Here is a 56,487-nt window from a genome sequence, read left to right as displayed (position 1 = left end):
CCGCGACCTGCTGCGAACGGAACGTGAAGCCGGTCTCGATCCGCGTGGAGACCGCGCCGGCCTTCGCCGGGCGCTCCACGGAGGTCACCAGCCGGTACGCGGCGTCGGCGGCGTCGACCGTGAACGGCTCGTAACCGCTCAGCGGGTCGGTGTTCTCGGCGACCTTCACCCCGTCGCGGTACAGCGTCGAGGTGGCCGAGGAGTAGGGGACGGTCCCGACGTGCCCCGCGCCGTCGGAGGACAGCGGCACGGCCCCGACGATCTGCTGCACGCCCGTCACCGGGTCCGGAGCGGTGCGGAAGACACCCGTGCCCTCACCCAGGAGCGGGCCCTGGACGCCCGTGTTGAAGGTCTCGCGGTACGTCCGGCCGGCCTCGTAGCGCTTCGGCCGGACCATCTCCCAAGCACCCTCGAAGGCCGGGTAGCCCCACTCGTCCTTGTCGCCCAGCTGGTTGTACCGGGTGAGCCACGTGGCGCCGTCGCCGGTGGAGACGTAGAAGGTGCGCGTGCCCGGCGCCGGCTGCGGTGCGGAGAAGCCGTTGCCCTCCGGCGCGCCCGGCAGATGGGCGTACGGGGAGGCCAGTGCGGTCTTCCCCGGGGCGGAGGCGCCGAGACCGACCTTGAGGGTGGCCAGCTCGGTCGCCTTCACGTGCCGGCTGTAGCCGGTCGCGACCGTGCTCACCTTCCCGCCGAAGGCCACCGAGTACTGGCTGCCGGCGTCCTTCAGGAAGTGCGCGTCCCAGGTCTGCAGGAGCGAACCGTCCGTGACGGCCGGACCCAGATGGGCGGTGCGGAAACCGGTCAAGCCCCGCAGGACCCAGCCGTTTCCGACCCGGCCGATGTCCGTCGCGACCTCGTAGTACGTCCCCGCGTAGTCGGCCTTGTCGATGCCGGGCACGGTCAGGGTCACCGGCTTGGTGGTGCGCGCGTCCGAGACGACCGTGGTGTCGGCCGTGACGTCCAGCTTCGGACGGGCGATCCAGTCGGTGCCCGCGCTGTAGTCCGACGGGTCCTGGTAGACGGCCGTGTTGAGGGTGTACGAACCCTTCGGCACACGGATCGTGTGCGCGCCCGGCTCGTTGTCCACGCGGGCCTGGAAGTTCGCGGCGGGCCCGCCGACCCCGGTCAGCGTGGTGGAGAAGTTCTGCGCGTCGGCGCCGTCGCGGCCGAGTGCCCGGACCGTGAGGTCGTACGACTCCGCCTCCCGGACGGCCACCGCGGCCGTGCGGACGGACTGGCCCGCGCCGGTGGCGGTGACGTAGCCCGAGTAGGTGCCGTCGGCGTCCCCGATCCTGGTGTCGGCGACGAGGTCCACCTCGGCCGTGCCGCCGGCGGGCACCGTCACCTTCGGGGCGCCGAGCGTGAAGAACCCGGCCGGGGCCGGCTTGCCCGAGGGGTCCAGGGACGCCACCGACAGGTCGAGCGTGATGTCGGCGGCCCCGAGGTTGCGATAGGCGACCTTCTTGCCGACGGGCTTGTCGTCGGTGTGCGGCCACAGCGCGGTGCCGTAGTTCAGCGACACCGGCTCGGCGACGACGCTCTGGGCGAGCGCCTTGTCGACCTGGATCCGGCCCGAGCCCTGCTGGAAGGCGGTGTGGGCGCCGCCCTTGGCGGAGCCGGTCAGCGCGCCCTTGAGCTCGGCGGACTTCCAGTCGGGGTGCCGCTGCTTGAGGATCGCGGCGGCGCCCGCGACGTGCGGGGTCGCCATGGAGGTGCCGTCGATCGTGAGGTAGCCCGGCGCGGGGTGCGGTGTGCCGGGGCGGGTGTCGATGAGGCTGCCGGGGGCGGCGGCCGCGGTGATGGCGACGCCGGGCGCGGTCAGGTCCGGCTTGACGGCCCCGTCGCCCACGCGCGGACCGGTGCTGGAGAACGAGGCGAGCCTGTCGTCCTGATCCACGGCGCCGACGGTCAGCGCGGAGTCCGCGCTGCCCGGGGAGCCCACGGACGACGGGCCGGACTCGCCCTCGTTGCCCGCCGCGACGGCGAACAGGATGCCCTTCTCGGCGGACAGCCGGTCGACCGTCGCCTCCAGCGGGTCGACGCCGGGGCTGTCCGGGCCGCCGAGGCTGAGGTTGACGACGTCCGCGCCCTCGGCGGCGGCCCACTCCATGCCCGCGATGACGGCGGAGTCGTCCCCGTACCCCTCGTCGTCGAGGACCTTCCCGCTGATCACCTTGGCGCCGGGGGCGACGCCCTTGAACCGGCCGCCGGACCTGGCGCCGGTACCGACGGCGATCGACGCGACGTGCGTGCCGTGCCCGACGCGGTCCACGGCGTCGGCCGAGGCGGAGAAGTTCTTCTCGCCGACGACCTGCGTCTTCAGGTCGTCGTGGGTCTTGTCGACGCCGGTGTCGAGGACGGCGATCTTCACGCCCGTACCGTCGAACCCGGACTCCCACGCCCGATCGGCGCCGATCTGCCGGACGCTGCGGTCCAGGCTCGCGCCCCGCACCCCGTCCAGCCACACCGTGGCGATGCCGGAGGCGGTGGCGCGCAGGCCGCTGTTCTGCCGGTCGGTCAGCGCCTCCCACAGCCGGGCCACGTCGTCCGGGGACGTACGGATGGCGTCGGCGTCGATCGTCGGGAAGGTGCGCCGCAGCTGGGTGTCCCCGGCGGCACGCACCTCGGCCCGGGCGGCGCCGGCACCCCCTTCGTACCGCACGATGAGCTTGAGCCCCGCGCGGTGGCTCTTGCGGAGCCGCGGGTCCGTGAGCACGTCGAGGTCGAAGAGCCGCTGGTCGAGGCGGCCCGTGGCGATCAGACGCCGCGCGTCGCCGGGCACCACGAGGGTGTGGTCCCCGGTGCGCTCTATCTGTACGGGTATGTGTTCGCGGCCCTTGGCGGACTCGAAGCCCACCATCCGGCCCTTGGCGTCCACCACGACGCGGTCGCCCGTGACGAGCGGGATCCGCTGGGTGCCGCCGACGTGCGGGGTGGTGTCCGGTGCGGCCGTCTCGGTCGCGGTGATCGCCGTCGCCGGGCCGGTCATGCCCGCGACGAGGGCCACCGATGTGGCCGCTGCGATGGTGAAGGCGCGTGCTCTCTGCACAGGTGCGCGCAAGTCTCCCCCAGGAGCTCGGGATGAGGTCGAATGGTCGATTCCGGCCCGGAGCGCGAGGCGTCCGTCGCCGGTCAGCGCAGTATGTGAGGAGCGGAGGACGTGATCAACGCGGCTGGGGGAGTGGGGCGTTGATGTGCTTGGATTCAAGCCATCGTGCGGTCGTCGTGTGTGATCGGGCGACGATGGCGATGTGACGGCACGATGACGGCGGCGCGATCCTTGCGCGACAGCGGCGCATGCCGGAACCGTCCCGGGGCAGGCCCCACGGGCGTTTCGGGGATCCGCGCCCGTGCGCGGGGAGCGCGCCCCTCCGCTTGGCCGTATCCGCACCCGGACGGAACCGCTCTCCATCCGGGCGCGTCCGGCCGGCAGGGACGCACTCCCGCCGGTCGCGCTACGGCCGGCCGTCGAGCCAGCTCAGCTTGTGCCCGTACAGCACCCGCTGGCAGTAGTCCGTGCCCACCGGATCGGCGGCGTCACGGTTCGCCGTGCAGTCGGACGCGGACCCCGGGCGGTGCTCGGAGAGGGACCACAGGCGGCCCGTGCCCCGCTCGACGTAGAGGTCCTCGGCGCCCCGGGCGGTCTTGACGGCCGATCCGTTCGTGACGAGCTGGCCGTTGCTCCAGCCGTAGCGCCAGAGGTTGCCCGGCTCGTCCGTGCCCTTCGACTCGTTCACGTACAGCGTGCCGTTGTACGCGGCCGCGCCCTGGGCGCCGCCGTTGGTCAGCGGCAGGTAGTTGGCCCAGCCTTCCGCGGTCACGTCGGCGGAGCGTCCCTCCAGGTCGGCGACGGGGAAGGAGGCGATGCGGCCGGTGGACGGGTAACCGCTCTCCGGACGGCAGTACTCACCCATGAGCAGACGGTCCGGGGTGGTGCTGCGGTCCAGGGAGATGTAGGAGGCCTTCGGGGCGCCGGTGGAGACGCAGGCGTAGGAGCCCGCGGGGTTGCTCTGCGTCGCCTTGAACTTCCAGGCGGCGACCTGCGGCATCACATAGCGGTAGCCGAAGCTGTACCAGACGTTGTCGTGCCGGCCGACCTTCGTCTTGTCCTCGGTGTTGGCCGTGGTCTGCACACCGTCGGTGTCGCTGCCCATCGCGTCGTGCGTGCCGGGGTCGCCGTCCGGGTCCAGGTCCATGATGTAACGCATGTCGAAGACGCGCAGGCCGTTGCGGGTGTCGGCGACGTACAGGTAGTTGCCGTACCAGACGATCCCGCCGGCGTGGACGCCCTTCTGGATCGGGTACTCGGAGGCGTGCAGACCGTCGAAGGAGACGTGGTCGGCCGAGTTGATGTAGGTCCAGCCCAGCAGGACGTGCCGGTACTTGACCTCGGGGCTGCCGGTCGCCGGGTTGGTGCGGCTCTGGACGAAGGTGATGCGGACGCCCTTCTGGTTGCAGGCGTCGTCGGCCTCCAGCTCGGCCGTGGTGCAGTCGCCGGTGGCCGGGTCCGGGTCGGTCTCGCGGCCCGGGTCCCAGCCGTCGTACGAGGCGAACAGCTGGATGTTCCCGGCCGTGCCCCACAGCTCGTCGTCCTGGGCGTCCGAGACGCCCGAGAATCCCTGCGGGACCCACTCCTGCGAGGTGGAGTCGTCGCTCTGCAGGCAGTACTTGATGTCGGGATCCGCGGCGGTGCCGAACGGGTCGCGGGAGCACCACGGCGTCACGGTGCGGTTCGCCCCGGCGAGGAGGTTCTGCACCCCCGACTTGGGGAGGACCGCGTCGAGGCGGGTGACCCGCGAGGTGGTCTCGGCGTTCAGCGCGCCGGGCGACATGGTGAAGTCACCGGGCGAGGCCGCGCCGCCGGGCGAGGTCCAGGCGGTGGCCGCGAAGGGCGAGGCGGCGGCCTCGGCCGCGAGCGGCTCCTGGACCGTGGGGTCCGAGACGTCCCGCGGGACGACCTCGGCCTCGGCCGGAGCCACGAGGCCGGTGAACACGAGCGAGGCCGCGGCGGCTGCGGTGAGCCAGGCGCGGCGTATTCGCCTTGAGGGCATGGGTGGGTGCCTCCGTTGATGAAGCGTCAGACAAGTGGCACGGAGGGTTCCAGAACGCCCGAGCGAAACGCAAGCCTGCCGGAATTGGCGGCAACAACCCTTTTATGGTGGGCGATTGAAGCCGACGTGCCCGGATCGCACCGCCGGATCGGGGGCGGGTCCTGATGACGGAGCGGCCGGGATCCGTGGCTTCGGCGGCGGTTCGGTGCAAGACCTGTCGCCGATCCGCACAAGATCCACACGGTGGGCCTTCGGGCCCTCCTATCCTGGGCCGATGTGTGCCCAGCGAATCGACCGCCCGACAGATCTCGACGTGGTCCGTGACTCCTACGACCGGGTGGCCGACAACTACGTCGACATGGTGCTGACGACGGGAATCGGCGACATCCGTCAGCACCCGTGGCTCAAGGCGTCGATCGACGCCTTCGCCGACAGCGTCGGCGAGTCGGGGCCCGTCCTCGACGTCGGCTGCGGACCCGGAACGGTGACCGCGTACCTCGCCGAGCGCGGGCTCGACGTGTCCGGGGTCGACCTCTCCCCCCGCATGATCGAGAACGCGCGCCGGCTGCATCCGGAGTGCCGCTTCGGCGTCGCCTCCGCCACCGAACTCGACCTCGCCGAGGAGTCCCTGGGCGGAGTGCTCGGCTGGTGGTCGCTCTTCAACCTCCCCCGGGAGGTCCTCCCGCAGGTCCTCGGCATGTTCGCGCGGGCCCTGAAGCCGGGCGGGCACTTCATCACCGCGACGCACGTCGGCGACGAGGACATCCTGCGCACCGAGGCCTACGGGAGCGCCGGTGTCCGCTGGACCACCCACCAATGGCGGCCGGAGCAACTCGTGGACCTGATCGAACGGGCAGGCCTGCACCCGGTCGCCGAACTCCGCCTCCCCGCGGACGAGCACACCGGCCCGGGCGTCGTCGTCATGGCGAGGCGACCCGGCTGACGGACCGGAGCATCTGTACCGGTGAGCCCGGTCCAGACGCTCCGTTCCACGTGGTCGCGGGACCCCGGCCCTCGGCGAGGGCGGCCGGTCACGGGCCCGGCGCGAGCGGCCGGGTGTTGAATCGCGGCATGCGCATTCTGATCATCACCGCCGGTTCCCGCGGAGACGTCGCGCCCTTCACCGGCCTGGGACGCCGCCTGCTCGACGCGGGCCACGAGGTCGCCGTGGCCTCCCACCCGTCCTTCGCCGCGCTCGTCGGCGGATGCGGCCTCGAACACCGGCCCATGCCCGGAGACCCGGAGGCGCTCCTGCGGGGCTGGTCACGGGCGTCCTCGCGGGAGGAGGCCCAGGCGCTGACGAGGGCGTACGCGGACGGGCTCGCCGACGGGGTGGCGGACGCCGTGGCGGGCGGAGCCGACCTGCTGCTCACGGCCCACGGCCCGGCCCCGCTGAGCCGGACGGCCGGTGAGGCGTTCGGCATCCCGGTCGTCGGCACCTACCTCGTGTCGTCCTTCGCCACCCGGACGTTCGCGCTGCCCCACGCGCGGAGCGACGGAGGCACGGGTCCCGAGGGAAACCTCGCCGCGGGCCGGGACGTGCTCAGGCGCGCCGAAGGGGCGTTCGCCGGCGCCGTGACCCGGCTGCGCGACCGCCTCGGACTCCCCGCCGACACGCCCTCGGCGGCGGCCGGCATCCGGCCGGCCTTCCACGGCTACAGCCCGCTGGTGCTGCCGCGCCCCGAGGACTGGCCGCCCGGCGTCGACGTGACGGGCTACTGGTGGCCCGCGCGGCCGGACCAGTGGCAACCCCCGGCCGAACTGGCCGACTTCCTCCAGGTCGGTCCGCCCCCGGTCTTCCTCGGCTTCGGCAGCATGGCGCCGGGGGAGGGCGAACGGCTCGGCGAACTGGTGACCGCGGCGGTGAAGCGGGCGGGCGTCCGCGCGGTGGTGCAGGCGGGATGGGCCGAGCTGGTCGGCCAGGGCTCCGACGTCCTGGCCGTCGGCGACGTCCCGCACGACTGGCTGTTCCCGCGTACCGCCGCCGTCGTCCACCACGCGGGGGCGGGCACCACCGGGGCCGGACTGCGTGCCGGGGTCCCCGCTGTGCCCGTCCCCGTCATGTACGACCAGCCGTTCTGGGCGGCCCGGCTGCACGCGCTGGGAGTCGCCCCGCGGCCCGTGCCGTTCCAGGACCTCACCGCCGAGGTCCTCGGCGACGCGATCACGACCTGCGTGTCCGAACCGGCCCTCCGCCGGCGCGCGGCCGAACTCGGTCGCGGGATCGCCGCGGAGGACGGCGCGGCCCCGGTGCTCGCCCACATCGCCGCCGTACGCGCCGGGTGACGGACGGAGTGGACCGTACGGGGCGGGGCGCACTGGCCCGCCCCCGGCCCGTCAGGCCACGGCCAGACCCAGGTCGGCCGCCAGACGGGCGCGGTGCCAGGCCGGCGGGCCGAAGAGCTGGGCCGAGCCGTGCGCCCGCTTGAAGTAGCGGTGGGCGTCGTGCTCCCAGGTGATGCCGATGCCGCCGTGCAGCTGGATCATCTCGCCCGCCACCGCCGAGAACGCCTCCGAGCAGGCGGACTTGGCGGCGGCCGCGTGGCGGGACAGCTCCGGGTCGCCCGCGGCGGCGGCGAAGGAGGCGCCGAGCGCCGCCGAGCGCGCCGACTCCACCAGGACGTAGGCGTCCGCGAGGCGGTGCTTGACCGCCTGGAAGGAGCCGATGGGTCGCCCGAACTGGACCCGTTCCTTGGCGTAGGCCAGCGTGAGTTCGAGGCAGCGCGCGGCGGCGCCGACCTGTTCGGCGGCGAGCGCCGTGCAGGCGAGGTCGAGCACGTGCGTGAGCACCCGCTCGGCATCGCCGTCCGCTCCCACGAGCCTGCCCTCCGCCTCCGTGAGCACCACGCGCGCCTGTGCCCGGGTGGAGTCCATCGTCACGGTTGCCGCCCGGTCCACGCCCGTGCCGTCGGCCGGAACCTCGAAGAGCGACACCCCGGCTCCGGTACGGGCGGCGACGAGCAGCACCTCGGCGCCGGCGCCGTCGAGGACGTGCTCCTTGGTCCCGGTGAGCCGCCATGTCCCGCCGGGACCCGCGGTGGCCTCGGCCCGGACCGCCGACGGCTCCCAGGAACCGCCCTCGGCCCAGGCCAGGGCCCCCACCACGGCACCCGAGGCCAGGTCGGGCAGCAACCGCGCGCACGCCTCCGGGTCGCCCGAGGCGAGCAGCGCCTGCACCGTGAGCACCGCGGATCCGAGGTACGGGACGGGGCTCAGGTCGCGCCCCAGCTCCTCCACCACGACGTGGACCTCCCCGGCCCCGTACCCGGCACCGCCGTACTCCTCGGGCACGGCGAGACCCGCGACGCCGATCTGTTCGGTCAGCGGCCGCCAGGCCGTCTCTCCCGGGTGGCGCCCGAGCACGGCCCGTACGGCGGACCGCAGTTCCTCCTGTTCCTCCGTCGGCCTCATGCCTCGGCTCCTCTCGATGTCGTACGGGTACGGGGCTGCTCGTCCGGCGCCGCCGGGTCCTCCGCCGACAGGTCCCGGCCCCGGGTCTCGGCGGTGCGCCACACGGCGAGCGCGGTCACGAGCCCGCAGACGACGGCGAGCACCACGAGGGGCGTGCTGCGGATGTCGTCGGAGGCGGAGAGCAGACTGCCGGCGAACATCGGGGTGAATCCGCCCCCGATGAGAGCGGCCAGCTGGTAGCCGAGCGAGGCGCCGGTGTAGCGGACGCGGGTGCCGAACATCTCGGAGAGCAGCGGGCCCAGCGGCGCGTACATCGCGGACTGCACCACCTGGCCGATGACCATGCCGAGGATCAGCAGCGTGGTCGAGCGCGCGTCGACCAGGGCGTAGACCGGGAAGGCGAGCAGGACGACGCCGGCCGCACCGGCGAGGACCACGGCCCGGCGGCCGACGCGGTCGGACAGCGCGGAGAACAGCGGGATGGTCACCAGGCCGGTGACCGAGGTGAAGAGCAGCCCGGTCATCACCTCGGACGTGGCGTACCCGATGGCCGTGGCGTACGTGAGCATGAACGTGCTGATCAGCGCCGTCAGGGCGAAGGGGCCGATGCCCACGGCACACGCGAGGACGAGATTGCGCGGCTTGCGCAGCACCTGCGCCAGCGGAACACCGGGCGCCTCACCGGCGTCGCCCCGCCGCGCCGCCTGCCGGAACAGCGGGCTCTCCGTGATGCTGACGCGCACGTACAGGCCGATGCCGAGGAGGACCGCGCTGAACAGGAACGGGACGCGCCACCCCCAGGCCAGGAAGGAGTCGTGGGGGAGCAGCGAGACGAGGGTGACGGCGACCGTGGAGAGCAGGAATCCGATGGGGGAGCCCATCTGCATCACGCCGCTCCACAGGCCCCGGCGGCGGGCGTCGGCGTGCTCGACGACCATGAGCGTCGCGCCGCCCCACTCCCCGCCGATGGCGATGCCCTGGACGACGCGGAACAGCACCAGGAGGACGGGCGCGGCGACGCCGATCGTCCCGTACACCGGGAGGACGCCGATCAGGAAACTCGCCACGCCCATGAGGGCCATGGTGAGGACGAGCATGGACTTGCGGCCGAGCCGGTCGCCGAAGTGGCCGAAGACGGCGCCGCCGAGCGGGCGGGCCACATAGCCGGCGGCGAGCGTCCCGAAGGCGGCGATCGTGCCGACGGTGGGATCGGACTCGGGGAAGAACAGCTCGCCGAAGACGAGCGCGGCCATCGTGCCGTAGAGCAGGAAGTCGTAGTACTCGATGACGGTGCCGAGCAGACTCGACAGCGCCACCCTGCGCAGCAGTGCGGGGTCCGAAGGTCTCTCGGGGACGTGCGGGGACGGTGCGGGGGACACGCTGACTCCCGGGTGCGGTAGGGACGGTGGGGACGGGTGAGCGGTGGTGGGCCCGGGTGTGGGGGTTCGGGCCCACTGCCCGGCCCTGGGCGGCGGGCCTGTCCGGGGGACCGCTCAGGACGCGAGGACGCGGGCGCGGCAGGCCGCGGGGGTGCCCCAGGCGTCGCGGAGGGGACGGGCCTTGCGGATCCACAGGGCGAGGTCCAGCTCCTCGGTGTAGCCGACGGCGCCGTGGAGCTGGAGGGCGGTGCGGGCGGCGGCGTACGCGGCCTCGCCCGCCGTGACCTTCGCCGCGGCGATCTCGGCGGAACGGTGGTCCGCGCCCTCCGCGAGGGCCAGCGCGGCCGAGTGGAGCAGGGGCTGGGCGAACTCCAGGACGATGAGCGTGTCCGCGAGGCGGTGCTTCACCGCCTGGAAGGAGCCGATGGCGACCCCGAACTGGGTGCGCTGCTTCACGTACTCCACGGTCCGTTCGAGCAGGGCGCGGCCGAGGCCGAGGGACTGGGCGGCGGTGGCGAGGGCGGCGACCTCGCAGGCGTGCGCGGCGGCGGCCGTCACGGCCGGGCCGCGCGCCAGGACGGCTCCGCCGAGCGGGCGGGCCAGGCGGCGCGCGGGGTCGGCCGAGGGCTGGACGGGGCCGGCCGTCTCCGCCAGGCGCACGGCGTCGTCCTCGACGACGAGGACGGCGTCGGCGGTGTCCGCGTCCAGGGCGTAGGGGCTGCCGGCGGCCGGCACGCACAGGGAGACGAGCGCCTTCCCCGAGGCGATCTGCGGCAGCCAGGTGGCGGCCGCGGCCCCGTCGAGCCGGTCGAGGAAGGCCGCGGCCGCGACCGTCTCGACCAGCGGGCCGGGTACGGCGTGGCGGCCGACTTCGGTGAGGGCGACGGCCAGTTCGACGGGCAGCGGGCCGAGACCGTCGTGCCGTTCCGGCACGGCGAGGGCGAAGAGGCCCGCCTCCGCGAGCCGGGACCAGAGCGCGCGGCCGGGCGCGGTGTCCCCGGCCGCCCAGGCGCGGGCGGCCGCGGGGGTGTCGGCCGCTGTGAGCATGGCGTCGAGGGAGCGGGCGAACTCCCGCTGCTCGTCGTCGAGGAGGAACCGCATCACCGGCGTCCCTTCGGGAGGCCGAGCAGCCGCTCGGCGATGATGTCGCGCTGGATCTCGTTGGTGCCGGCGTAGACGGGGCCGGCGAGGGAGAAGGTGTGGCCCTCGGCCCAGCCGCCGTGCGCTGGCGCGTCCGGCGCGCCGTCGGACAGCTCGCCGTACGGTCCGAGCAGATCGAGGGCGGTCTCGTGGAGCGCGATGTCGAGCTCGGACCAGAAGACCTTGTTGAGGCTGGACTCGGCGCCGATCGAGCCTCCGGCGGCGATGCGTGAGACGCCCGCGTACGCGAACAGCCGGTAGGCGCGGGCGCCGATGACCGCGTCGGCGACCCGGTCGCGCAGGGCGCTGTCGGCGGGATCGGCGGTCTCCCGCCAGAGTGCCGTGAGGCGTTCGGCGGCGGCCGTGAACCGGCCCGGGCTGCGCAGGGTGAGCCCCCGCTCGTTGCCCGCGGTGCTCATCGCGACCCGCCAGCCCTGCCCCGGGGCGCCGATCACGTCCTCGTCGGGCACGAACACCTCGTCGAGGAAGAGCTCCGCGAAGGCGGGCTTGCCGTCGAGACGCCCGATGGGCCGTACGGTCACCCCGTCGGCGTCCAGGGGGAACATCAGGTACGTCAGGCCCTGGTGCGGCTTCGCGGCGTCGGGGTCGCTGCGGAAGAGGCCGAAGGCGCGGTCGGCGAAGGCCGCCCGGGACGACCAGGTCTTCTGGCCGCTCAGGAGCCAGCCGCCGTCGGTCCGCCGGGCCGTGGACCGCAGCGAGGCGAGGTCGGAGCCGGACTCGGGCTCGGACCAGGCCTGGGCCCAGATGACCTCGCCGCTCGCCATGGGGGGCAGGACGCGGGCGCGCTGCTCGTCGGTGCCGTGCTCGAAGAGGGTGGGGGCGAGGAGGTTGATGCCGTTCTGGCTGACGCGGCCGGGGGCGCCGGCCGCGTAGTACTCCTCCTCGAAGACCAGCCACCGGAGGAGCGAGGCGCCCCGGCCGCCGTACTCCTCGGGCCAGGAGACCACCGACCAGCGGTCGGCGGAAAGGGTCCGCTCCCACTTCCGGTGGGCGGCGAAGCCCTCCTCCGTCTCCAGGGAGGGCAGCGGGGTGTCGGGTACGTGGGCGGTGAGCCAGGCGCGGGCCTCGGCCCGGAAGGCGTCCTCCGCCGCGGTGAAGTCGAGGTCCATCAGGCTCCCGCCGCCTTCATCGCTCGTATGTCCATGCCGCCGAGCGCGTCGGGCGCGGTCTCGGCGTTGTGCGCGTGCGCGAGGTGGTGCAGCCCGAAGACCGAGTCCATGCCGGTGTGCAGGCCCTGGAGGTCCTCGGCCTGGTTGACGGCGCGCTTGGTCAGGGCCAGGCCCATGCGGGGCATCTCGGCGATGCGGTTCGCCAACTCCAGGGTCCTCTCCACCAGTTCTCCGGGCGGGACGACCCGGTTGACCATGCCGACCTCGTAGGCGCGCCGGGCGTCCATGCGGTCACCGGTGTAGAGGAACTCCTTGGCGATGCGCGGCGGCATCACCCACGGGTGGGCGAAGTACTCGACGCCGGGGATGCCCATGCGGACCACGGGATCGGCGAAGAACGCGTCCTCGGCGGCGACGATGAGGTCGCACACCCAGGCGAGCATCAGGCCGCCCGCGACGCAGGCGCCCTGCACCGAGGCGATCATGGGCTTGGGCAGTTCGCGCCAGCGTCGGCACATGCCCAGGTAGACCTCGGACTCGCGGGCGAAGCGGCTCTCCGCGCCCTGCTTGTCCGAGTGGTCCCACCAGAGTCCGGCCCGGCGGTCGAACGGCAGGTGGGCGTCCCGCTCGGGGGTGCCGATGTCGTGGCCGGCGGAGAAGTGCCTCCCCGCTCCGGCGAGCACGACGACCTTCACCTCGTCGTCGTCGGCCGCGCGGTAGAAGGCGCGGTCGAGGGCGTAGGTCATCGCGGAGTTCTGGGCGTTGCGGTAATCGGGCCTGTCCATCGTGACCACGGCCACCGGGCCGAGGCGTTCGTAGCGGACCGGGGCCGTGGATGCGGTGCGGGCAGCGGACATCCGCCCTCCTTCCCTAACAAGTGTTTGGTAGGTTAACGTACGGCCATGAGCAACGTCGAGGAGTTCCGCAGAGAGGTCCGCGGCTGGCTGCGCGCCAACCTCACGGGCGAGTTCGCCGCCCTGCGCGGGCGGGGCGGCCCCGGACGGGAACACGAGGCGCACGCCGAACGCCTCGCCTGGGAGCGGCACATGGCCGCCGCCGGCTGGACCTGCGTCGGCTGGCCCAAGGAGTACGGCGGACGGGGTGCGAGCCTCGAACAGCAGGTCGCCTTCCACGAGGAGTACGCGCTCGCCGACGCCCCCGCCCGCGTCAGCCACATCGGCGAACAGCTCCTGGGACCCACCCTCATCGCCTTCGGCACCCCCGAACAGCGCGAGCGCTTCCTCCCGAAGATCGTCAGCGTCGAGGAGCAGTGGTGCCAGGGCTACTCCGAGCCGGACGCCGGCTCGGACCTCGCGAACGTACGGACCCGCGCCGAGCGGGACGGTGAGGAATGGGTGGTGACCGGGCAGAAGGTGTGGACCTCACTCGCCCACGAGGCCGACTGGTGCTTCGTCGTCGCCCGCACCGAACCCGGCTCCACCCGCCACCACGGCCTGTCCTACCTGCTCGTCCCCCTGGACCAGCCGCGAGTGGAGATCCGCCCCATCGTCCAGCTCACCGGGACCTCCGAGTTCAACGAGGTCTTCTTCGACGGGGCCCGCACCCACGCCTCCCACGTCGTCGGCGCCCCCGGCGACGGCTGGCGGGTCGCCATGGCCACCCTCGGCTTCGAGCGCGGCGTGTCCACCCTCGGCCAGCAGGTCGGCTTCCGCCGCGAGCTGGAAGCCCTCATCGAGCTGGCCAAACGCAACGGCGCGGCCGCCGACCCGCTGATCCGCGACCGCATCGCCCGCGCCTGGATCGGCCTGGAGACCATACGGTTCAACGCCCTGCGCATGCTCGACGGCGTCGCCGCCGGAGCCCCGGGACCCGAGGCCTCCATCGGGAAGATCTTCTGGGCCACCTGGCACCGCGAGCTCGGCGAACTCGCCATGGACGTCTGCGGGGCCGCGGGAACGCTGGCCGACGGCGAGCCGTACGACCTCACCGACTGGCAGCGGCTCTACCTCTTCTCCCGCTCCGACACCATCTACGCCGGCTCCAACGAGATCCAGCGGAACATCATCGCCGAGCGCGTCCTCGGCCTGCCCAAGGAGGTCCGCCCATGACCGGCACCCCACCCCCCTACGTGCCGGGCCACGGTCTGCTCGCCGGCCGCGACGCCGTCGTCACCGCCGCCGCCGGCGCCGGCATCGGGGGCGCCACCGCCAGGCGGCTCCTGGAAGAGGGTGCGCGGGTCGTCATCTCCGACGCCCACGCCCGCAGACTCAAGGAGTCCGAGGCCGAACTCGCCGCCGAGTTCGGCGCCGACCGCGTCGCCGCCCTGCCCTGCGACGTCACCGACGAGACCCGGGTCGCCGCCCTGTTCGACCTCGCGGTCGAGCGCCACGGACGCCTCGACATCGTCGTCAACAACGCCGGACTCGGCGGCACCGCCGACCTCGTCGACATGGCCGACGAACAGTGGGACAAGGTCCTCGACGTCACCCTCAACGGCACCTTCCGCTGCACCCGGGCCGCACTGCGCCGGATGAAGGAAGCGGGCGCCGGGGGAGTCGTCGTCAACAACGCCTCGGTGATCGGCTGGCGAGCCCAGAAGGGACAGGCCCACTACGCCGCCGCCAAGGCCGGCGTCATGGCGCTCACCCGCTGCGCCGCCCTGGAGGCCGCCGAGTACGGCGTACGGGTCAACGCCGTCTCCCCGAGCCTGGCCATGCACCCGCACCTGGTGAAGGTCACCACCCCCGAACTCCTCGAGGAGCTGACCTCCCGCGAGGCCTTCGGTCGCTACGCCGAACCCTGGGAGGTGGCCAACGTGATCGTCTTCCTGGCCAGCGGCTACTCCTCGTACCTGACGGGCGAGGTCCTCTCCGTCAGCAGCCAGCACCCGTGAGACCGGCGCCGGAACGGCGCCGCGAAATCCTGGACACCGCGGCCGAGGTGTTCGCCGCCCAGGGGTACGACGCCACCACCGTCCGCCGCATCGCCGACGCGGCCGGCCTGCTCGCGGGCAGCCTCTACTACCACTTCGACTCCAAGGAGTCGATGCTCGACGAGATCCTCCGCGCCTTCCTGGACGAGCTGTGGGCCCGGTACGACACCGTGCTCGGCGCGCTGCTCGGCCCCCGGGAGACCCTGGAGGCCCTCGTCACCGAATCCTTCCGGGAGATCGACCGGCACCGTGCCGCCGTCGCCATCTACCAGAAGGAGTCCAGGCACCTGCGGGAGCAGCCGCGCTTCGGTTACCTCGCCGGCTCCCAGCGGAGATTCGAGGAGGCCTGGCTCAGGACCCTGGAGCGCGGCGTGGCCGCCGGGGTCTTCCGCACCGACCTCGACGTCCGGCTCACCTACCGCTTCGTGCGCGACACCGTCTGGGTCGCCGCGTCCTGGTACCGGCCGGACGGACAGCACAGCCCGGAGGAGATCGCCCGCCAGTACCTGTCCATGGTGCTGGAGGGCATCGCCCCCGCCACCCGTACATGACATGACAAAATAGACATCGAAGAAGGAGCGGTCATGGCCGAGGCCTACATCGTCGAAGCGGTACGCACCCCGGTCGGCCGGCGGAACGGCGGACTGTCCGCCGTCCACCCGGCCGACCTCGGAGCACACGTCCTCAAGGCGCTGATGGAGCGCTCGGGCGCCGACCCGGCCGCCGTCGAGGACGTCGTCTTCGGCTGCCTGGACACCGTCGGCCCGCAGGCCGGCGACATAGCCCGTACCGCCTGGCTGGCCGCCGGACTGCCCGAGGAGGTGCCCGGCACGACCGTGGACCGGCAGTGCGGCTCCTCCCAGCAGGCCCTGCACTTCGCCGCGCAGGGCGTCCTGTCCGGCACCCAGGACCTGGTGGTCGCGGGCGGCGTGCAGAACATGTCGATGATCCCCATCGCCTTCGCCAGCCGCCAGGCCGCCGACCCGCTCGGGCTCACCGAGGGCCCGTACATCGGCTCCGAGGGCTGGCGCGCCCGCTACGGCGACCAGCCCGTCAACCAGTTCCACGGCGCCGAACTCATCGCCGCCAAGTGGGACATCTCCCGCCGGGACATGGAGGAGTTCGCCCTGCGCTCGCACCGACGGGCCGCCCGCGCCATCGACGAGGGCCGCTTCGACCGCGAGATCGTCCCGTACGGGGACGTCACCACCGACGAGGGCCCGCGCCGCGACACCACCCTGGAGAAGATGGCCGGCCTCAATCCGCTGGTCGAGGGCGGCCGCCTGACCGCCGCGGTCTCCTCGCAGGTCTCCGACGGGGCCTCGGCGATGCTGATCGCCTCGGAGCGCGCCGTACGGGAACACGGCCTGACACCGCGCGCCCGCGTCCACCACCTGTCCGTCCGCGGCGAGGACCCCATCCGCATGCTGTCCGCCCCCATCCCGGCGACGGCGTACGCGCTGAAGAAGGCCGGGATGACGCTCGACGACATCGACCTGGTGGAGATCAACGAGGCCTTCGCCTCGGTCGTCCTGGCCTGGCTGAAGGAGACCGGCGCCGACCCGGAGAAGGTCAACGTCAACGGCGGGGCCATCGCCCTCGGCCACCCGCTCGGCGCCACCGGCACCAAGCTGATGACCACCCTCCTCCACGAACTGGAGCGCACCGGCGGCCGCTACGGCCTCCAGACCATGTGCGAGGGCGGCGGCCAGGCCAACGTGACGATCATCGAGCGCCTCTGACCGGCGAGGCCCCGGCCACGGACGGGACGATCACCGTGCGTCTGTGACGCCGGGGCCGAAGAGCTGCTGCCAGACCGCGTGATCGGTGCGGGGGCCTCCCGGGGTCTCCGCGCCGTACACCTCGATCTCCGCCTCGATGTCCAGCGGGCGGGTGGGCGAGGTCATCGCCGAGAGCTCCCCGGCGACGGCCGCGTCGGGGACCAGCCAGCACACCTCGAACTCGATGCCGTCCGGGTCCCGGGCGTAGAGCGCCTTCGTCGAGGCGTGGTTGCTCGCCCCGCTCAGGGCCCCCGCCTCGGTCAGCCGGGTCCGCATGCGCCGCAGCTCGGCCAGGGTGTCCACCTCCCAGGCCAGGTGGTACAGGCCGACCCGCCCGGCGCGCTGCCCGGAGCCCGGCTCGGGGGACTGGAACAGACCGAGGTCGTGGTCGTTGGCGGAGCCCGCCGCCTGGAGGAAGGCAGCCCCGGGGAACGCCTGCGGCAGAGGCCGGAATCCGAGGACGTCGCGGTAGAAGGCGAGGCTGCGCTCCAGGTCGGAGACGAAGAGGACGGCGTGGTTCAGCCGCTGGATCGGCATGGCGGTTCCGTTCGGGTCAGGTGCGGAGGAGTTCGGGTCGAGACACATGTCCGCCGGGGTGAAGGTACCCCGGCGGACATGTTCGTGTGCGTGACGGTTCAGCCCGCGGCGGGCAGGGCGCGGAGCGCCGCCTGCGCCTCGGCCATCAGACGGTCGACGAGTTCGGCGCAGGACGGCAGGTCCTCGATCAGGCCGGCGACCTGGCCGGAGGCCATCACACCCAGGTCGGTGCGGCCCTCGACCATGGACGCCTTGAGCAGCATCGGGGTGTTGGCGGCCAGCAGGATCTGGCTCCACGTCAGGTCCTTGCCGTGCTTCATCGCCAGGCCGTCGCGGACCATCTGCGGCCAGCTCATCCCGGACTCGCGCCGGAACGCCGCCGCGTGCCGCACCGCCCGCAGCAGCGAGGCCGCCCGGCCCGAGCGCTCCAGGGCGTCGACCAGCTCCGTGCGCAGCATGCGGTGCGGCAGCCCGTCCACCTTCGTCGTGACGGTGACGTCCGTGACGGCGGCGGCGAGGTAGCGGGCCTTCACGGCGTCGGGGACCGTGCTGTCGGAGGTGAGCAGGAAGCGCGTGCCCATCGCGATCCCGGCGGCCCCGTAGGAGAGCGCCGCGACCAGGCCGCGTCCGTCGTGGAAGCCGCCGGCCGCGACGACCGGGATGTCCACGGCGTCCACGACCTGCGGGAGCAGCACGGTGGTGGCGACGCTGCCGGTGTGGCCGCCGCCCTCCCCGCCCTGCACGATCACCGCGTCGGCACCCCAGGCCGCGACCTTCTCGGCATGCCGCCTGGCGCCGATGGAAGGGATCACGACGACCCCCGCGTCCTTGAGGCGCGCGATGAGCTCGCGGGACGGGGCGAGCGCGAAGGAGGCGACCTTCACGCCCTCGTCGACGATGATCCGCGCGCGCTCGGCGGCGTCCCCGGCGTCCGCGCGCAGGTTCACGCCGAAGGGCGCGTCCGTACGGGACTTCACCTCGCGCACCGCGGAGCGGAGCTGGTCGACGGTCATCGTCGCCGAGGCCAGGATGCCGAGCGCCCCGGCGTTGGCGGTGGCCGAGACCAGGCGGGGACCGGCCACCCAGCCCATGCCGGTCTGCACCACGGGGTGGCGCACCCCGACGAGTTCGGTGAGCCGGGTGGCGATCGTGACGTCGCTCACGAGGGGACCTCCCGGTCGCGCAGCCCCTTCGGGTCGATCTCCTCGCGGATCAGCCGCAGTTCCTCGGCGGTGGGTTCACGGGTGTACGGCACCTCGTCGGGGACGGTCAGCGCGAAGCCGGTCGCCGCGAGGACCTCCTCGACCGTGACGCCGGGGTGCAGCGAGCGCAGCCGCATGGTGCGGTCCGGGGTCTCGAAGTCGAAGACGCCGAGGTCGCTGATGACGTCCGGGAGGCGGTGGTAGCGGGTCGCCGAGGGGCCGGCCGCCGCGGCCCGGTCGTAGCCGACGCCGGAGACCATGTCGACCCGCTCGACGAAGACGCGCGTCGAGTGCTTGGGGACCCAGTAACTGGTCGGGTTGTTGAGGGTGTTGACCGGTGCGCCGCGCACGCCCAGGAGCTGGCGCTTCGGCCGCGTCCAGTCGCCGATGCAGCTGATGTTCTGGTTGCCGTACCGGTCGAGCTGGCTCGCGCCCATCATCACGTGCCGGCGCCCGGTGGCGACCATGGCCAGGTGCTGGCGGTACGGCAGCCAGCCCTCCACCACCCGCGGCGCGGCGCCGATCGCCGGGACGTCGGCGACGAGCAGCGCCTCGCCGTCGGTCAGCAGCAGCTCGGGGGAGAACGTGAGCTTCGCGAGACGGGCGCCGATCATCGGGACCGTGCCCATCGGACTGGCGAGGACCTCGCCCGCGTCCCGCCAGGCCTCGGCGCAGGCGACGACGCAGTACTCGGCCCGCGTGGCCGTGGTGGTGCTGTCGGTGCCGCTCACGCTTCCTCCTTCTGGAACGCCGCGACCGCGGCCTGGTAGGCGTCCTCGTCGCCGGACAGGAACCGGGCGGTGAACTCCCGCCAGGCCTCCGGGTCCCGGGCCGCCTTCACATAGGCGCGCTGGAAGGCCTCGTCCCGGTCGTAGTCGGGGGCGCAGGAGGTGAAGTGCGCGCCGTTCGGGGTCTCCACGACACCGTCCACGAACGCGCGCTTGAGCAGCAGCGACTGCGGCCCCGCGTCCTTGAGCAGCTCCGAGGTCTCCACGATCCGCTCGCAGGAGACGTACGCGGCGTCGGCGGCCTCGCAGAACAAGTCGTCGAAGTACGGGTCGGGGCCCAGGTACTGGCCGTTGCCGTGCCCATCGGCACGGTTGAGGTGCACGAGGGCGGCGTCCAGGTGCAGCGCGGGGACGGCGACGAGCTCCTCGCGGTCGTCGTACGGGGACCTCACCGTCCGCAGCGAGGGGTTGACGGTCATCACGTCCGAGGCGAGCCCGGCTCGGATGGGCATGAAGGGCAGCCGGTGCACGGCGGCGGTCAGGCCCCACATGACCATCGCCTCGTCCAGCTCCACCAGTTCGAAGTCACCGCGCTGCCGGGCCGCGCCGAAATGCGGCTCCAGGGGTATGGAGTCGAGCGTGGCGAAGGCCGCGACCAGCTTGCGAATCTTCCCGGCCGCGGCCAGCAGCCCGACGTCCGGGCCGCCGTACGAGACCACGGTCAGATCGGTGAGGTCCGACCGCAGCAGCGCCCTCACCAGCGCCATCGGCTTGCGCCGCGAGCCCCATCCGCCGATGCCGATCGTCATCCCGCTGCGGAGCCGGCCCACGACCTCCTCGGCGGTCATCGTCTTGTCCCTGCTCACGACTGCTGCTCCTTGTCCGTGTCGGTTCCGGCGTTCCCGCCGAAGGTGTCGCGGACCCGGTCGGCGACACCGCTGAGGTTGGCCTCGAAGGTGAAGCCCTGCTCGAAGCGGTAGCTGCGGTGGACGTCCACCGGGTCGATGCCGTTGATCGCGGCCTTGGCGAGCCGGATCAGCTGTCCGTCCTTGGCGGCGATCTCCCGCGCGAGTTCGAGCGCCGCCTCGTGCAGCCGCTCGCGCGGGACGACCCGCCAGACCGAGCCGTGCCGGTGCAGCTCCTCGGCGGTGACCGTGCGCGAGGTGTAGTACAGGGCCCGCATCAGCTGCTGCGGGACGAGCCGGGCCAGGTGCGTGGCCGCGCCGAGCGCGCCCCGGTCCAGCTCGGGCAGGCCGAAGGTCGCGTCCTCGGAGGCGACGATCGCGTCGGCGTTGCCGACCAGGCCGATGCCGCCGCCGAGGCAGAAGCCGTGCACGGCGGCGACCACCGGGACCTCGCAGTCGTAGACGGCGGCGAAGGCCTCGTAACAGCCGCGGTTGGCGCCCAGGAGGGCGTCGTGCCCGGCCGTGCGCTGGATCTCCTTGATGTCGACGCCGGCGTTGAAGCCGCGGCCCTCCGCGGTGAGGACGACGCAGCGCACCTCGGGATCGGCCCCCGCGGCGCGTACCGCGGCGGCGAGGTCGTACCAGCCCTGTACGGGGAGGGCGTTGACCGGGGGGAAGTCGACGGTGACGACGGCGATGCCCTTGTCCGGGGCGGAGGTGGAGACACCCATGAGCAGATCAGCTACCTTTCCACCAAACGTTTGTTAGGTGGAAGATAGCAGCGGTTCGCCCGCTGCGGGAGGTGTCCCTTGCCAGTCACCATCGATCTGACGGGATCCGTCGCCGTCGTCACCGGCGGCACACGAGGCGTCGGCGCCGGGATCGCCGGCGCCCTGCTCGAAGCCGGCGCAGAGGTCGTGACCTGCGCGCGACGGGCCCCCGAGAAGCCCGTCGAGGCGGGCGGGCGCACCGCCCGCTTCCTCCCCCTCGACCTGCGCGACCCGGCCGCCGTCACGGAGTTCTTCGACCGGGTGCGGGGGGAGTACGGCAGGCTGGACGTCCTGGTCAACAACGCCGGGGGAACCCCGTTCCGGATGCTCGCCGAGGGCAGCGCCGAGCAACAGGCCCGCGTCCTCGAACTGAACCTCGTCGCCCCGCTGACCGCCTCCCTCGCCGCGTACGAGGTGATGCGCCGTCAGCCCGGCGGCGGATCCGTCATCATGATCGGCAGCGTCAGCGGCACCCGCCCCTCACCGGGCAGCGCCGCGTACGGAGCCGCCAAGGCGGGCCTCGACAACCTCGCCCGCTCCATGGCGGTCGAATGGGCACCGCTGGTGCGGGTCAACACGCTCGTCCCCGGCATGGTCCGCACCGAACTCTCCCATCTGCACTACGGGGACGAGGACGGCATCGCCTCCGTCGGCCGCACCGTGCCGCTCGGACGGCTCGCCGAGCCCTCCGACATCGGCGACGCCTGTGTCTTCCTCGCCTCCGAACAGGCCGCGTACATCAGCGGCGCCAGCCTGCTCGTCCACGGAGGCGGGGAACGCCCGGCCTTCCTGGACGCGGCCACGGTCAACCACTGAACCCACCCGTTTCTCTTCGAATTCTCTTCGAAAGGCACCCACCATGACAGGACTGTGCAACGGACGCGTCGTCATCGTCACCGGCGCCGGGCGCGGACTCGGCCGCGCGCACGCGCTCGCCTTCGCCGCCGAGGGCGCCAAGGTCGTCGTCAACGACCTCGGCGTCGGCCTCGACGGCACCGGAGGCGGCGCGGCGCCCGCCCAGCAGGTCGTCGACGAGATCGTCGCCTCGGGCGGCGAGGCGGTCGCCCACGGCGGCGACATCGCCACCTCCGACGGTGCGGCCTCGCTCGTCGCCACCGCCCTGGACGCCTTCGGCCGCCTCGACACCCTCGTCAACAACGCCGGCTTCCTGCGCGACCGCATGCTCGTCAACCTCGACGAGGACGACTGGGACGCCGTCATGCGCGTCCACCTCAAGGGCCACTTCCTGCCGCTCAAGCACGCCGCCGCCTACTGGCGGGCGGAGGCCAAGGCGGGGCGCGAGCCCGTCGCGCGGGTCATCAACACCAGCTCCGGCGCGGGGCTGCTCGGCAGCGTCGGCCAGGGCAACTACTCCGCCGCGAAGGCCGGGATCGTCGGCCTCACGCTCGTCGCCGCGGCCGAGATGGGCCGGTACGGGGTCCAGGTCAACGCGATCGCGCCCGCGGCCCGGACCCGGATGACCGAGCAGACGTTCGCCGAGACGATGGCCGCGCCTTCCGGGGCCGGCTTCGACGCGATGGCCCCGGAGAACGTCTCCCCCCTCGTGGTCTGGCTGGGCTCCGCGGCCTCGGCCGGCGTCACGGGGCGCGTCTTCGAGGCCGAGGCGGGCCGGATCACGGTCATGGAGGGGTGGCGGCCGGGCCCGACGGCGGACAAGGGCGGGCGGTGGAGCGCGGCGGAGGCGGGGGAGACGGCCCTGAAGCTCCTGTCCACCACGGAACCCCCCCACCCGCCATACGGCACCCGCTGACCGCGTCCCCCCCCGTTGTGGCCACGCGTTCCGCCGGGGCGGTGCCCCCGCCCACCCCGTTGTGGGCAGGCGTTCCGCAAGGGGCGGTGCCCACCCGCCGCCCCCGTTGTGGGCAGGCGTTCCGCAAGGGGCGGAACGGGTGGGCACAACGGACCCGCGCCCTGCCGGCGCCAGAGGCTCCCGCGCCTGAACCCGCACCACGTTGTGCACCGCCGCTTGTGGTGCGGGCCAGGGCGCGGAACGCGGAGGCGCCGCTGAAGGGCGCCGTCCCGTGTGCCCACCCGTCCCGCCCCAGCGGGACGATTGCCCACACGGGCGGGGCGCGGGCCCACACGGGCGGGGCGCGTGCCCACACGGGCGGGGCGCGTGCCCACACGGCGGTGGGCGCGGGCCCACACGGGCGGGACTCGGGCCCACACGGGTGGGGCGCGGGCCCACACGGGCGCGGGGCGCGAGACCACACGGCGGTGGGCGCGGGCCCACACGGTGGTGCGGTGGTGGGCACCGGTCACGCCGGGCACGGGCCCACGGCGGCCGGCGAGGGCACCGGCCTCGTGGGCCCGGGCCGCGCGGCCGGAGGCACCGCGTCGCCCACACGGGCGCAGGGCCCGGCGGCCCGGGAGCAAGCACCCTCGTCGCGGGCCGGCCCGCGGGGCTTTCCCGCTCACCGGGAACGGGCGCTCCCGGCAGGCCGCCGCCCCGGCCTAGCCTCCCCGGACAGCCCCAACCGCCCCGTAGGGCCTGCCCGAGGAGGGACCCGCCATGCTCACGGACCGCCAGAGACACGAGGCGGCCGAGCTGCTCCGCTCCGCCGAACAGCACGTCTCGCCGATCGCCCCGCTGACCGAGGCCTTCCCCGGCATCGGCACCGAGGACGCGTACGAGATCCAGCTCGTCAACATCCGCCACCGCCTCGCGGCCGGAGCGGAGGTGCGCGGTCACAAGGTCGGCCTGTCCTCCCCGGTCATGCAGCGGATGATGGGCGTCGACGAACCGGACTACGGGCATCTGCTCCACGACATGGAGCTGCGGTCCGACATCGCCGTCCGCGCCGCCCGCTACTGTCAGCCGCGCGTCGAGGTCGAGGTCGGCTTCGTCCTCGGCGACGACCTGCCGGGCGAGACCTGCACCCCGGCGGACGTCCTCGCCGCCACCGAGCGCGTCGTTCCCGCCCTGGAGCTGATCGACAGCAGGATCCGCGACTGGCGGATCACCATCGCCGACACCATCGCGGACAACGCCTCCTCCGCCGGATACGTCATCGGCGAGGGCCGCGACCCCCGCGATCTCGACCTCAAGGCGATCGACGCCCGGCTGACCAGCGGTGGCGAGCTTCTCGCCGAGGGCCGCAGCGACGCCGTGCTCGGTGACCCGACCCTCTCCGTCGCCTGGCTCGCCCGGACCGTCGCCCGCTTCGGCGTGCCCCTGAAGAAGGGGCACGTGGTCCTGCCCGGTTCCTGCACCCGGGCCGTCGACGTGACGGCCGGGGCGACCTTCACCGCCGAGTTCAGCGGCCTTGGCTCCGTCTCCCTCTCGTTCATCTGAGGTGATCATGACCATCAAGACAAAGGCGACCGCCGCCATCGTCGGATCCGGCAACATCGGCACCGACCTGCTCCACAAGCTCCAGCGCTCCGCGTACGTCGAACCCCGCTGGATGATCGGCGTCGACCCCGAAAGCGAGGGCCTCGCCCGTGCCGCCCGGGCCGGCCTGGAGGCCAGCCACGAAGGCGTCGACTGGCTCCTCGCCCAGGACGAGAAGCCCGACATCGTCTTCGAGGCGACCAGCGCCTACGTCCACCGGGCCAACGCCCCCCGCTACGCCGAACTCGGCATCAAGGCGGTCGACCTGACACCGGCCGCCGTCGGCCCCGCCGTCGTGCCGCCCGCCAATCTCCGCGAGCACCTCGACAAGACGAACGTCAACATGATCACCTGCGGCGGACAGGCCACCATCCCCATGGTGTACGCGGTCTCCCGCGTCGTCCCCGTCCCGTACGCGGAGATCGTCGCCTCGGTGGCCTCCGTCTCGGCCGGCCCCGGAACCCGCGCGAACATCGACGAGTTCACCCGTACCACCTCGCGCGGCATCGAGACCATCGGCGGCGCCGAGCGCGGCAAGGCCATCATCATCCTCAACCCGGCCGAACCGCCCGTCGTCATGCGCGACACGGTGTTCTGCGCCATCCCCGAGGACGCCGACCGGGACGCCATCGCCCTCTCCGTCAAGGAGATCGCCGAGCAGGTCGCCTCGTACGTCCCCGGCTACCGGCTGCGCGCCGAGCCGCAGTTCGACGACCCCAGCCCGGAGAACGGCGGGATGGCCCGCGTCGCGATCTTCCTGGAGGTGGAGGGCGCCGGCGACTACCTGCCGCCCTACGCCGGAAACCTCGACATCATGACCGCCGCCGCCACCAAGGTCGGCGAGGAGTTCGCCAAGGCGATCCTCGCCCCCGGCGCGTAAGGAGCACCCCCATGCCCTACTCGGACACCCTCGACATCCGCGTCACCGACTCCTCGCTGCGCGACGGTTCGCACGCCAAGCGCCACCAGTTCACCGCCGAGGACGTACGGTCGATCGTCGCCGCCCTCGACGACGCCGGCGTCCCCGTCATCGAGGTGACGCACGGCGACGGGCTCGGCGGATCGTCCTTCAACTACGGCTTCTCCAGGACTCCCGAACAGGAGCTCATCAAGGTCGCGGTGGACACCGCGCGGCGGGCACGCATCGCCTTCCTCATGCTCCCCGGACTCGGCGTCAAGGACGACATCCGGGCCGCCCACGGCAACGGCGCGAGCATCTGCCGCATCGCCACCCACTGCACCGAGGCCGACATCGCCGACCAGCACTTCGGACTCGCCCGCGAGAGGGGCCTGGAGACCGTCGGCTTCCTGATGATGGCCCACTCCACGACCCCCGAGAAGCTGGCACGCCAGGGCCGCATCATGGCCGACGCGGGCTGCCAGTGCGTGTACGTGGTCGACTCCGCCGGCGCCATGGTCATGGACGACGTCACCGCCCGCGTCGAGGCCCTGGTCTCCGAGCTCGGCGGCGACGCCCAGGTCGGCTTCCACGGCCACGAGAACCTGGCCCTCGGCACCGGAAACTCCATCGCCGCCATCAAGGCCGGAGCCCTCCAGATCGACGGCTCCACCCGCCGGCTCGGCGCCGGCGCGGGCAACACCGCCGTCGAGGCCCTCGTCGCCGTCTGCGCCAAGATGGGCATCCGTACCGGCATCGACGTACTGAAGATCATCGACGCGGCCGAGGACGTGGTCCGCCCCGTCATGGACGACGAGTGCAGGCTCGACCGGCTCGCCCTGCTCATGGGCCACGCCGGCGTCTACTCCAGCTTCCTCAAGCACGCCTACCGGCAGGCCGAGCGCTACGGCGTCTCCGGCGCCGAGATCCTCCTGCGCGCGGGCGAACGCCGACTCGTCGGCGGCCAGGAGGACCAGCTCATCGACATCGCCGTGGAACTCGCCGCACAGAACTGAACCGACGGAACCAGGAGGAAAGAGATGACTGCTCTCAACGACGAGGTCAGGGTCATCGAGACGGGCAGGCCGCCGGCGCGGTTCGCCCGGGGCTGGCACTGCCTCGGCCTCGCCGAGACCTTCAAGGACGGAAAGCCGCACGAGATCGAGGCCTTCGGCACCAAGCTGGTGGTCTTCCGGGGCGAGGACGACGGGCAGCTGCACGTCCTCAACGCCTACTGTCCGCACATGGGCGGCAACCTCGCCCAGGGCACCGTCAAGGGCGACGCCGTCGCCTGCCCCTTCCACGACTGGCGCTGGTCGGGCAACGGCCGCTGCGCCGGCATCCCGTACGCCCGTCGCGTCCCGCCGCGCGCCAGGACCCGCGCCTGGACCTCCCTGGAGCGCAACAAGCAGCTCTTCGTCTGGAACGACCCCGAGGGCAACCCGCCGCCCCCCGAGGTGACCGTTCCCGAGATCGCGGGCATCCACGGCCCGGACGCCGACCAGTGGAGCGACTGGACCTGGAAGACCCTCCGGGTCGAGGGCGCCAACTGCCGCGAGATCGTCGACAACGTCGTGGACATGGCGCACTTCTACTACGTCCACTACGCGTTCCCCGAGTACTTCAAGAACGTCTTCGACGGCCACGTCGCCACCCAGTACATGGAGAGCAGCCCCCGCGGGGACATGGAGCTGGGCACCCTCAGCTCCGGCCGCCTGCGCTCCGACGCCTCCTACTTCGGCCCCTCGTACATGATCGACCACCTCTACAGCGACGTCGGCGGCGGCGCGGAGATGGAGATCGTCCTGATCAACTGCCACTACCCGATCGACGCGAACAGCTTCCTGCTCCAGTACGGGGCGATCGTGAAGCGGCTCCCCGGGATGACCGACGAGCAGGCCGCCGAGGCCGCGCGGCTCACCGCCGAGGGAGCCACCGTCGGCTTCGAGCAGGACGTGGAGATCTGGCAGAACAAGACCAGGATCGACAACCCCCTGCTCACCGAGGAGGACGGTCCCGTCTACCAGCTGCGGCGCTGGTACGAGCAGTTCTACGTGGACGTCGCCGACGTCAAGGACGAGATGACCCGCCGCTTCGAGTTCGAGATCGACACCCAGCGCGCCAACGCGGCATGGCGCGCCGAGGTCGAGGAGAACCTGGCGCGCCGCGCGGCGGAGACCGGAACCGGAGCCTGACATGCGAGCGGTGGAGTGCGCGGCCTGCGGCAACCAGGTCCTGTGCGAGAAGTTCAGCGTCGCCCACACCTCCGTGCAGTGGACGGCCGACGCGGCCGTCGCCTGCGCGGAGTTCCGCGACCGGGTCGGCCCCGGCGGGACCACCGCCCGGATGCGGACCTGCCGGGCCCTGCGGGCGAGCATCGACCGGGCGGTCGAGGACGGAACCCTGACGGTGAGCACTCTGGAGTCCTCGGAGGCCGTCGATGTCTGAGCCCACGACCGGGTCCCGCACCCACCGGCTGCGCGTCGTCGAGGTCGTCGCCGAGACGGCCGACGCGCACTCCCTGGTGCTCCAGGCACCACCGGAGAGCGCCGACCGCTTCACGTACCGCCCCGGGCAGTTCCTCACCCTGAAACTGCCCGGCGCGGACGGGAGGCCGGCCGCCCGCTGCTACTCCCTCGCCAGCTCGCCCCACACCGGCGAGCCCCTGAAGATCACCGTCAAACGGGTCGCGGGCGGGTACGGCTCCAACTGGGTCTGCGACCGGCTCGCGGCGGGCGACGAGCTGGAGGTGCTGCCCCCGGCCGGCACCTTCACCCCGGACTCCCTCGACGAGGACCTCCTGCTCGTCGCCGGAGGCAGCGGCATCACCCCCGTCCTGTCGATCGCCAAATCGGCCCTGGCCGAGGGCCGGGGCCGGGTGGTGCTGCTGTACGCCAACCGCGACGAGTCCTCCGTCGTCTTCCGCGACGAACTGCGCGCACTGACCCAGGACCATCCGCACCGGCTGCTCGTGGTCCACTGGCTGGAGTCCCTCCAGGGCCTGCCCTCCGTGGACCGCCTCGCCGCCACGCTCGCGCCGTACGCCGGCCGCGAGGCCTTCGTCTGCGGCCCGCAGCCGCTCATGGACGCCGTCGAGCAGGCCCTGCGCACGCTCGGCACGCCCGGCGACCGCATCCACCGGGAGCGCTTCTTCTCCCTCGGCGCGGACGTCTTCGACGCCCCGGCGGTGCCGAGCGGCACCGCGGCCGAGGGGAGCGGCACGGCCGAGGTCGAGCTGGACGGCGAGATCCACACCGTCGCCTGGCCGGCGACGGCACCCCTGCTCGACGTCCTCCTGGCCGCGGGCGTGGACGCCCCGTACTCCTGCCGGGAGGGCGCCTGCAGCGCCTGCACCTGCCGTGTCGTGGCGGGCGAGGTCAAGATGCTCCGCAACGACGTCCTGGACGACCAGGACCTCGCCGAGGGGTACGTGCTGGCCTGCCAGGCCCTGCCCCTCACCGACCGGGTCGAGATCACCTACTCCTGAGGAGGAGACCGCCATGTCCCGAACCTGTCTGGTCACCGGAGCGGCCTCCGGCATCGGCGAGGCCACCGCGGCCCTCCTGCGGGAGCGGGGCCACACCGTCATCGGCGCCGACCTCACCGACGGCGACATCCGCGCCGACCTGGCCACGGCCGAGGGCCGGGCCGAACTCGTCGCCCGGGCCCGCGAGCTGACCGGCGGCCGTCTCGACGCCGTCGTCTCCTGCGCGGGCGTCGCCCACTTCGACCCGCTCACGATCAGGGTCAACCACTTCGGCGCCGTGGCCACGCTCGACGGTCTGCGTCCGCTGCTCGCGGCCGGCACCGATCCGCGGGCCGTGGTCGTGGGATCCATCGACTCCGTCCACCCGACCGACCCCGCGATCGTGGACGCCGCGCTCGCCGGCGACGAAGCGGCGGCGGTGGCCGCCGCACGGGCGGCCGTCGACCGCGGCGAGGGGCACCTCGTCTACTCCTCGTCGAAGGCGGCGATCTCCCGCTGGGTCCGCCGCGCCGCCCCCACCCAGGGCTGGGCCGGCGCGGGCGTCCCGCTCAACGCCGTGGCCCCGGGCGTGGTCGTCACGCCCCTGACCCGGCCGCTGCTCGACGACCCGGAGATGCGGGGGCTCGTGGAGAAGAGCGTGCCGATGCCGCTGCACGGCCACGCCCGTCCCGAGCAGATCGCCCCGCTGATCGCGTGGCTGGCCTCGCCCGAGAACGCCCTGGTGACCGGGCAGGTGGTCTTCGCCGACGGCGGCGCCGACGCGGTCCTGCGCGGTGACCGCAGCTGGTGAGCACACCGGAACCGGACGGCCAGGGGCACCCGCACGGGTGCCCCTGGCCGCACGCGCCTGGCCGTACTCGCAGCCGTACCCGTACCCGTACCCGTACCCGTACCCGTACCGGTCCGGGTCGCAGTACCCGTACCCGTACCCGTACCCGTACTCGTACCCGGACCCGTTCTCGTCCCTATCCGTAGCCCTCATTCGTCACGAGGAGACGCCCGTGAATCCCCGTACGCTCGAACGCTCCGCCGTTCTCCCGGCCACCCCCGACGCCGTGTGGGCGGTCGTCGGAGACTTCGGCGCCCTCGCCGACTGGCACCCCCACGTGCCGCCGTCCACCCTCGAGGCCGACGGCGACCCCGCCGCCCCCGGCACCGTCCGGGTCTTCGCGGTCGACGGCGTGGCCGTCGCCCGGGAGCGTCTGCTCGACCGCGACGCCGCCGCGCGCTCGTACCGCTACACCCTTCTCGAACCCGTCATGCTCCCGGTCCGGGACTATGTGGCGACGCTCGCCGTGCGTCCGCACCCCGACGGTGCCGAGGTCCGGTGGTCCGCCTCCTACCGGAGCGCGGACGACGTCGTCGCCCAGGTGGAGGCGGTCTTCGGGGACGGCACCTACGGCACGGGGCTCGCCGCCCTGCGGGCGCGCTTCACATCCAGTCGCTGAAGCGCAGCCAGGCCATCATGTTGTCCATCGAGGGCTGCGGAAGCCCCACGGCGGACCCCGCGTCGGCCGGCCGGTCCCGCTTCTCCGACTGACGCCCCGGCCCGAACATCGACTGCCACACCGACCGCGCGCAGCCGCGCACGGCCGGCGAGAGCCGTTCCATCTCCCGGTGGACGCCGTGGCCGCTCACCGAGATCGCTGCGATGGCGCGGCCCGCGCCGCGCAGCGGAGCGGCCACGCAGAACACCCCGCGGTACCCCTCCTCGTGGTCGAAGGCCACGCCGCGTTCCCGCGTCATCGCCAGCTCGCGGCGGAAGGACTCGGGGCGGGTGAGCGTGCGGGGGGTACGCGGCCGCAGCCCGTCCCGTATGACCTGCTCCACCGGCCCGCTGTCGCCGAAGGCCAGGATCGCCTTCCCCGAGGCCGTGCAGTACGCCGGCTGCCGTCCGCCCATGCGCGAGGGCACGACGGAGTCGTCCGAGCCGCCGATCCGCTCCAGATAGACCACCTCGGAGCCGTCGAGCACGGTGAGGTGCACCAGATGGCCGGTGGACTCGTGCAGCGCGTGGAGATGGGGGAGCGCCGCCCGGCGGAGCCGGTTGTGGTGCGAGGCCATCGCGCCGAGCTCCAGCATGCCCATGCCCAGCCGGTAGTCGCGGCCCTCGCGCTCCAGCCAGCGCAGCTGCACCAGCTGATCGAGGATGCGGTGCGCCGAGGAGCGGCGGATGCCCGAACGCTGCACGACCTCGGTGAGGGTCAGCCGGGGCCCCGCGCTCTCGAAGGCGCTCAGCACCTTCGCCGCCTTCTCCAGCAGGGACAGCGGCGGCATCCCGGCCTCGACAGCCTCGACAGCACTGGTCGTCATCGGCACCTCCCACACGGACAGCACAGCCGATCGGCCCCTGCCTGGGTCCGTAATCTCCGGTATTGCGTGGAGATTGCCAGAGGATCACAGCGCTGTGAAGAGGGAGTTCCGTCTCGGAACAGTAACGCGTAGGTTCCCTGTCGTCACGGCAGGACGAGACCGGAATCCGAGAGGGGCACCCATGCGCGACGAGGACGTTCTCGCGGAGGTCCGCGCCCTCGCCCCCGCCCTGCGCGAGCGCGCCGCCGGGGCCGAGGAGCTGCGTCGGGTCCCCGACGCCTCCGTGGAGGCCCTGGAGGCCGCCGGCTTCTTCCGGCTGCTCCTGCCCGGGGCGTACGGCGGACTCGCCGCCGACCCGGCCGTCTTCTACGCCGCCGTGCACGAGATCGCCAAGGCGTGCGGCTCGACGGGCTGGGCGGCGGCCGTCCTCGGCGTCCACCCCTGGTACGTGGCCCAGTTCGACCCACGGGCCCAGGAGGAGGTGTGGGGCGCGGACGGAGCCACCCGGATCTGCTCCTCCCACGCCCCCACCGGGGAGGTCACCCCCGTCGACGGCGGCTTCCAGCTCTCCGGCCGGTGGCACTTCTCCGCCGGCTGCGACCACGCCCGCTGGGCACTCCTCGGCGGCGTCGTCGAGGACGACGAGGGCCGGCCGGTCGACATGCTGACCTTCCTCGTCCACCGGTCCGACTACCGCATCGACGACGTGTGGGACACCGTCGGCCTGCGCGGCAGCGGCAGCAACGACATCGTCGTCGAGGACGCCTTCGTCCCCGCCCACCGGACGCTCGGCTACGGCCCGGTGACGACGCTGCGCTGCCCCGGACAGGAGGTCCACGCCGAGCCGCTCTACCGGCTGCCGTACGCCGCCGTCTTCACCACCGCCATCTCCACCGCGATGGTCGGCATCGCCGAGGGCGCCCACGAGGACCAGGTCGCCGCGGCCCGCGAACGCCTGAAGGCACCGCAGGGCCGACGGGCCGCCGAGGACCCCTTCGCGCAGGTCCGCATCGCCCGCGCCGCCGGAGAGATCGACGCCGCCCGGCTCCAGCTCCACCGCAACATGGCCGAGCTGTACGCGCTCGCGCGCGCCGGCAGCCCGATCCCCATGGAACTGCGCGCCCGCACCCGCCGCGACCAGGCGCTCGCCACCGAACGCGCCATCACCGCCGTGGACCTGCTCATGGAGAACGCCGGCCGCGGCCCGCTGCGCGTGGGCGACGACGTCCTCCAGCGGGCCTGGCGCGACCTGCACACCGGCCGTGGCCAGGCCGCCAACGACGTGGACCGGGCACTCGTCCTCTACGCCCAGGACGCCCTCGGCATGGACGTGCACGACCCCATGCTCTGACCCGAGAGGCCGCGCCCCGGGCGGGTTCCCGCTCAGTGGGAGCAGCGCATTTCGCTGCCGTACACCACGCCGTACGGTCCTGGCATTCCCCCACCACGACCCGAAAGGGGATGCCCCATGGCCGATGACGTCCTGGCAGCGATCCGTGACCTCGCCCCCGCCCTGCGCGACCGCGCGGCCGAGGCCGAGACGCTGCGCCGCGTGCCCGACACCTCCGTCAAGGAACTGGAGGACACCGGCTTCTTCCAGCTCCTCCAGCCCAAGGCCTTCGGCGGCCGCGCGGCCGACCCGGTGGTCTTCTACTCGGCGGTCAAGGAGATCGCCAAAGCGTGCGGCTCGACCGGCTGGGTCGCCTCCGTGGTCGGCGTCCACCCCTGGCACGTCGCCCTGTTCGACCCCCGCGCCCAGCAGGAGGTGTGGGGCCAGGACCCCAAGACCCGGATCGCCTCCTCGTACGCCCCCACCGGCAAGGCCACCGCCGTCGACGGCGGCTTCCGGCTCTCCGGCCGGTGGCACTTCTCCTCCGGCTGCGACCACGCCCGCTGGGCGCTCCTCGGCTGCCTCGTCACGGACGGCGAGGGCAACCCGGTCGACATGCGGACCTTCCTGATCCCCCGGTCCGAGTACCGCGTCGACGACGTCTGGGACACCGTCGGACTGCGCGGCACCGGCAGCAACGACGTCGTCGTCGAGGACGTCTTCGTCCCCGACCACCGCGCCCTGAGCTTCGGCCCCGTCACCGCCCTGAGCGTGCCCGGCCACGAGGTCAACCCCGAGCCGCTGTACCGGCTGCCGTACGCCGGGGTGTTCACCACCACCATCTCCACCCCGATCGTGGGCATCGCCGAGGGCGCCTTCGAGTCGTACGCCGAGGCCACCCGGCAGCGGTTCCGCGTCTCGTACGGGCAGAAGGTCGCCGAGGACCCCTTCGCCCAGGTCCGCATCGCCCGCGCCGCCAGCGACATCGACGCGAGCTGGCTGCAACTGACCCGCAACATGGGCGCGATGTACGCCCTCGCCGAGCGCGGCGAGGAGATCCCGATGGAGCTGCGCACCCGCACCCGCCGCGACCAGGTCCTCGCCACCGAACGCTCCGTCGCGGCCGTCGACCTGCTGATGGAGAACTCCGGAGGCAGCGCCATGCGCACCGGCCCCGGGCTCGTCCAGCGCGCCTGGCGCGACGCCCACACCGGCCGCGGTCACGCCGCCAACGACCCCGAGCGGGCCCTGGTCATGTACGGGCAGAGCGCGCTCGGCATCGACATCCAAGACACCATGGCCTGAGAGGCGTTGACGATGGCAGAGCTCACCTACGAGTCGACCTCCCGCACCGTCAAGGCGGCCGGCCTCACCCTCCACTACCACGAGGCCGCGCCCGCCGGCCGGGCGTCCACGGAGACATCGGCGGCCGGCGCCGCAAGCCCCGTCGTCATCATGCTCCACGGCGGCGGCCCCGGCGCCTCCGCCTGGAGCAACTTCGGCCGCAACCTCCCCGTGTTCGCCGAGCACTTCCGCACCCTCCTCGTCGACCAGCCCTGCTTCGGCCGCTCGGACAAGCCGGAGCTCGACAAGGACTACTTCAGCTACAGCGCGGACGCCGTCGCCGCCCTCATGGACGAACTGGGCATCAGGCAGGCGCACTTCATCGGCAACTCCCTCGGCGGCGGCACCGCCGTCCGGATGGCCCTCAACCACCCGGACAAGGTCGGCAAGCTCCTCCTGATGGGCCCCGGAGGCGTCTCCGTCAACCTCTTCGCCCCCGACCCGACCGAGGGCATCAAGCGGCTCTTCGAGTTCAACACCGCGCCCGAGCCGAACAAGGAGCAACTGCGCGGCTTCCTCGGAGTCATGGCGTACGACCAGTCGATCGTCACCGACGAGCTCGTCGAGGAACGCTGGGCCTCGGCCACCGACCCCGACACCCGGCTCGGCAGCGCCCGGATGGGCGCCTCCTTCGCCAACCCCGCCTGGGCCGAGGACACCATGCTCTGGCGCGAGGCCCACCGGATCACCCAGCCGGTGCTGCTCACCTGGGGCCGCGAGGACCGCGTCAACCCCCTCGACGGCGCCCTCGTCGCCCTCAAGACCATCCCCGACGCCCGCCTGCACGTCTTCCCGCACTGCGGCCACTGGGCGCAGACCGAGCGGGCCGACGAGTTCAACCGCCTCGCCGTCGACTTCTTCTCCCACTGAACCTTCTGAACCTTCTGGACCTTCCGAACCTTCCACCGAAGAGGTGCACACCATGGACATCCGTGCTCTCGGCTACCTCCGCCTGGAGACCACCACCCTGGACGAGTGGCGCCGCTACGCGCTCGACGTCCTCGGCATGGTGGAGGCATCCGGCACCACCGAGGACACCCTCTGCCTCCGCCTGGACGACCGCGCCTACCGCATCGTCGTCCAGGCCGGCGAGAGCGACCGGCTCCTCGCGGCCGGCTGGGAGGTGGCGAACGCCGCCGCCCTCGCCCGCGTCGCCGAGGAACTGGAGGAGGCCGGCGTCGCCGTCAAGGCCGCCGACCCCGCCGTACTCGCCGAGCGCCGCGTCCAGGGCCTGATCCACGTCACGGACCCCGGCGGCAACCCGCTGGAGATCTACTGGGGCCAGGCCCAGGACCACAGCGCCCTCGGCACCCCGTACGGCAACCGCTTCGTCACCGGAGACCTGGGCCTCGGCCACGTCGTCCTCCCGGTGCCGGACATCGAGGCCGCGCTCGACTTCTACGAGAACCTGCTCGGCTTCCAGCTGCGCGACTCGATGAAGCTGCCCCCGCAGGCCGTCCCGACCGCCACCGAGCAGCGGGACTTCCACTGGATGCACTTCCTCAGCCCCAACCGCCGCCACCACAGCCTCGGCCTCTACCCCGGCGCCCTGCCCCCCGGCATCGTGCACTTCATGGTGGAGCTGGAGACCCTCGACGACGTGGGCCGGGGCCTCGACCGCATGCACGCCGCCGGCATCCCCATCGCGTCCAGCCTCGGCCGCCACACCAACGACCGCATGGTGTCCTTCTACGCCCAGGCCCCCGGCGGCTTCCAGGTCGAGTACGGCTGGGACGGCCTCGTCGTCGACCCCGCCACCTGGGTCGCGAAGGAGATCACCGCCGACAGCTTCTGGGGCCACCAGTGGAACGGCTGATCCCGCCCTCCGAGTTCCGGGACGTCCTCGGCCGCTTCGCCAGCGGCATCACGGTCGTGGCGACCCTCGACGCCGACACCGCGGAACCGGTCGGATTCGCCTGCCAGTCCTTCGCCTCGCTGTCGCTCGACCCTCCGCTGGTCATGCTGGCCGTCGGCAAGAACTCCACCAGCTGGCCGAGGATCGAGCGGTCGGGCCGCTTCTGCGTCAACATCCTCGCCGAGGACCAGCAGACCACCTGCGCCGCCCTCGGCCGCAGCGGCCCCGACAAGTTCGCCGGGGTGCCCTGGAGCACCGGCGAGCACGGCACCGTACGCATCGAGGGAGCCCTCGCCCACGTGGAGTGCGAACTCGACGCCGTGTACGAGGCGGGGGACCACCACCTCGTCACCGCGCAGGTGGTGGCGCTCGACGCCGGCGAGGACGGCCGGCCGCTGCTCTTCTTCCGCAGCCGCTACGCCGTGGGCGCGTTCTGATGCCCCTCGACGTCGAGAAGGCGCTCTCCGCGCCGCCGGTGCGCACCGAGGTCGGCTGGGACGAGCGCGACGTACGGCTCTACCATCTCGCCCTCGGCGCCGGAGTTCCCGAGACCGACCCGCGCGAACTGCGTTACGTGTACGAAGGACACGAGCGGGGCCTCCAGGTCCTGCCCACCTTCGGAGTCGTCGCGGGCGGCACCGGTGGTGTCGGCTTCCAGGTCTTCGACCTGCCGGGCGTCGACATCGACCTGGCGAAGGTGCTGCACGGCGGCCAGGAGATCACCGTGCACCGCCCGCTGCCCGTCGCCGCCCGGGCGACCGCCGTCACCCGGGCCGCGGCCGTGCACGACAAGGGCAGGGCCGCCGTCATCGTCCAGGAGTCCACCCTCCTCGGCGAGGACGGCGAGCCGCTGATCACCCAGCGCAACCAGATCTTCGTCCACGGGGAGGGCGGCTTCGGCGGCGACCGAGGACCCTCCGAGCGCCTCCCCGCGCCCGACCGCGCACCCGATCTGGTGGCCGAGATCCCGACGCTCCGTCAGCAGGCCCTGCTCTACCGGCTCACCGGGGACTGGAACCCGCTGCACGCCGACCCCGCCACCGCCCGGCGCGCGGGCCACGACCGCCCCGTCCTGCACGGGCTCTGCTCCTTCGGGATCGCGGTCAAGGCGGTCACCGACCGGCTGCTCGGCGGGGACGCCGGCGCGGTCGCCGCCTGCCGCACCCGCTTCGCCGGGGTCTTCTTCCCCGGCGAGACCCTGCGGCTGCGCGTCTGGGACACCCCCGACGGCTACCGCCTGACGGCCACGGCCGCGGACCGCGCCGACGCGCCGGTCCTCACCGACGCGCGGATCACCGCGCGCTGACCCGGCGGCCGGGGCGGAGGACGGCCCGCCCCGGCCGCCGACCCACCCAGGGCCTGCCGGACAGGCCCTGTCACGACCTGGGAGAACCGCATGAACGACCAGTGGGACCACACGTACGACGTGGTGGTCGTCGGCTCCGGCGCCGCCGGCATGGCCGCGGCCATCACCGCCCGGCTGCGCGGTCTGACCGCCCTGGTGGTGGAGAAGACCGACGTCTACGGCGGCTCGACCGCCCTGTCCGGCGGCGCGATCTGGGTCCCGGACAACTTCCACCTGGACGCCGCCGGGCTCGGCGACACCCCCGAGAAGGCCCGCGCCTATCTGGACGCCACGGTCGGCGACCGGGTCACCGCCGAGCGCAAGGACGCCTACGTCACCCACGGACCGCGCATGGTGAGGGAGTTCCACGACCGCACCGACGTGAGGTTCGTCTACACCCCCGGCTACTCCGACTACTACCCCGAGCGGCTCGGCGGCTACCCGCAGGGCCGTTCGATCGAACCGCAAGTCTTCGACTTCAAGAAGCTTTGCCCCGAGCAGCGCGACACCATGCGCCGCGCCGGGCTCCCCACGTACGGCCTCACCATCACCTCCAAGGACTTCCGGCAGCTGAACATGGTGGGACGCACCTGGGCCGGCCGCCGCACCGCCGTCAAGGTCGGTGCCCAGGCGGTCAGGGCCCGGCTCTCCGGCCAGGAGCTGCTCTCGCTCGGCGAGGCGCTGATCGCCCGCATGCGGCACTCCCTCGACGCCCTCGGCGCCGACCTGTGGCTCTCCGCCCCGCTGACCGGCCTCGTCGAGGAGGACGGCCGGGTCACCGGCGTCCGGATCACCCGGGACGGCCGGGAGCTCACCGTCCGGGCGAGCGGCGGCGTCGTGCTCGCCTGCGGAGGCTTCTCCCACGACCAGCGGCTCCGCGAGAAGCACCTGCCGGCGCCCACCTCCACCGCGTGGAGCTCGGCGGCCGAGGGGCAGACCGGCGACGCCCTGGAGCCGGCCGTGGCCCTCGGCGCCGCGACCGATCTGATGGACCGGGTCTGGGGTGCTCCCTCGGTCGTGCCGCCCGAGGGGAAGCCGTTCTTCCTCGTCGCCGACCGCGGCATCCCCGGCATGGTGATCGTCGACCAGGCGGGCCGGCGCTACGCCAACGAAGCAGCCCCGTACCACGAGTTCGTCGACGCCATGTACGCGAACGACAAGCCCGGGGCGAGCACGGTGCCGTCCTGGCTGATCCTCGACGCCACCGCCAAGGCCCGCTACATCTTCATGGGCCTCTTCCCGGGCCAGGCGTTCCCCAAGCCGTGGCTGGAGAGCGGCTTCGTGAAGAAGGCGGCGACCGTCGAGGAGCTGGCCGCCCGCATCGAGGTCGCCCCGGAGCGGCTGCGCGGCACCCTGGACCGCTTCAACGGCTTCGCCCGCGTCGGCCGTGACGAGGACTTCCACCGGGGCGAGAGCGTGTACGACCGCTACTACGGCGACCCGACGCTGACCAATCCCAACCTGGCACCGCTGGACAAGGGCCCGTACTACGCGATCCCCGTCCACCCGGGCGACATCGGCACGAAGGGCGGCCTGGTCACCGACGCGACGGCCCGCGTGCTGCGCGAGGACGGCGGCGCCATCGACGGCCTGTACGCCTCCGGCAACGTCTCGTCCGCCGTCATGGGGGAGACCTACCCCGGCCCCGGCGCGACCATCGGCCCCGCCATGACCTTCAGCTGGCTCGCCGTCGACCACATCGCCCGTACGCGCTCCGCCGGGGAGCGGTGAACCCCGGGATGACGGATCTCCGGGGCAGGACGGTGATCATCACCGGTGGGGCGCGGGGCATCGGCGCGGAGGCCGGACGGCTGGCCGTCGAGTCCGGCGCCCGCGTCCTCCTCACCGACGTACGCGAGGAGGAGGGGCGGGCCGCGGCGGAGAAGCTGGGCGGCCACGCCCGCTTCCTCCGCCACGACGTCACCTCCGAGGACGACTGGCACGAGGTCGTCGCCCACGCCGCCGCCACGTTCGGACGGGTGGACGGTCTCGTCAACAACGCCGGAATATCCGGTGGTTCGCACCTCCTGGAGGAGCAGACGGCCGAGGCCTTCCGCCGGGTCCTCGACATCAACCTCACCGGCGTCTTCCTCGGGATGCGGGCCGTGATCCCGGCGATGCGGGAGAACGGCGGCGGCTCCGTCGTCAACATCTCCTCCGCCGCCGGCCTCATGGGCCTGGCCAGGACCGCCGGCTACGGCGCCGCCAAATGGGGCGTGCGCGGGCTCACCAAGCTCGGCGCGGTCGAACTCGGCGCCGACCGGATCCGCGTCAACTCCGTGCACCCCGGCATGATCCACACCCCGATGACCGCCCACCTGGACATCGAGCGCGGCGAGGGAAAGTACCCGAACACCCCCATGGGCCGGGTCGGCGAGCCCCAGGAGATCGCGCGGGCGGTCGCCTTCCTGCTCTCGGACGCCGCCTCGTACATCACCGGCGCCGAACTGGCCGTCGACGGCGGCTGGACCACCGGCCCGACCCTGCGACCGACCGAGGACCCGACCGAGGAGAACCCCTGATGCCCGTCGACCTGACAGGAAAGGTCGCGCTGGTCACCGGCGCGGCACGCGGCATGGGCGAGGCCGAGGCCCGCCTCTTCGCCGCCCTCGGCGCGAAGGTCGTCCTCACCGACGTCCTGGCAGCGGAGGGAGAGGCGACGGCCGCCTCCCTCGGGGCCGCCGCCCGTTTCGTACGCCACGACGTGACCGACGAGCGGTCCTGGGAGGCCGCCGTGGCCGCCGCCCTGGACGCCTTCGGCCGGCTCGACGTCCTCGTCAACAACGCCGCCATCTACTCCACCGCGCCCATCACCGACGAGGACCCGGCCCGCCTGGAGGCGATCCTCCGCGTCAACCTGATCGGCCCCTTCCTCGGCATCCGCGCCGTCGCCGCCGCGATGAAGGCGAACGGCGGCGGGTCCGTCGTCAACATCTCCTCGCAGGCCGGCCTCCAGGGCATCTGGGGCCACGGTGCGTACGGCGCCGCGAAATGGGGGCTGCGCGGCCTGACCAGAACGGCCGCGCTCGAACTCGGCCCGGACAACATCCGGGTCAACTCCGTCCACCCCGGGGCCATCGCCACGGCGATGACCGCCCACCTGGGCACCAAGGAGCATCCCGCCGCGCCGCTCGGTCGGGTGGGGGAGCCGGAGGAGGTCGCCCGTCTCGTCGCCTTCCTCGCCTCCGACGACTCCTCGTACCTCTCCGGCGCCGAACTCGCCGTCGACGGCGGCGCGTCGGCGGGCCGCATGCCGGCCCTCACCCCGAAGGGAGCCGACGCGTGAACCGGCCCGAACCCGAGGTCCAGGCGGTCATCGACCTGGCCACCGCCGGATTCCCCCCGCTGGCGACCGAGATGACGGACATCGCCGACGTCCGCGCCTTCTTCGCCGCCCGCCCCAAGCCGGCCGTCCCGCCGCCCCCCGTCGCCCGCGTCACGGACGAGGACGCCAGCGGCGTTCCCGTCCGCGTCTACGACCCGGCCGTCCACGCGACCGCCCCCGTGATCGTCTTCTGTCACGGGGGCGGCTTCGTCCTCTGCGACCTCGACAGCCACGACCCCTTCTGCCGCTCCCTCGCCCTCGCCACGGGGGCGATCGTCGTCTCCGTCGACTACCGGCGCGCCCCCGAGCACCCCTTCCCCGCCGCCCCCGAGGACGCCTACACGGCCCTCCTCTGGGCGGCGGCGACGTTCCCCGGCCGCCGGATCGCCGTCGCCGGGGACAGCGCGGGAGCCAACCTCGCCACCGTCCTCACCCTGCTCTCCCGCGACCACGGCGGCCCCGAGATCACCTGCCAGGCGCTCTACTACCCGATGCTCGACCCCACCCGCTCCCGCCCCTCGCACCGCGAGAACGCCCAGGGCTACTTCCTGACCGCCGACCACCTGCGCTGGTACTGGGACGGCTATCTGCAGTCCCCAGCACACCGCACCAGCCCCTACGCGGCCCCCCTCGCGGGCGCCGACCTGTCCGGGCTCCCGCCGGCCCAGGTCGTCACCGCCGGCTTCGACCCGCTGCGGGACGACGGACTGGCGTACGCGGAGGCCCTCGCCGCCGCGGGCGTCCCCGTGGAGGCCCGCCACCACGCCGGGATGTTCCACGGCTTCCTCTCCATGGCGGGCGCCCTGCCCGCCGCGGCCGAGGCCCGTGAGACGGCCTTCGCGGAGCTTCGTGAGGCGCTCGCCCCACGCTGACCGCCGGACGGACACGACCGCGCCCCGCCCCCACCGGATCCGGTGGGGGCGGGGCGCTCTCACGTGACGGCTCGCGTCAGCCCGTATCAGCCCCGTATCAGCGCGAACCCCTTGTACCCGGAGGCCGCGACGTCCGCGATGATCTCCCCGTACACCCCGAAGCCGCCGATGAACGGCATGAACACCCGCGGCTTGCCCGGGATGTTGGCGCCCAGGTACCAGGAGTTCGCCGCCGGGAACAGGGTGGCCGCCGCCCGGTCGCGGCACTGCGCGACCCACTGCTCGACGGCCTCCTCGCCCGCCTCGATCGCGCGGTAGCCGTGCTCGTCCAGATGGCGCAGGCAGTCGGCGAGCCAGTCGCCGTGCTGCTCCGCGCAGAGCACGACGTTGGCCATGACGGACGGGCTGCCCGCACCCGTGAGGTTGAACAGGTTCGGGAAGCCGTCGACGCCCAGGCCCAGATAGGTCCGGGGACCCCCGCTCCAGACGTCCTTCAGGCTCCGGCCGCCCCGCCCCCGGACGTCCACCCGGTCGATCGCGCCGGTCATCGCGTCGAAACCGGTCGCGAACACGATCGCGTCGAGCTCCACCCGGCTGCCGTCGGCGAGCACGACCCCGGCGCTCTCGATCCGTTCGATCGGGTTCTCCCGCAGGCTCACCAGGCGGACGTCCTCGCGGTTGAACGTCTCGTAGTAGTGCGAGTCGGTGACGATCCGCTTGGTGCCGATCGGATGGTCCGTGGGGACCAGCAGATCGGCCGCCGCCGCGTCGTCGATGAGCGCCCGGACCTTCTCCTCCCAGAACGCGCGCGCCTCCTCGTTCGCCGCGAGGTCGGTGAGCTGGTCGGGGAAGGTCTTCGAGTACAGGACACCCCCCAGCTCCCAGCGCTCCTCGAACGCCGCCCGGCGCTCCTCGGGGGAGACCTCGAACGTCGCCGACGGGTGTGCCGTGTGGGGAGAGCCGCCGCCGCTGAGCCGCGAGAGCCGGCGTCGCTCGGCGTAGCCGGCCTTCTGAAGGCGGCGGGTCTCGTCGTCCAGGGGCTTGTTGCCCGCCGGGATGCTGAAGTTGGCGCTGCGCTGGAAGACGGTGAGGTGCGCCGCCTGCTCGGCGATCAGCGGGATGGCCTGGATGCCGGAGGAACCGGTGCCGATCACGCCGACGCGCTGCCCCGCGAAGTCCACGCCCTCGTGCGGCCAGGCGCCCGTGTGGTGGGTGGCGCCTGCGAACTCCCCGACGCCGGGGATGTCCGGTATGTGGGTGCTGGAGAGGCAACCGACCGCGAACACGCAGAACCGGGCCGACACCACCTCGCCGCCGTCCGTGCGGACCGTCCAGCGCAGGGTCTCCTCGTCCAGCTCGGCCGAGGTCACCGAGGTGCCGAAGGTGTAGCTGCGGCGCAGGTCGAAGCGGTCGGCGACATGACGCAGATAGCGGATGATCTCCGACTGCGTCGCGTACTTCTCGCTCCAGTCCCACTCCTGCTGGAGCTCCTCGTCGAAGGAGTACGAGTAGTCCACGGACTCCACGTCGCAGCGGGCGCCGGGGTAGCGGTTCCAGTACCAGACGCCGCCCACGTCGTCCCCACGTTCGAAGCCGCGCACCCGGTGGCCGAGACCACGCAGCTTGTGCACGGCGTACAGGCCGGTGACACCCGCTCCGACGACGACCACGTCGACGACGTCGACGGACTCGGTGTTGCTGTCGTTCACGTTCGTACTCTCCTCATCGGGTGGTGGTGGTGTTCGCCGCCGACCGGCGCAGCGCCTTCTTGTCGACCTTGCCCGCCGCGTTGTGCGGCAGCGCCGCGAGGGCGTGGAAGGCGCGCGGGACCTTGAAGTTGGCCAGCCGCTCCCGCGTGTAGGAGGTCAGCTCGGCCGCGTCGAGCCGGGCACCGTCCGCCGGTACGCAGTAGGCGACGCCGACCTCGCCGAGCCGTGCGTCGGGCGCGCCGACGACCGCCGCGTCCAGGACGGCCGGATGCCCCCGCAGCACCTGCTCCACCTCCGCCGGGTACACGTTGAACCCGCCCACGACGAACATGTCCTTCAGCCGGTCGGTGATCCGCAGGAACCCGCGCTCGTCGAGCACCCCGACGTCGCCCGTGTGCAACCAGCCGTCCGCGTCGACGGCCCGGGCGGTGGCCTCGGGGTCGTCGAGGTAGCCGTGCATCACGTGGTAGCCGCGGGTGAGGATCTCGCCGGGCTCCCCGGGCGGGGCGTCGATGCGCAGCTCCGTGCCCTCCAGGGCCGTCCCCGAGGTGCGGGCCAGGGTCTCGGGGGACTCGTGCGGAGGGCAGATGGCGACCACGCCCGTCGACTCGGTCAGCCCGTACGCGGTGTTGACGCTCCGGGCGCCGAGGGAGGTCCTGATCTCCTCGATGAGCGCGGTGGGGATGTTGGCCGCGCCCGTGACCGCCATCCGCATCGAGCTCAGGTCGTACGCCGCGCGCTCGGGATGGTGGATGAGCGAGGTGAACACCGTCGGCGCGCCGGTCAGGACGGAGATGCGCTCGTCCCGCATCCGGCCGAGGACGGCGTCGGCGTCGAAGACCCGCTCCGGGACGATCGTGGCCCCGTGCAGGAGACAGGCGAGGACGCCCGCCTTGTAGCCGAAGGTGTGGAAGAACGGGTTGACGAGGAGGTAGCGGTCGCCGCGCCGGAGGGTGACCGTGCGGGCCCAGGCGTCGTACACGCGCAGGTTCTGGCCGTGCGTGGTGGGCACGCCCTTGGGGCGGCCGGTGGTGCCGGAGGTGAAGAGGATGTCGGCGGTGTCGGCGGGGCGCACGGCGGCGCCGCGGGCGAGCCGGTCCGCACCGCCCACCCGGTCCGCACCCGACAGGAAGGCCGGCCAGTCCGCGGAGTGCAGGGTCACCGTCCGCTCCAGGAGCGGGAGTTCCTCCCCCGAGTCCGCGAGCAGCGCCCGGTAGTCCGTGCCCAGGAAGTCGTGCTCGGTGAACAGGAGCCGGGTCCGGGAGCGGCGCAGGATGTCGGCGGCCTCGGCCGCCTTGTAGCGGGTGTTCACCGGGACCAGCACCGCGCCGGCCGCCACCGCGCCGAGCGCGGCCACCACCCAGCGCGCGCTGTTCGGCGCCCACACGGCGACCGAGTCACCCGGGCGCACCCCTTGCGCGATCACCGCGCGCGCCACCCGGTCGACCCGGTCGCGCAGCTCCACGAACGTCCAGCGCTCCTCGCCGAAGACGAGGGCCTCCTCATCGCCGTACCGCTCCGCGGCCCAGTCCGCGAGCCTCGCGATGGTCTGCGCGCCCCTCATGATCTGTCACGTCCTCCCTGCTGCCCCGTCCCCCCGGGCGGGGCGCGGGCGGTGGAACCACAGCGGAGGGGAGCCTGTCAGGGAGGGGTGTCCCGGCGCAGGGGCCGGTTCCCGCTCACCGGGAAGGTGGCGGGACTTCTTCCGGAGAAGCGCCGGAGACGGTCAGCGCACGGTCAGACCGGGGACGACCGTCGCCAGCTCGCCGGCGGACAGGACGCCCTCCCGTACGAGGACCGGGGCGTCGCCCGTCAGGTCGACGATCGACGACGACACCGGTCCGGCGGTCCGGCCGCCGTCCAGGTACACCGCCACGGAGTCGCCGAGCATCCCGAAGGCCGCGTCGCAGTCCTCCGGCGAGGGCCGGTCGGTGAGGTTCGCGCTGGAGACGGCCATCGGGCCGGCCGCCGCGAGGAGGTCGAGCGCGAGGGGGTGGTCGGGCATCCGCACGGCCACCGTCCCGCCGGTCTCGCCCAGGTCCCAGGCGAGCGAGGGCCGGTGGCGCAGCACCAGCGTCAGGCCGCCCGGCCAGAACGCCTCGATCAGGGCCTCGGCCGTCTTCGGCAGGTCCGCGACCAGGTCGTCGAGCGCGTCCTCGGAGCCCACGAGCACGGGGGAGGGCTTGTGCCGGCCCCGCCCCTTCGCGGCCAGCAGACCGGCGACGGCCTTCGGATCGAAGGCGTCGGCGCCGACGCCGTAGACGGTGTCGGTGGGGAGGACGACGAGCTGTCCCCGGCCCAGGGCGGCCACCGCCGCGTCGATGCCGGCCGCGCGGGCCGAGGGGTCCGAGCAGTCGAAACGCTGTGCCATGAGCTTGTTCACTTCCCGCTGTCGACGCCGTGCGAGGTCACCGTACGGGCGCTGCCCTCGGCGAGCTGGTAGGCCAGTCCCACGACCGCCACCTCGCCCGTCCGCACCTGCTCCGCCAGGACACGGGAGCGGTCCATGAGCAGCTGCACCGTGTGCCTTATGTGCTCGTCGATGATGTCGCTGTCCTCCGTCAGACCGGCGGCGCGGGCCGCGAGCACGCTCGGCGTCACCCGCTCCACCACGTCCCGCACGAAGCCGGCCGCGGGCAGTCCGTCCTCGACGGCGGCGCGGGCCGCGGCGACGGCCCCGCACGAGTCGTGTCCCAGGACGACGACCAGCCGGCAGCCGAGCACGCTCGTGGCGTACTCGACGCTGCCCAGCACCTCGGCCCCCAGCACATGACCGGCGGTCCGTACGACGAACAGGTCACCGAGCCCCTGGTCGAAGATGATCTCCGCCGCGAGGCGCGAGTCGGAGCAGCCGAGGACGACCGCGAACGGCTCCTGCCCGGGCGCGAGCTGCGCACGGCGTGCGGCGTCCTGGTTGGGGTGGTCGGGCGTGCCGGCGACGAAGCGCCGGTTCCCGGCGAGCATGGCGTCGAGGGCGACCGAAGGAGAGGTGCGAGGCATGCCCCCACTGTAACGAGCCGGCCCGGACCGGCCTCGGGCCGGTCCGCGAGCCGAGACTCGGCGCGGGTCCCCGGCGCGGAGATTTTGCCCTCCCGTGGTTGCCGCCCCGACAGCTCCGACAGATCTTGGTCACCATGCCCTCGGGCAGCTGGTTCTGCTGGTCACGGGGGGTGCAAGGGGCCCTCCGCCCTGAGCGGGGATTGTTCATGCACCTCGAGTTCCGGCACCTCCGTGTCCTGCTCACCGTCGCCGAGGCCGGAAGCATCCGCAAGGCCGCCGCGCGCCTGCAGCTCTCCCAGCCCGCCACGAGCGCGCAGTTGAGACGGATCGAGGACGAGCTGGGAGGCCCGCTCTTCGTCCGTAGTGCCGAGGGCGTGAAACCGAACGAGAACGGCCAGTACGTGCTGCGCTGCGCACGCGACCTCGTGGTCGGCTTCGACCGGCTGCGCGAGCACGCGCGATCGGCCGCCGAGGCCGACACCGGAACTGCCGCGCCCCTGCGGGCGGGCGGAACCGCCGGCCCCCTGACATCACTTCTCATATCCGCCCTTTTCGAGCTCGTCCCGGAGAGCCGGCTCACGATAGACGCCCGGCGTTCCGTGCACACCCTGGTGAAAGCCCTGAGCCAGTCGAAATGCGACATCGCGGTCTTCGGCGAGTTCCCGGGATTCCCCCTCCCCGTCGGCGAGTCGGTGGTGACGCGCACGCTGCTGCGCGAGCCGGTCTTCGTCCTGCTCGCCGAGGACCATCCGCTGGCCCGCCAGGAGACGGTCAGCCTGAGCGAACTCGGCGGCGAGGAGTGGGTCATGCCGGAGGCCGACGAGAGCGGTGTCCACGCGTACCTGCATCTCACCTGCCAGTCGGCGGGATTCACGCCGCGCGTCGCGCACGTGACGCCGGACCTGTCCGTGGCGCAGATCCTGGTCGCCGGCCGCCGGGCCGTCTGCGGTGTGTGGCCGAGCGCCGACGTCCCGGCCCAGGGCACCGTGCAGCGCCCGCTCGTGGACGTCCCCTTCCACCGTCGGCTCCAACTGGCCTGGAACCCGGAATCGGTCCCGCCCGAGCTGGCCGAAGCGGTGGCCGAGCGCCTGTCGTCGGCGTATCTCTCGCTGGTGCGCGAGCGGCCGCAGTACCTGGCCTGGTGGGAGGGCGGCGGCAAGGAGTTCGCGCTCGGCGCGGAAGGCTGACGGCCGGCTGAGGCTCCGCTGAGGCCCGGCCGACGGCCAAGGGGCCCCCTATAACTCCACAGTTGTAGCCCACATGGGATCACGTCAGGAACATGTCACCTGGTGAACACTTCGCGTCAACGTCCAAGGACGTCGTCACCCCCCACGACGAGCGAAGGAACACCCCGTCATGCCCCGTCCTCTCCTTGCCCTCTCCACGGCTGTCGCCGCCGCCGTCATCACCACGGGCGCCCTGGCCGTCCCGGCGTACTCGCAGCCCGACGCGGTGCAGCACGGAACCTCCGTCCGCGACACGGCGATATCCCAGGCCCGCGCGAACGTGGCCCGGAACGCCGACACCTTCGGTTTCGGGGCGGGCCAGGCCCTCCAGGTCAAGGACGTCGTGCTCGACGCCGACGGCACCCAGCACGTCCGCTTCGAGCGGACCTACAAGGGCCTGCCCGTCGTCGGCGGCGACTTCGTCGTCCACCAGAAGGCCGACGGCTCGCTCAAGGGGTCCACCCACGCCAAGGCCCACAAGGTGGCCCTCGCGTCCGTCACCCCCGCGGTCGACGCCAAGGGCACCGCCGCCGGCGCCCTGAAGCGCTCGCAGGGACTGGTCAGTGACGCCAAGTCCACCCCCGAGCTGATCGTGTGGGCCGCCGACGGCACCGCCCGACTGGCCTGGCGCACCACCGTGCAGGGCCTGGGCGACAAGGGCCAGCCGCACGGCGAGGTCTTCGTCACCGACGCCACCACCGGCGCCGCGATCGAGAACTACGACACCGAGCGCGAGGCGACCGGCACCGGCCACTCCGAGTACACCGGTGACATCACCCTCGACACCACCCTGCAGGCGAACGGCACCTACGCCCTGATCGACCCGATCCGCGGCCACATCACCAAGGACGCCCACAACGTCTCGTCCTCGTCCCTGAACAGCTCCTCCGGAACCCTGTTCACCGACGCCGACAACATCTGGGGCGACGGGCGCAAGTTCTCCACCGACCGCGCCACCGCCGCCGTCGACGCCCACGCCAACACCGCGAAGACGTTCGACTACTACAAGAGCACCTTCGGCCGCAACGGCATCAAGAACGACGGCCGCGGCGCCACCGTGTTCGTCCACGTCGGCACCAACTGGGACAACGCCCAGTGGTCGGACGCCTGCTTCTGCATGATGACCGGCGACGGCAACGGCACGGTCGACCCCGAGCAGGTCGACCTCGACACCATGGGCCACGAGATGACCCACGGCGTCACCTCGGCCACCGCCAACCTGCGCTACAGCGGCGAGTCCGGCGGCCTGAACGAGGCCACCAGCGACATCCTCGGCACCATGGTCGAGTGGTACGCCAACAACCCGATCGACACCCCCGACTACCTCTTCAGCGACCAGTCCACCCCGCCGTGGCTGCGCCGCTTCGACAAGCCCTCCCTGGACGGCCGCTCCGCCGACTACTGGTCGAAGTCCGTCGGCCGGCTCGACGTGCACAACTCCTCCGGCGTCGGCAACCACTGGTTCTACCTCGCCAGCGAGGGCAGCGGCACCAAGACGATCAACGGTGTCACCTACAACAGCCCGACGTACAACGGCTCCACCGTCACCGGCATCGGCAACCAGAAGGCCTCCGCCATCTGGTACCGGGCGCTGACCGTCTACATGACCTCCACCACGGACTACAAGGGCGCCCGCGTCGCGACCCTGAACGCGGCCAAGGACCTGTACGGCGCCACCAGCCCCGAGTACGCCACCGTGGCGGCGGCCTGGACCGGAGTCAACGTCCTCTGACCCCGCGCCGCACCCTCTGATCCGCTCACTCAGGCCCCGCCGCACCGGCGGGGCCTGAGTGCTGCGGAGAATCCTTTTCTCTTGGAATATGGCATTCGGGTGACATTCGGCCGGTGACGGACCATCCCGTGCTTAAGATCCACTTTCGTGACAGAAAGTCAACACGCTTGGGATCAACGGGAGTCGGCCGACGTCGTCATCCTCGGGGCCGGCCCCGCCGGGCTCGTCCTCGCCAACCTCCTGCTGCGGAGCGGGATCGACTGCGCCGTCCTCGAACGCGCGGGCCGCGAGCACGTCGTGAACCGGGCCCGGGCCGGGTACCTCGCCCCGCACACCGCGCGCGTCCTGCGGCGGCACGGTCTGGACGAGGGCCTGCGCCGACGGGGGCAGGAACACGGGGTGTGCGAGTTCCGCACCGAGGACGGGCACTTCCGCCTCGACTACCGGCACCTCGGCACCGGCGAACCCCACACCGTCTATCCCCAGCACGAGCTGGTGGCCGACCTGCTGGCCGCGTACCTCGGCGCCGGGGGCCGGATCCACTTCGACACCGAGGCGGTGGAGGTGGGCGACCCCGGCACCGACCGGCCCTGGGTGGCGGCACGGGAGCCGGACGGCCGGGCCGTCCGGTGGCGGGCCCGGTACGTCGCCGCCTGCGACGGCCGCCACGGCGCCGGACGGCGCTCACTGCCGGACGGGGCCGTACGCCACTTCCGTGACCACGGCGTCTCCTGGCTCGGGCTCCTCGCCGAGGCACCGCCCAGCCTCGACGCCGTCGGGTACGCGACACACCCCCGGGGCTTCGCCGGGCACATGGCCCGGTCCGCCGACATCACCCGCTACTACCTCCAGTGCGAGCGCGGCACCCCCGCCGAGGAGTGGAGCGAGGAGCGGATCTGGGCGGAGCTGGAGCTGCGGATGCGGAGCGCCGACCACGGTCCGCTGCGGCGCGGCCGGATCCTTCAGCGCGCCGTCGTCGACCTGGAGTCGGACGTCCTCGAAACGCTCCGGTACGGCTCCCTCTTCCTGGCCGGCGACGCCGCCGGGCTCATCAGCCCCTCCGCCGCGAAGGGCGCCAACCTCGCCGTCCTCGAGGCCGAACTCCTCGCCGCGGCGCTCGCCGACGACCTCCACCACGGCGACCCCGGCCCGCTCGCCCGCTACTCGGACCGCTGCCTGGCACACATCTGGCGGGCGCAGGAGTTCTCCCACTGGATGATCGGCCTCCTCCACGGCGCACCGCCGTTCCAGGAACGCATGCGCCGGTCCCGCATGGAGTCGCTGCGGACGTCCCGCACCCACCAGGACTGGTTCGCCGAGCAGTACGTCGGCATCTGACCGCCCCCGCCCCTCCGTGGCCCGGGTCCCGGCCCGCCGGCCGGGTCCCGTCCCCTTCCGCCCTTTCCCCGAGGATGCCTCCTGATGCGTACCCCTGCCCTGGCGACCGGCCTCGCGCCCGACGACGTCCGGCGCCTGCGCGCGACCGCCGACTTCGTACGGGAACAGGAGACGCCGGTCCTGCTCTCCCGCGTGCTGCCCGGCCTCGACGGTCCCGAGCTGCGGGCCGTGGCGGACCGCTGCCGGTTCGCCCACGCGGCGCTCCTCGTCTTCCCCGCCGACCGGCCGGGACTGCGGGCCGGACTCGCGGCCTGCGGGCTCCCCGACGAGGCCGGATCCCGGCCGAGCGTCGTGGTGCGCGACCGGCTGGCCGCGCGCCACGGACGCGACGCCGCCGATCTTGACGTAAGGATTCTCCGGCCCACCGTGCAGGGACCCGGCGGGGAGCGCCGGGCGGTCGAGGTGTTCGCCCTCGCCGTGCCACCGGACTCCGAGCTGTCCGCACTGGCCGCGGCGGAGCGCGACCACGACCACGAGGCGCACCTGGCCTTCGACGTGGACCGGCCCGATCCGCTGGTGCTGCGCGGGCTGAGGGCGACGCTCGTACGGCACGGGGCGACGCCCGACGGCGGCGGGTACAACCCGCACGAGGACGGGACGGTGTTCTACTTCGCGACGCCCGACGGGACCAAGACCGACTACCGGCGCATGGAGCTGTACGCGCCCGGCGACCACCGGGACCTGCTCGCGGAGCACCTGGCCGAGGGACCCCGGCCCGGGGACCGGGAGGGCACGCCCGGCGACCCGGACACCCCCCACGCGGCGGAAACGCTCCTGCGGCTGCTGACCGGAGCCTGGACCACCCAGGCCCTCGCCACCTGCGCCGAGCTGCGGCTGCCCGAGGCCCTGAGCCCGCACGAGCCCCGCGGCGTCCGGCGGCTGGCGCGCGAGGTCGGGGCGCGGCCGGAGCCCCTGGAGACCCTGCTGCGGTACCTCGCCATGCTGGGCGTGGTGACCGAGGACGGGGACGGCTTCCGCCTCACCGCCACCGGGCTGCTGCTGCGCGAGGACGCCGACGGCTCGATGCGGCCCCTGGCGTCGATGTACGGCGGCCCGTTCTACCAGTCCTTCGCGCACCTGGCGCACGCCGTGCGGACCGGCGAGCCGGGCTTCGAGCACCTCTACGGCGAGAACCACTTCGACCACTTCACCCACGACCCCGGACTCGCCGCCACGTTCGACCGGTCCATGGCCGCCAGTGCCCGGATGTTCGACCCGCTGCCGGACCATCCCGCCCTCACGACGGCCGCGGCCGCGCCCGGCACCCGCACGGTGGTCGACGTCGCGGGCGGCACCGGAGAGCTCCTCGGGCGGATCCTCGCCGCCCACCCGCCGCTGCGAGGGATCCTCCTGGAGCGGCCGCACGTCGTCGCGGCCGCGCGGGACCGGCTCACCGCCGCCGGGGTCGGCGAGCGGTGCGACTACCGGGCCGGCGACTTCGCCGACGTACCGGCGACCGGGGACGTGTACCTGCTCTCCCGGGTCCTGCACGACTGGGACGACGAGAGGTGCCGGGAGATCCTGCGGCACCTGGCGGGAGCCATGCCGTCGCACGCCGACCTGCTCGTCGTCGAGCGGCTGCTGCCCGCGGACGCCGCGCCGTCGCTGGCGACCGCGTGGGACCTGCACATGCTGTGCAACACGGGGGGCCGCGAGCGCCGTGCCGACGAGTACGCGCGACTCTGCGAAGCGGCGGGTCTCGTACTGCTCGGACACCGGCCGCTGCCCCTCGACGCCCACGTCCTCCACGTGCGGAAACGCTGAGGAGCGGAGCCGTCCCCGGTCGCGGTCGTCACCAGCCGAAGCGGCGGTCGACGACCGCGGCGAACTCCTCGAAGCTCAGGACGCGGTCGCCGTTCTGGTCGGCGGCGTCGAAGAGCGCCGCGGAGTCGTCGACGTCCCCGACCCCCCAGAAGGGGATCACACCCTGCGCCGCCAGGGTGGGCCCCTTCTCCCGCAGCGCCCGGATGACCTCGGTACGCGTCAGCGTGCCGTCCTGGTCGAGATCGAGCGCATCGAAGAGGATGCGGGCCTTGTCACTCATCACATGTCCTGTCCGGTGGGGCTGGGCCCGAGGGCGGCCGGCGCGTCGTGTGGAGGAGGACGCACCGCCCGCCCCGGAGGTTGCCCGGTCAGCGCATCGGGTAGTACGGGCGGTGGTGGGCGGCCACCGGCGGCGACTGGTACGTCCAGGCACCGGCGGCCGGCGTGCCGTCCGGGAGGAGGGCGCGGATGTCGCGGCCCAGGTCGCTGTCGGGGGCGTGGACCGCGAGGCGCGTGCGCCCGGAGTGCGCGGGGCCGCTCAGGTCGTACAGATTGTACGGCCGGTAGACGTTCATCGGGCCGGCGAGCAGCCGCCCCTCGCGGTCGGTGCCGTATCCGGTGATCGGGGCGGAGCAGGCGGCGACGGCGGTGAGCCCGTTCAGCTTCGCCGTGAGGTCGAGCAGCGGGGCCGGATCCCTCTCCAGGGTGTCCTCGGGGCCGACCGTGCCCGCCTTGCACCGCACGGTCCACGTCTCGCCCGCCGGCCCGTTGAGGGACGGCAGGCCGACCTCGAACCAGCCCGGGTACTTGGGTTCGGCGTAGAGCTCGCGCCCGGCCCTGATCGCGAACGGGTTGTCGCACACGACGTGCAGCCGGGCGATCCCGAGGAGCTTCGTCTGGTCCCAGCCCTGCGCGTACTCGGCGTAGCCCAGGCGCGGCAGGCGGTGCGCGTCGGCCGTCGGGAAGGCGATGACGTTGAACTCGATCTCCTGGGTGACACCGCCGCCGAACGCGTACTGCGCGAAGTACAGCTGGTAGTTGAGGGAGACCAGCGCGCGCCCGTCCTCGAACGTGGCCGCGGTCAGATCCGGGTGGTACTTGGACAGCAGGTCGCGGACCGGACCGGGGTCGACCAGCCAGTCCACGCCGATCTGGTGCAGGGCCCCGTAGTGGAAGGGGAGCCGGAAGGGTTCGGCCACGGGCGGCAGCGGAAGCGAGCTCATGCGGGGGCTCCTGGGGCGGTGGGTTCGAGGGAGAGGGGGCGGTCGCGGTCCGTCAGGTCGGCCTCGATGCGCTCGGCACTGCGCAGCGCGAGCGCGGCCATCGTCAGCGTCGGGTTGGACGTGGCCACCGAGGGCATGCTGCCGCAGCCGACCGCGTACAGGCCGGGGTGGTCCCAGCAGCGCTGCCAGGCGTCCACGACCGAGGTGGCGGGGGAGTCGCCCATGAGGTGGGTGCCGGCGGCGTGACCGGCCCCGCGGTAGCCGTACGTACGCCCGCGGTGCTCGAAGCGGCCCGGCCAGGCCGTCGCGGGCGCGTAGTCCGTGTGGTCCTCGGCGCCCAGCAGCGCGAAGAGCTGGTCCGAGACGGCCCGGGCCGCGGCCATCCCCTCCTTGACGTGCTCGTCGAGGTCGTACGTGACGAGGGGGCGGGGCAGGCCCAGCGCGTCGCGCTCGGTCGGGTGGAGCGTCACCCGGTTCGCGGGGTCGGCACCCTGCTCCATCTCGAACTGGAAGGTGAACTGGCGGCGCACCCGGTCGCCGACCGCCCGCCGCAACTCCCGCCCGGACAGGCCGTGTTCGATGAGGAAGTGCTCCACGTCCGTGTCGACCGGGCCCTTCGCCCAGATCCACCCCCACGTCCCGAACTCGACGCGGAACGGCGCCCGCAGCTTCCGCGCCGGTCCGAAGCGGAAGCCCTCGAAGCCGGAGACGGAGCCGGGCCCCCGGTACGCGCCGGCGTGCTCGCCCTCGGGCAACAGCCCCCAGGTCAGCAGCACCGGATGGTCCATCAGATTGCGGCCCACCTGGCCACTGCGGTCGGCCAGCCCCGACAGGAGCAGCAGCCGGGCGTTCTCCACCGCGTGCGCGGCCAGCACGACGACATCGGCGTGCGCGACGCTCACCTCGCCCTCGTACGACCGGTACTCCACCCCCGTGGCGCGCCCCCGCCCGTCGACGAGGACGCGGCTCACCACCGACCGGTCCCGGAGCGTGACGGACCCGCTCCAGCGGCCCTGGGTCTTGAGCGGGGTGTACTTCGCGTACGAGGGACAGTGCGGGATGCAGCTCGCGTTGCCCACGCACCGGCTGTCCGGGTCCGGCCGCCCGTCCCGCCCGCGGGGAACGTAGCCGCGGCCGCCGTCGTACCGGGGGTCGGGGACACCGTTGCGCGCGTGCGGGGTGCCGACCACTCTCAGCTCCACCTCCCGCAGCCCGACGGGGTCCTCCACGCGACGACCGTCGAGCCGGGCCGCGAGAAGACGGTCCAGACGGGCGGCGGGCAGGGGCCGCATGGGGTAGACGTAGCCGTCGGGGAAACGCAGACCGAGGCGCGCCCTCTGTTCGACGGCGTCGGCGGCCACGCCCAGCTCCTCCTCGGCCGCGCGGTAGTGCGGTTCCAGATCGTCGTACGTGAGGGGCCAGCGCCGTCCGTACCCGAAGGACTCGGTGTCGAAGTCCTCGGGCAGCATGCGGGGCGTGAGGCCGGTCCAGACGTTGCCGGTGCCGCCGTTGGCGCGCACATAGCCGCTGGCGTACGGGAGGGGTCCGTCCTGCAGCAGATGCCCGGCGGCCCGGAAGCCGGGGTTCCCGTCCGTGCCGGCGAGGTCGGTCACCTCGGGCGAGGCCGACGCCGGATGGGGCCGGTACGGGGAGCCCGGCAGTCCGCCGGCGGCCGTCAGATAGTCGGTGAGCGGATCGGTGTCCGGATCGCGGCCGGCGCTCGCGCCCGCCTCCAGGACGAGGACCCGGCGGCCGTGCCGCCCGAGCCGGTGCGCGACCAGTGAGCCGGCGATGCCCGCACCCACGACGATCACGTCGTACCGCGTCACCGCTCGTTCCCCTCGGCCCAGCTCCCGTACCCGCCGGGGGCGGCGGCGGGTGCCCCGAGTCCGGCCGCCTTCCACACGAGCGCCTCGGCGTAGGCCCGCGGGGACACGAGCGTGGGCGGCGGGCCCGGCCAACTACCGGTGTACCAGAGGTAGGTGACCGCTCGGGCCGCCCGTACGTCGCCCGGGGCCGGGGGATCCCGTAACAAGCTCTCGTACCGGTCGGCGCCGAGCTGTTCCGCGGCGACCGCCCGGTACACCTCGACGAGCCCGGTGGCCGCCAGGTCCCCCGCGTCGAAGCCGGTCAGCCGCGCCGACAGGGCGGCGAATCGCTGTGTCTCGTCCGTGATGGGCACGCGGGCATCGGTGCCCCGCCTCCCGCCCGTCCATGCCCCGCGCCCCTGGAACGGCCTGATCGCGACGGCGCGCGCTCCCTCGCACGGCTGACGCCGCTCGCACACACGACCGACATCAGGACATCGGAGGCCGGGTGGCCAGCCAGTGCCGGGCGATCTGCTCCCGCGTGGCGACCCACGCCCCGCCCCGCTGCGCGACGTACCGCAAGAAGTCGTCGAGCGCCCGGATGCGGCCCGGCCGGCCGATGATCCGGCCGTGCAGGCCGACGCTCATCATGCGGGGGTGTGCGGCGCCCTCGGCGTGCAAGGTGTCGAACGTGTCGACGAGGTACGCGAGCATGTCGTCCGCCGTCGTGAACCCGTGGACGAGCAGGAACTTGAAGTCGTTCGCGTCGAGGCTGTACGGCAGCACGAGGTGCGGCCGGCCGGCCGCACCGACGTAGAAGGGCAGATCGTCCGCGTAGTCGTCGGAGTCGTAGAGGAAACCGCCCTCCTCGGCGACGAGGCGCCGTGTGGCGGAGCTCGTCCTGCCCGTGTACCAGCCGACGGGCCGGCGGCCCACGAGCCGCTCGATCGTCGCGACCGTGCGGGCGACATCGGCGCGCTCGACGTCCTCGGGCACCTCGCGGTAGTCGATCCAGCGCCAGCCGTGCCCGGCCACCTCCCACCCGGCCGCGCCCATCGCGCGCGCCGCCTCCGGATTCCGCTCGAGGGCCTGCCCGACCGCGTGGACGGTGAGCGGCACACCGTGCGCCCGGACCGTGCGGTGGATCCGCCAGAACCCGGCGCGCGAGCCGTACGCGAACATCGACTCGGCGTTGAGATCCCGGCCGCCGGCCACGGGCGGCGCACCGACGACCTCGTGCAGGAACGCCTCCGACGCCGAGTCGCCGTCGAGGACGTTGTGCTCGCCGCCCTCCTCGTAGTTCAGGACGAGACTGACGGCCACGCGGGCGCCGTCCGGCCAGGCCGCATGCGGCGGCTCGGCGCCGTAACCGACGAGGTCGCGCTGGTGCTCGGACACGGGCGGCACGCTACCGCCGATCGGCCACCGTCCGGACGAGGCGCGGCGACGGCTGGAGATCACCTGTTCAGGGACTGTGCCACGGCATCGGTTCCTGGCTCCATGGGAGGAGGCGTCCACCTGCGCGGACGCCGATCCGATGAGACGACCCCTGACGAGGTGATCAGCGTTGGCGACC

General features: G+C 73.1%; 53 protein-coding genes (2 of these 53 cut by a window edge). 31 read left to right on the top strand and 22 right to left on the bottom strand.

Annotated features, from left to right (window positions below; genetic code table 11):
* Together ACF07V_RS07595 and ACF07V_RS07590 are read right to left on the bottom strand one after the other, a co-directional pair.
* Window positions 1-3,049 carry the 5' portion of a S8 family serine peptidase gene (locus tag ACF07V_RS07595; RefSeq protein ID WP_392152069.1) on the bottom strand. 314 nt of this gene lie to the left of the window's left edge, so the window shows 3,049 of its 3,363 coding nt (coding positions 1-3,049); its start codon is at window positions 3,047-3,049; its stop codon lies beyond the left edge, outside the window.
* Window positions 3,050-3,455: 406 nt separating this feature from the next.
* Window positions 3,456-5,051, bottom strand: coding sequence for a hypothetical protein (locus ACF07V_RS07590; protein WP_392152067.1), 1,596 nt, complete (start codon window positions 5,049-5,051; stop codon window positions 3,456-3,458).
* A gap of 274 nt (window positions 5,052-5,325) precedes the next feature.
* On the opposite strand from ACF07V_RS07590, the gene ACF07V_RS07585 reads away from it, so the two are divergent.
* Both ACF07V_RS07585 and ACF07V_RS07580 read left to right on the top strand, forming a co-directional pair.
* Window positions 5,326-5,994: a class I SAM-dependent DNA methyltransferase gene (locus ACF07V_RS07585; protein WP_392152065.1), complete on the top strand. Its 669-nt coding sequence runs from the start codon at window positions 5,326-5,328 to the stop codon at window positions 5,992-5,994.
* A gap of 128 nt (window positions 5,995-6,122) precedes the next feature.
* Window positions 6,123-7,337, top strand: coding sequence for a glycosyltransferase (locus tag ACF07V_RS07580; protein ID WP_392152061.1), 1,215 nt, complete (start codon window positions 6,123-6,125; stop codon window positions 7,335-7,337).
* A gap of 51 nt (window positions 7,338-7,388) precedes the next feature.
* Here ACF07V_RS07580 and ACF07V_RS07575 read toward each other — a convergent pair whose 3' ends face one another.
* The 5 genes from ACF07V_RS07575 to ACF07V_RS07555 all read right to left on the bottom strand — a co-directional run bounded on the left by ACF07V_RS07575 (window position 7,389) and on the right by ACF07V_RS07555 (window position 12,968).
* Window positions 7,389-8,462: an acyl-CoA dehydrogenase family protein gene (locus ACF07V_RS07575; protein WP_392152060.1), complete on the bottom strand. Its 1,074-nt coding sequence runs from the start codon at window positions 8,460-8,462 to the stop codon at window positions 7,389-7,391.
* A complete protein-coding gene (locus ACF07V_RS07570) occupies window positions 8,459-9,841 on the bottom strand; it encodes an MFS transporter (protein ID WP_392152058.1) in 1,383 nt (460 codons plus the stop codon). Before ACF07V_RS07570 ends, ACF07V_RS07575 begins: the two co-directional genes overlap by 4 nt.
* Before the next feature lie 114 nt (window positions 9,842-9,955).
* Window positions 9,956-10,942 (bottom strand): acyl-CoA dehydrogenase family protein, encoded by a 987-nt coding sequence (locus ACF07V_RS07565; RefSeq protein ID WP_392152386.1) that lies wholly within the window; start codon window positions 10,940-10,942, stop codon window positions 9,956-9,958.
* Window positions 10,942-12,111, bottom strand: coding sequence for an acyl-CoA dehydrogenase family protein (locus ACF07V_RS07560; protein WP_392152057.1), 1,170 nt, complete (start codon window positions 12,109-12,111; stop codon window positions 10,942-10,944). Before ACF07V_RS07560 ends, ACF07V_RS07565 begins: the two co-directional genes overlap by 1 nt.
* Window positions 12,111-12,968 (bottom strand): enoyl-CoA hydratase, encoded by an 858-nt coding sequence (locus ACF07V_RS07555; protein ID WP_392152055.1) that lies wholly within the window; start codon window positions 12,966-12,968, stop codon window positions 12,111-12,113. Before ACF07V_RS07555 ends, ACF07V_RS07560 begins: the two co-directional genes overlap by 1 nt.
* A 45-nt stretch (window positions 12,969-13,013) precedes the next feature.
* Between ACF07V_RS07555 and ACF07V_RS07550 the strand changes: the two genes are divergently transcribed.
* From ACF07V_RS07550 to ACF07V_RS07535, 4 genes are read left to right on the top strand one after another with little or no spacing between them, the layout of a single operon-like run.
* Window positions 13,014-14,180, top strand: a complete 1,167-nt coding sequence (locus ACF07V_RS07550) for an acyl-CoA dehydrogenase family protein (protein WP_392152053.1) — start codon at window positions 13,014-13,016, stop codon at window positions 14,178-14,180.
* Window positions 14,177-14,965 carry an SDR family oxidoreductase gene (locus tag ACF07V_RS07545; RefSeq protein WP_392152051.1) on the top strand — a complete coding sequence of 263 codons (789 nt, stop codon included), beginning with the start codon at window positions 14,177-14,179 and terminating at the stop codon, window positions 14,963-14,965. The genes ACF07V_RS07550 and ACF07V_RS07545 overlap by 4 nt, the downstream gene beginning before the upstream one ends.
* Entirely contained in the window at window positions 14,962-15,555 is a 594-nt protein-coding gene (locus ACF07V_RS07540) for a TetR/AcrR family transcriptional regulator (RefSeq protein WP_392152049.1), read from the top strand. The genes ACF07V_RS07545 and ACF07V_RS07540 overlap by 4 nt, the downstream gene beginning before the upstream one ends.
* Before the next feature lie 33 nt (window positions 15,556-15,588).
* Window positions 15,589-16,746 (top strand): acetyl-CoA C-acetyltransferase, encoded by a 1,158-nt coding sequence (locus ACF07V_RS07535; protein ID WP_392152047.1) that lies wholly within the window; start codon window positions 15,589-15,591, stop codon window positions 16,744-16,746.
* A 30-nt stretch (window positions 16,747-16,776) separates the two neighbouring features.
* Here the strand turns inward: ACF07V_RS07535 and ACF07V_RS07530 are convergent, their stop codons facing one another.
* The 5 genes from ACF07V_RS07530 to ACF07V_RS07510 all read right to left on the bottom strand — a co-directional run bounded on the left by ACF07V_RS07530 (window position 16,777) and on the right by ACF07V_RS07510 (window position 20,888).
* Complete coding sequence (locus tag ACF07V_RS07530; protein WP_392152046.1) at window positions 16,777-17,322, bottom strand: VOC family protein; 546 nt, start codon at window positions 17,320-17,322, stop codon at window positions 16,777-16,779.
* Between the two features lie 98 nt (window positions 17,323-17,420).
* Entirely contained in the window at window positions 17,421-18,470 is a 1,050-nt protein-coding gene (locus ACF07V_RS07525) for an NAD(P)H-dependent flavin oxidoreductase (protein ID WP_392152385.1), read from the bottom strand.
* A gap of 11 nt (window positions 18,471-18,481) precedes the next feature.
* Complete coding sequence (locus ACF07V_RS07520) at window positions 18,482-19,255, bottom strand: CoA-transferase subunit beta (RefSeq protein ID WP_392152044.1); 774 nt, start codon at window positions 19,253-19,255, stop codon at window positions 18,482-18,484.
* Complete coding sequence (locus ACF07V_RS07515) at window positions 19,252-20,100, bottom strand: CoA transferase subunit A (protein WP_392152383.1); 849 nt, start codon at window positions 20,098-20,100, stop codon at window positions 19,252-19,254. Before ACF07V_RS07515 ends, ACF07V_RS07520 begins: the two co-directional genes overlap by 4 nt.
* A gap of 14 nt (window positions 20,101-20,114) precedes the next feature.
* Window positions 20,115-20,888, bottom strand: a complete 774-nt coding sequence (locus tag ACF07V_RS07510; protein ID WP_392152043.1) for an enoyl-CoA hydratase family protein — start codon at window positions 20,886-20,888, stop codon at window positions 20,115-20,117.
* A gap of 78 nt (window positions 20,889-20,966) precedes the next feature.
* On the opposite strand from ACF07V_RS07510, the gene ACF07V_RS07505 reads away from it, so the two are divergent.
* From ACF07V_RS07505 to ACF07V_RS07460, 10 genes are all read left to right on the top strand, one after another.
* On the top strand, window positions 20,967-21,743 hold the full coding sequence (locus tag ACF07V_RS07505; protein ID WP_392152041.1) for an SDR family oxidoreductase: 777 nt from the start codon (window positions 20,967-20,969) through the stop codon (window positions 21,741-21,743).
* Between the two features lie 43 nt (window positions 21,744-21,786).
* Entirely contained in the window at window positions 21,787-22,698 is a 912-nt protein-coding gene (locus tag ACF07V_RS07500) for an SDR family oxidoreductase (protein WP_392152039.1), read from the top strand.
* A 762-nt stretch (window positions 22,699-23,460) separates the two neighbouring features.
* Window positions 23,461-24,243: a 2-keto-4-pentenoate hydratase gene (locus ACF07V_RS07495; RefSeq protein ID WP_392152037.1), complete on the top strand. Its 783-nt coding sequence runs from the start codon at window positions 23,461-23,463 to the stop codon at window positions 24,241-24,243.
* A 7-nt stretch (window positions 24,244-24,250) separates the two neighbouring features.
* Entirely contained in the window at window positions 24,251-25,162 is a 912-nt protein-coding gene (locus tag ACF07V_RS07490; protein WP_392152035.1) for an acetaldehyde dehydrogenase (acetylating), read from the top strand.
* An 11-nt stretch (window positions 25,163-25,173) separates the two neighbouring features.
* Window positions 25,174-26,196: a 4-hydroxy-2-oxovalerate aldolase gene (dmpG, locus tag ACF07V_RS07485; protein WP_392152034.1), complete on the top strand. Its 1,023-nt coding sequence runs from the start codon at window positions 25,174-25,176 to the stop codon at window positions 26,194-26,196.
* Between the two features lie 24 nt (window positions 26,197-26,220).
* Entirely contained in the window at window positions 26,221-27,375 is a 1,155-nt protein-coding gene (locus tag ACF07V_RS07480; RefSeq protein ID WP_392152032.1) for a Rieske 2Fe-2S domain-containing protein, read from the top strand.
* 1 nt (window position 27,376) lies between these two features.
* Window positions 27,377-27,628 (top strand): hypothetical protein, encoded by a 252-nt coding sequence (locus tag ACF07V_RS07475; protein WP_392152031.1) that lies wholly within the window; start codon window positions 27,377-27,379, stop codon window positions 27,626-27,628.
* Complete coding sequence (locus ACF07V_RS07470; protein ID WP_392152029.1) at window positions 27,621-28,667, top strand: 2Fe-2S iron-sulfur cluster-binding protein; 1,047 nt, start codon at window positions 27,621-27,623, stop codon at window positions 28,665-28,667. The genes ACF07V_RS07475 and ACF07V_RS07470 overlap by 8 nt, the downstream gene beginning before the upstream one ends.
* Before the next feature lie 13 nt (window positions 28,668-28,680).
* Window positions 28,681-29,457 carry an SDR family oxidoreductase gene (locus ACF07V_RS07465; protein WP_392152027.1) on the top strand — a complete coding sequence of 259 codons (777 nt, stop codon included), beginning with the start codon at window positions 28,681-28,683 and terminating at the stop codon, window positions 29,455-29,457.
* Window positions 29,458-29,668: 211 nt separating this feature from the next.
* Window positions 29,669-30,115, top strand: a complete 447-nt coding sequence (locus ACF07V_RS07460) for an SRPBCC family protein (RefSeq protein WP_392152025.1) — start codon at window positions 29,669-29,671, stop codon at window positions 30,113-30,115.
* Here the strand turns inward: ACF07V_RS07460 and ACF07V_RS07455 are convergent.
* The gene (locus ACF07V_RS07455; protein WP_392152023.1) at window positions 30,099-30,980 is read right to left on the bottom strand and encodes an IclR family transcriptional regulator; all 882 of its coding nucleotides are present in this window, start codon (window positions 30,978-30,980) and stop codon (window positions 30,099-30,101) included. The two genes, ACF07V_RS07460 and ACF07V_RS07455, sit on opposite strands and share 17 nt — an antisense overlap.
* 181 nt (window positions 30,981-31,161) lie before the next feature.
* Between ACF07V_RS07455 and hsaA (ACF07V_RS07450) the strand changes: the two genes are divergently transcribed.
* From hsaA (ACF07V_RS07450) to ACF07V_RS07405, 10 genes are all read left to right on the top strand, one after another.
* Complete coding sequence (gene hsaA, locus ACF07V_RS07450) at window positions 31,162-32,331, top strand: 3-hydroxy-9,10-secoandrosta-1,3,5(10)-triene-9,17-dione monooxygenase oxygenase subunit (protein WP_392152021.1); 1,170 nt, start codon at window positions 31,162-31,164, stop codon at window positions 32,329-32,331.
* Between the two features lie 117 nt (window positions 32,332-32,448).
* Window positions 32,449-33,615, top strand: coding sequence for a 3-hydroxy-9,10-secoandrosta-1,3,5(10)-triene-9,17-dione monooxygenase oxygenase subunit (hsaA, locus tag ACF07V_RS07445; protein WP_392152020.1), 1,167 nt, complete (start codon window positions 32,449-32,451; stop codon window positions 33,613-33,615).
* A 12-nt stretch (window positions 33,616-33,627) separates the two neighbouring features.
* The gene (hsaD, locus tag ACF07V_RS07440) at window positions 33,628-34,524 is read left to right on the top strand and encodes a 4,5:9,10-diseco-3-hydroxy-5,9,17-trioxoandrosta-1(10),2-diene-4-oate hydrolase (protein WP_392152018.1); all 897 of its coding nucleotides are present in this window, start codon (window positions 33,628-33,630) and stop codon (window positions 34,522-34,524) included.
* A gap of 52 nt (window positions 34,525-34,576) precedes the next feature.
* On the top strand, window positions 34,577-35,470 hold the full coding sequence (locus ACF07V_RS07435; RefSeq protein ID WP_392152017.1) for a VOC family protein: 894 nt from the start codon (window positions 34,577-34,579) through the stop codon (window positions 35,468-35,470).
* Window positions 35,458-35,946: a flavin reductase family protein gene (locus tag ACF07V_RS07430; RefSeq protein WP_392152015.1), complete on the top strand. Its 489-nt coding sequence runs from the start codon at window positions 35,458-35,460 to the stop codon at window positions 35,944-35,946. Before ACF07V_RS07435 ends, ACF07V_RS07430 begins: the two co-directional genes overlap by 13 nt.
* Window positions 35,946-36,815: a MaoC/PaaZ C-terminal domain-containing protein gene (locus ACF07V_RS07425; protein ID WP_392152014.1), complete on the top strand. Its 870-nt coding sequence runs from the start codon at window positions 35,946-35,948 to the stop codon at window positions 36,813-36,815. Before ACF07V_RS07430 ends, ACF07V_RS07425 begins: the two co-directional genes overlap by 1 nt.
* 90 nt (window positions 36,816-36,905) lie before the next feature.
* Window positions 36,906-38,585 carry an FAD-dependent oxidoreductase gene (locus ACF07V_RS07420; RefSeq protein WP_392152013.1) on the top strand — a complete coding sequence of 560 codons (1,680 nt, stop codon included), beginning with the start codon at window positions 36,906-36,908 and terminating at the stop codon, window positions 38,583-38,585.
* 8 nt (window positions 38,586-38,593) lie between these two features.
* The gene (locus ACF07V_RS07415) at window positions 38,594-39,376 is read left to right on the top strand and encodes a glucose 1-dehydrogenase (RefSeq protein ID WP_392152012.1); all 783 of its coding nucleotides are present in this window, start codon (window positions 38,594-38,596) and stop codon (window positions 39,374-39,376) included.
* Window positions 39,376-40,140, top strand: coding sequence for a glucose 1-dehydrogenase (locus ACF07V_RS07410; protein WP_392152011.1), 765 nt, complete (start codon window positions 39,376-39,378; stop codon window positions 40,138-40,140). The genes ACF07V_RS07415 and ACF07V_RS07410 overlap by 1 nt, the downstream gene beginning before the upstream one ends.
* Window positions 40,137-41,051, top strand: a complete 915-nt coding sequence (locus ACF07V_RS07405) for an alpha/beta hydrolase (protein ID WP_392152010.1) — start codon at window positions 40,137-40,139, stop codon at window positions 41,049-41,051. Before ACF07V_RS07410 ends, ACF07V_RS07405 begins: the two co-directional genes overlap by 4 nt.
* Window positions 41,052-41,137: 86 nt before the next feature.
* On the opposite strand, the gene ACF07V_RS07400 is transcribed toward ACF07V_RS07405, so the two are convergent.
* The 4 genes from ACF07V_RS07400 to ACF07V_RS07385 form a co-directional block, all read right to left on the bottom strand.
* On the bottom strand, window positions 41,138-42,760 hold the full coding sequence (locus tag ACF07V_RS07400; RefSeq protein ID WP_392152008.1) for a flavin-containing monooxygenase: 1,623 nt from the start codon (window positions 42,758-42,760) through the stop codon (window positions 41,138-41,140).
* A gap of 13 nt (window positions 42,761-42,773) precedes the next feature.
* Window positions 42,774-44,324, bottom strand: a complete 1,551-nt coding sequence (locus tag ACF07V_RS07395; RefSeq protein WP_392152007.1) for a FadD3 family acyl-CoA ligase — start codon at window positions 44,322-44,324, stop codon at window positions 42,774-42,776.
* Between the two features lie 162 nt (window positions 44,325-44,486).
* Entirely contained in the window at window positions 44,487-45,131 is a 645-nt protein-coding gene (locus ACF07V_RS07390) for an L-threonylcarbamoyladenylate synthase (RefSeq protein WP_392152005.1), read from the bottom strand.
* Window positions 45,132-45,139: 8 nt separating this feature from the next.
* Window positions 45,140-45,760, bottom strand: a complete 621-nt coding sequence (locus tag ACF07V_RS07385) for a carbonic anhydrase (RefSeq protein ID WP_392152003.1) — start codon at window positions 45,758-45,760, stop codon at window positions 45,140-45,142.
* Window positions 45,761-45,966: 206 nt separating this feature from the next.
* On the opposite strand from ACF07V_RS07385, the gene ACF07V_RS07380 reads away from it, so the two are divergent.
* The 4 genes from ACF07V_RS07380 (at window position 45,967) to ACF07V_RS07365 (ending at window position 51,880) form a co-directional block, all read left to right on the top strand.
* Window positions 45,967-46,947 carry a LysR family transcriptional regulator gene (locus tag ACF07V_RS07380; RefSeq protein WP_392152001.1) on the top strand — a complete coding sequence of 327 codons (981 nt, stop codon included), beginning with the start codon at window positions 45,967-45,969 and terminating at the stop codon, window positions 46,945-46,947.
* A gap of 169 nt (window positions 46,948-47,116) precedes the next feature.
* Entirely contained in the window at window positions 47,117-48,718 is a 1,602-nt protein-coding gene (locus ACF07V_RS07375) for a M4 family metallopeptidase (protein WP_392152000.1), read from the top strand.
* Between the two features lie 147 nt (window positions 48,719-48,865).
* Entirely contained in the window at window positions 48,866-50,056 is a 1,191-nt protein-coding gene (locus ACF07V_RS07370; RefSeq protein ID WP_392151999.1) for a 4-hydroxybenzoate 3-monooxygenase, read from the top strand.
* 84 nt (window positions 50,057-50,140) lie between these two features.
* Window positions 50,141-51,880, top strand: a complete 1,740-nt coding sequence (locus ACF07V_RS07365; protein WP_392151997.1) for a methyltransferase — start codon at window positions 50,141-50,143, stop codon at window positions 51,878-51,880.
* A 28-nt stretch (window positions 51,881-51,908) separates the two neighbouring features.
* On the opposite strand, the gene ACF07V_RS07360 is transcribed toward ACF07V_RS07365, so the two are convergent.
* From ACF07V_RS07360 to puuE, 5 genes are all read right to left on the bottom strand, one after another.
* Window positions 51,909-52,160, bottom strand: a complete 252-nt coding sequence (locus ACF07V_RS07360; protein ID WP_086824672.1) for an EF-hand domain-containing protein — start codon at window positions 52,158-52,160, stop codon at window positions 51,909-51,911.
* 88 nt (window positions 52,161-52,248) lie between these two features.
* On the bottom strand, window positions 52,249-53,103 hold the full coding sequence (locus ACF07V_RS07355) for a hypothetical protein (RefSeq protein WP_392151995.1): 855 nt from the start codon (window positions 53,101-53,103) through the stop codon (window positions 52,249-52,251).
* Window positions 53,100-54,932, bottom strand: a complete 1,833-nt coding sequence (locus ACF07V_RS07350; protein ID WP_392151993.1) for a GMC family oxidoreductase — start codon at window positions 54,930-54,932, stop codon at window positions 53,100-53,102. The genes ACF07V_RS07355 and ACF07V_RS07350 overlap by 4 nt, the downstream gene beginning before the upstream one ends.
* On the bottom strand, window positions 54,929-55,285 hold the full coding sequence (locus ACF07V_RS07345; RefSeq protein ID WP_392151991.1) for a hypothetical protein: 357 nt from the start codon (window positions 55,283-55,285) through the stop codon (window positions 54,929-54,931). The genes ACF07V_RS07350 and ACF07V_RS07345 overlap by 4 nt, the downstream gene beginning before the upstream one ends.
* A 115-nt stretch (window positions 55,286-55,400) precedes the next feature.
* On the bottom strand, window positions 55,401-56,309 hold the full coding sequence (gene puuE / locus ACF07V_RS07340) for an allantoinase PuuE (RefSeq protein ID WP_392151990.1): 909 nt from the start codon (window positions 56,307-56,309) through the stop codon (window positions 55,401-55,403).
* Between the two features lie 169 nt (window positions 56,310-56,478).
* Between puuE and ACF07V_RS07335 the strand changes: the two genes are divergently transcribed.
* Window positions 56,479-56,487: the start of a tetratricopeptide repeat protein gene (locus tag ACF07V_RS07335; RefSeq protein WP_392151988.1), read on the top strand. It continues 1,416 nt past the right edge of the window; 9 of the gene's 1,425 nt are visible here — the first part of the coding sequence; it begins with the start codon at window positions 56,479-56,481; the stop codon falls past the right edge of the window.

Source organism: Streptomyces sp. NPDC015661 (assembly GCF_043077765.1).
GTDB lineage: Bacteria > Actinomycetota > Actinomycetes > Streptomycetales > Streptomycetaceae > Streptomyces.
This window is presented reverse-complemented; position numbering and strand designations above follow the sequence as displayed.

Bases quoted from the DNA above. Each gene is read 5' to 3' on its own strand.
- ACF07V_RS07375 (WP_392152000.1), top strand. From the start codon at position 47,117: ATGCCCCGTCCTCTCCTTGCCCTCTCCACGGCTGTCGCCGCCGCCGTC.
- ACF07V_RS07575 (WP_392152060.1), bottom strand. From the start codon at position 8,462: ATGAGGCCGACGGAGGAACAGGAGGAACTGCGGTCCGCCGTACGGGCC.
- ACF07V_RS07420 (WP_392152013.1), top strand. From the start codon at position 36,906: ATGAACGACCAGTGGGACCACACGTACGACGTGGTGGTCGTCGGCTCC.
- hsaD (WP_392152018.1), top strand. From the start codon at position 33,628: ATGGCAGAGCTCACCTACGAGTCGACCTCCCGCACCGTCAAGGCGGCC.
- ACF07V_RS07560 (WP_392152057.1), bottom strand. From the start codon at position 12,111: ATGGACCTCGACTTCACCGCGGCGGAGGACGCCTTCCGGGCCGAGGCC.
- ACF07V_RS07515 (WP_392152383.1), bottom strand. From the start codon at position 20,100: ATGACCGCCGAGGAGGTCGTGGGCCGGCTCCGCAGCGGGATGACGATC.
- ACF07V_RS07590 (WP_392152067.1), bottom strand. From the start codon at position 5,051: ATGCCCTCAAGGCGAATACGCCGCGCCTGGCTCACCGCAGCCGCCGCG.
- ACF07V_RS07585 (WP_392152065.1), top strand. From the start codon at position 5,326: ATGTGTGCCCAGCGAATCGACCGCCCGACAGATCTCGACGTGGTCCGT.
- ACF07V_RS07435 (WP_392152017.1), top strand. From the start codon at position 34,577: ATGGACATCCGTGCTCTCGGCTACCTCCGCCTGGAGACCACCACCCTG.
- ACF07V_RS07580 (WP_392152061.1), top strand. From the start codon at position 6,123: ATGCGCATTCTGATCATCACCGCCGGTTCCCGCGGAGACGTCGCGCCC.
- ACF07V_RS07510 (WP_392152043.1), bottom strand. From the start codon at position 20,888: ATGGGTGTCTCCACCTCCGCCCCGGACAAGGGCATCGCCGTCGTCACC.
- ACF07V_RS07495 (WP_392152037.1), top strand. From the start codon at position 23,461: ATGCTCACGGACCGCCAGAGACACGAGGCGGCCGAGCTGCTCCGCTCC.
- ACF07V_RS07465 (WP_392152027.1), top strand. From the start codon at position 28,681: ATGTCCCGAACCTGTCTGGTCACCGGAGCGGCCTCCGGCATCGGCGAG.
- ACF07V_RS07360 (WP_086824672.1), bottom strand. From the start codon at position 52,160: ATGAGTGACAAGGCCCGCATCCTCTTCGATGCGCTCGATCTCGACCAG.
- ACF07V_RS07415 (WP_392152012.1), top strand. From the start codon at position 38,594: ATGACGGATCTCCGGGGCAGGACGGTGATCATCACCGGTGGGGCGCGG.
- ACF07V_RS07555 (WP_392152055.1), bottom strand. From the start codon at position 12,968: ATGTCCGCTGCCCGCACCGCATCCACGGCCCCGGTCCGCTACGAACGC.
- ACF07V_RS07550 (WP_392152053.1), top strand. From the start codon at position 13,014: ATGAGCAACGTCGAGGAGTTCCGCAGAGAGGTCCGCGGCTGGCTGCGC.
- ACF07V_RS07530 (WP_392152046.1), bottom strand. From the start codon at position 17,322: ATGCCGATCCAGCGGCTGAACCACGCCGTCCTCTTCGTCTCCGACCTG.
- ACF07V_RS07390 (WP_392152005.1), bottom strand. From the start codon at position 45,131: ATGGCACAGCGTTTCGACTGCTCGGACCCCTCGGCCCGCGCGGCCGGC.
- hsaA (WP_392152020.1), top strand. From the start codon at position 32,449: ATGGCCGATGACGTCCTGGCAGCGATCCGTGACCTCGCCCCCGCCCTG.
- ACF07V_RS07380 (WP_392152001.1), top strand. From the start codon at position 45,967: ATGCACCTCGAGTTCCGGCACCTCCGTGTCCTGCTCACCGTCGCCGAG.
- ACF07V_RS07410 (WP_392152011.1), top strand. From the start codon at position 39,376: ATGCCCGTCGACCTGACAGGAAAGGTCGCGCTGGTCACCGGCGCGGCA.
- ACF07V_RS07545 (WP_392152051.1), top strand. From the start codon at position 14,177: ATGACCGGCACCCCACCCCCCTACGTGCCGGGCCACGGTCTGCTCGCC.
- ACF07V_RS07355 (WP_392151995.1), bottom strand. From the start codon at position 53,103: ATGAGCTCGCTTCCGCTGCCGCCCGTGGCCGAACCCTTCCGGCTCCCC.
- ACF07V_RS07475 (WP_392152031.1), top strand. From the start codon at position 27,377: ATGCGAGCGGTGGAGTGCGCGGCCTGCGGCAACCAGGTCCTGTGCGAG.
- ACF07V_RS07365 (WP_392151997.1), top strand. From the start codon at position 50,141: ATGCGTACCCCTGCCCTGGCGACCGGCCTCGCGCCCGACGACGTCCGG.
- ACF07V_RS07565 (WP_392152386.1), bottom strand. From the start codon at position 10,942: ATGCGGTTCCTCCTCGACGACGAGCAGCGGGAGTTCGCCCGCTCCCTC.
- ACF07V_RS07480 (WP_392152032.1), top strand. From the start codon at position 26,221: ATGACTGCTCTCAACGACGAGGTCAGGGTCATCGAGACGGGCAGGCCG.
- hsaA (WP_392152021.1), top strand. From the start codon at position 31,162: ATGCGCGACGAGGACGTTCTCGCGGAGGTCCGCGCCCTCGCCCCCGCC.
- ACF07V_RS07385 (WP_392152003.1), bottom strand. From the start codon at position 45,760: ATGCCTCGCACCTCTCCTTCGGTCGCCCTCGACGCCATGCTCGCCGGG.
- ACF07V_RS07395 (WP_392152007.1), bottom strand. From the start codon at position 44,324: ATGAGGGGCGCGCAGACCATCGCGAGGCTCGCGGACTGGGCCGCGGAG.
- ACF07V_RS07500 (WP_392152039.1), top strand. From the start codon at position 21,787: ATGACAGGACTGTGCAACGGACGCGTCGTCATCGTCACCGGCGCCGGG.
- dmpG (WP_392152034.1), top strand. From the start codon at position 25,174: ATGCCCTACTCGGACACCCTCGACATCCGCGTCACCGACTCCTCGCTG.
- ACF07V_RS07535 (WP_392152047.1), top strand. From the start codon at position 15,589: ATGGCCGAGGCCTACATCGTCGAAGCGGTACGCACCCCGGTCGGCCGG.
- ACF07V_RS07425 (WP_392152014.1), top strand. From the start codon at position 35,946: ATGCCCCTCGACGTCGAGAAGGCGCTCTCCGCGCCGCCGGTGCGCACC.
- ACF07V_RS07455 (WP_392152023.1), bottom strand. From the start codon at position 30,980: ATGACGACCAGTGCTGTCGAGGCTGTCGAGGCCGGGATGCCGCCGCTG.
- ACF07V_RS07470 (WP_392152029.1), top strand. From the start codon at position 27,621: ATGTCTGAGCCCACGACCGGGTCCCGCACCCACCGGCTGCGCGTCGTC.
- ACF07V_RS07490 (WP_392152035.1), top strand. From the start codon at position 24,251: ATGACCATCAAGACAAAGGCGACCGCCGCCATCGTCGGATCCGGCAAC.